Genomic DNA, 57,671 nt, shown 5'->3' on the forward strand with positions numbered 1-57,671 from the left:
GTCAGAACCCGTGTACGGAGAAGGAGGGGTTCACACATCCGTGGCTCTGGCGAGCACCGTGCTTTTGGGGCACCTATGAATGGAAACTGCACGCTGTGGACACTTAGGGTAGCGTGGTTTGAAAGCGTTTTCTTTGCTTCGTTTCTTTGTCGCTAAGGACCAAGAAATGACGCGCCGCCACGCGCAGTGGCTAATAGTGCTAAAGAAATGAGCCAACTCAAGCAGACCACTAAGGCTGAAAGCAGCAACCCGGCAATGACTCCGACCGCTAACGCAGGAACCTAGCACCCCGGCACTAACCCCGACCGCTAACCCAAGAACCTGGCACCCCGGCACCGGCACCAACCACCCGCACTGGCAACCCTCCCGGTTCACCGGCGCGAGCGAAAAACCTGAAAAATTATTGCCGCTCAATTGCCGGTGGTGCCCACGTTCCATTCCAAGCGTCAGGCTTCGGCGCATAAAGCCGGAACATCAACTGAAAATCACCATCCGGCGCCGGCAACCAATTCGAAACCCGCGCCTTCGCAGGCGCCGCAGCCGAAACGGAAATATCGACCGATCCATCGCGATTCTTCTTCAACCGGTCCCGGTCATTCAGCGAAAGCCGCAGCGACTTATCATCGATCAACGCACCGTCTTTTGTATACGCCGTCAACGTCCAGAACCCGCGCACCGGCGGCAACTGGTTCGGCGCAAAGTGCAATACATACTCGTTAGCTCCGTTCAGCGCATGGCCGTCGCTGTCGGAAAACGCCACCGGCTTCACCTCGTCGTCCTTCGTGCCAGTGCCCGGCTGACGCCGCGCCAGGAACGCGCGCAACGTGTAGTCGGTGTCGTAATTGCCGGCGCCATCGGTGAACCACACCCAGCCGTTATGGCTGATCGCATTCGACGGCACCGTGTCCACCCGGGTACGGCCATCGGCAAGACCCGTCGCCAGCAAATCCGCATCCGCAGGACGGAACTGCACCGGCTCGCCGGCCTTCACGCCAAGATCGGCCAACAAACTAACGGCATGCGGATCATTCGGCGCCGGCGGATTGTCCTGCAGCGCTTTTGCAAGACGCGTGAAAAACGCGGTGGCATCCAGCGAATCGGCTTTATCACCGCCCGCACCTGTTACTACCGTCGGCGTGCTGGCCGTCACGTTCGGCCAGGCGCTGCCGGCTGTGGCGGCGCTGGTTTTATCGGCGGAAGGCGCTTCAATGGTCATTGCCGTCTGCAGCTTGCGCGCCTCGCGCACGTCGCGCTGGCCGTTCACGCGCACACGAAGCGAAAGCCAAACATAACGGGTCGGCGTTTCAACCCGTGTCACGCCGTCAGGAAGCGTTCCCGTATAACCCGCCGGGACAAACGCAAGCACATTGCCCTGTTGCGCCGCCAGCCTGGCCGCTCGCGCCGCCTTCCCACTCAGCTTTTTCACCGGCGCGGCTTGATCCGGTCCGCGAGGGACGCTGGAGTAAATCACATTGGTCCAGGCATCGAAGGCGCGGGCGTCGTAATAACGGCCGCGCAGCGTATTAGGTGTAGTGGGAAGCGAGACCAGCACCGGTCCGCTGGACACATCCAGCCATGCGGTCGACTCGAGCGTATCCACGCTCGGGCGCCCCGACGCGCCAACCGGCGGCAGCGCCGTGGCATGCCGCAGCGTATTCACGGGCGCCTGACCGGGCCGCGACGCATCGCCGCCCGTGGCTTTCTCCCGCGCAATATCCGACACCACCAGCGGATATCCAAACACATAAGCGTCCGCAACCTGATCCTTACGCCAGCCATCCCCGCTGGTCAAAACGGGCGCCTGCGTCGCGCACCCGCCAAGTACTGCCAAACTGCTCAAACCAGCGGCCACCCATAGCGCCGTGTACAACGAAATTGCCCAGCGTCGATTATTTTTCATTCGATTTAAGGATCTGTTTAAGGCTTTCACTTCGTTCGTCGAGTGCGCGGGCCGGTCCTCGTTCCCGGTCAACTGCCAATCCGCGTCGCGGCGCTTGATCTATCTTGAAACCGGTTTTTATCTTATCCAATGAGGATAGGCAAGGAGCGCGTAACGCCCCTTGAACGGGCCCGCCGTGGTTTCAGAAACGTTTCGACCGGTGCGGGCATCGCGTAACATGATTTTTTTCGGTTTTTTTAGCTAGTTCTTTCTAATTCGTCCACGAGCCGCCGATGTATCTGCCTCCCTACTTCGAAGAAAAACGCCCCGAGGTTTTACATCGGCTGATGGCTGACAATCCGCTTGCGGCCCTTGTCACGCATGGCGCAAACGGTCTCGACGCGAACCACGTGCCATTCGAATACGACGCAAGCCAAGGCGAACACGGCATTTTGCGCGCACATGTGGCGCGGGCCAATCCTATTTGTCAGGAGATTAAGAGCGGCTCCGACGCCCTAGTTATTTTCCAGGCAGCGTCCGGTTATATTTCGCCCACTTTTTATCCGGGCAAGCAGGAAACGCATCGGCAGGTGCCTACTTATAATTATCTGGTCGTGCACGCGCATGGCCGGATCACGATCCGCGACGACGAAACTTTCGTGCGCGGCGTGGTCGCGCGCCTCACCCGGAAAATGGAAGCCGGCGAAGCAGTGCCGTGGAAAATGGGCGATGCACCGCCGGATTTCATCCAGACCATGCTGCAAGCCATTGTCGGGATCGAAATCGAGGTGACGCGGCTCGTTGGAAAGGCAAAGCTCAGCCAGAACAAGGCAGCGGCCGACCGGACCGGCGCGATCAGCGGCGTGCGCCAGCGCGAAACAGATGCCGCAACAGCGCTCGCCGACGCAATGTTCAACGCGCCTCCTCCCATTGAAAATACACCTTGACCTTCCAATCATTGGAATGTCGATACTGGTTACATCGAGTTGAATTTCATGGCTCGCACTGAACCGGGGAGCTTTGTCATGTCTGCACCATCTGTTACAACCGCCGATCCGGCTGCCGCTGCTGCCACGTCCGCCACCGCTGAGTTCGCCATTGGCGGGATGACGTGCGCGTCGTGCGTGCGGCGGGTCGAAAAGGCGCTGGCGAAGGTGCCGGGCGTGGAACAAGTGTCGGTCAATCTGGCGACCGAAAAGGCGACCGTCCACGCCGACGCGTCCGTGTCGCGTGAGCAACTTGTCGCCGCCGTGACCAAGGCCGGCTACGAAGCGGCGTTCATCGAACCGGAAGCCGCGCCTGTCGCCGCGCCCTCGCACACGGGTGAACTCGTGGCGGTAATCGTGTCTGCGCTGCTGACTCTGCCACTGGTCCTGCCCATGCTCGGCCTGGACCTGCATCTCGGCGTCTGGGTATCGCTGGCGCTCGCGAGCACCGTGCAATTCGTGCTGGGCGCGCGCTTTTATGTCGGCGGCTTCAAGGCTGCGCGCTCGGGCGAAGGCAACATGGATCTGCTCGTGGCGCTCGGAACCTCGGCTGCCTGGGGCCTGAGCGTGTACGAATTGTTCGCGCATCCCGGCGTGTCAGCCCATCTCTATTTCGAGGCGGCGGCAGTAGTCATCACCCTCGTGCGCTTCGGCAAATGGCTCGAAGCGCGTGCCAAGCGGCAAACCACCGACGCCATTCGCGCACTCGACGCGCTTCGCCCAGAGCGTGCGCGGATTCGCGATGCAGCGACCGGGGAAGAACGCGACATCGCGCTGGCGGATGTGCGTAATGGGGATGTGGCAATCGTGCGGCCGGGCGAGCGCCTGCCGGTCGACGGCCTGATCCGCGAAGGCCGCACGCATGTGGATGAATCGCTGATTACCGGCGAGAGCCTGCCTGTGGCGAAGGAAGCCGGGGCACGCGTGACAGCGGGTTCGATCAACGGCGAAGGGGTGATCGCTGTCGAAACAACCGCGACCGGGGCCGAGACCACGCTCGCCCGGATCATCCGGCTGGTGGAATCCGCTCAGGCCGAAAAAGCGCCTATTCAGCGGCTGGTGGACCGGGTGTCGGCGATATTTGTGCCAGTCATTATTGTGATCGCGCTGGTGACGCTGGCCGGCTGGCTGTTGATGGGCGCGGGCGTGGAAATGGCCGTGCTGAACGCGGTCGCGGTGCTCGTGATCGCGTGTCCTTGCGCGCTCGGCCTGGCGACGCCCGCCGCGATCATGGCCGGAACGGGCGTCGCGGCCCGGCACGGGGTGTTGATCAAGGACCCGCAGGCGCTTGAAATGGCGCATCGGATCAGGATTGTCGCCTTCGATAAAACCGGCACGCTGACCGTCGGCAAGCCTTCCATGACGGTGTTCGAGGCGGATGAAGGCGTGGACCGGGCAGAGGCGTTGGGGCTGGCGGCAGCCGTTCAGCGGCTCAGCGATCACCCGCTGGCGCGCGCGGTGGTTACTGCCGCCGATGACGAGCGGATTGAGGCTGTTACCGCAAGCGATGCGAAAGCGGTCGCGGGGCGCGGTGTCGAGGCGCGGGTGGGCGAACGCCATCTGGCGATAGCCAGTGATCGCTGGCTCGACGAGTTGCGACTGGCCGCGCCGCAACGGTTGACTACGCGGGCGGCGGAACTGGAACAACTGGGAAATACGGTGTCGTGGCTGGTGGAACTGGGCGGAGATGGCCGCTTAGGCGCCGCGCTGCAAACACCCGCGCATCCGCGCGTGCTCGCCCTGCTCGCGTTCGGCGACTCGCTGAAACCCGGCGCACGCGCAGCTATCGAACGGCTCAGCACAATGGGCATCAAGAGCGTCCTGCTCACCGGCGATAACGCCGGCAGCGCGGCCAGCGTCGCCAAATCGCTCGGGATTGCGCCCGATGCCGTTCACGCGCACATGCTTCCCGCCGACAAGGCGCGCGTGATCGCGGAACTGAAGGCATCGGCACAAGGAGCGGTAGCGATGGCCGGCGACGGCATCAACGACGCGCCCGCGCTGGCCGCCGCCGATATCGGCATTGCGATGGCAACCGGCACCGACGTCGCCATGCAAGCCGCCGGCATCACGCTGATGCGTGGCGATCCGGCCTTGGTGGCAGATGCCATCGATATCGCGCGGCGCACGTATCGCAAGATCCAGCAAAACCTGTTCTGGGCGTTCGTGTACAACCTGATTGGCATTCCGCTCGCCGCGTTCGGACTGCTCAATCCGATGCTCGCGGGCGCAGCCATGGCGTTCTCAAGCGTGAGCGTAGTGTCGAACGCGTTGCTGTTGCGGACGTGGCGTGCTCAGGCTGGCTTGGTCGCTGCAGACGCTGCCGATGCCGCAGTCGACGCCCGCGGTCCCGACGGCAAGCCGATCACGCGGCCCGCATAACGCGCTTCTTTCGGCGCTTCTTTCGGCGCTTGTTTCGCCACTTCGAGAAACATCGCTTCGATACGGCCGGCGATGTCCGTATCGAAGGCTACGGACTTCGCGCCGTTGGTTGTATCGACGTGAAGCAGCATCTGCTCGCTCGCCGCGATAGGTTCCGCTCGCTCGTCCGCGAACATCTCCATATACAGGTGGACACGCTTGGCATCGAACGCGAGTACCGATGCCTCTACACGAACCGCCGTGCCTTCCTTGATCTCGTGCAGATAGTTGATGTGCGCCTCCAGCGTGAACAGCGAGCGGCCTCGCGAAGTACGGACCGCATCGTCCAGGCCGATGCGGTCCATGAATGCATCGGTCGAGAGGCTGAAGATCAGCATGTAGAACGCGTCACGGAGATGGCCGTTGTAGTCGACCCATTCGGGCCTTACCGTGTCGCGATAAATAGTGCGATTTTGCGTCACTCTTGTGCCTTCGTTAGTCCACCATGCCGTGGCGGGATTTAGCCTGCGCGATGGCCGTCATCACGCTCGTGATGCAGTCGTCGCGATAACGTTCCAGTTGCTTGATGGAGTGCGTGCCTTGCTGATCCGTGGTGCCGTCCACCACGCGGTCGATGAGTTCGTCCGTGAGTTTTGGCGCAACCAGCTTGGTCCACGGTAATTCTAGCGCCGGTCCGAATTGCTGCATGAAATGACGCATGCCGGCCTCACCGCCCGCGAGCGTATAGGTCAGGAACGTGCCCATGAACGACCAGCGAATGCCTGCGCCAAACCGAATTGCATCGTCGATTTCACCGGTGGTTGCCACGCCTTCGTTCACCAGGTGGAGCGCTTCGCGCCACAGCGCTTCCAGCAAACGGTCCGCGATAAAACCGGGAACCTCTTTGCGAACTCTCAGCGGGCGCATGCCTATCGATTCATAAAACGTTGATGCTGCTTGCAACGTTGCTTCTGAAGTCTTCTCGCCACCAACGACTTCAACCAGCGGCAGCAAATAGACCGGATTGAACGGATGGCCCACGATGCAGCGCGAGGCGTCTTCGGCGCTCGCGTAGAAATCCGTCGGGAGCAAGCCCGAAGTCGACGACGCAATGATAGCTTCCGGTTTTGCCGCCCTGGATGCCTTCTCATGGAGCGTCAGTTTCAGGTCTTCACGCTCTGGCGCGCTTTCCTGAATGAAGTCGGCTTCAGCGACGCACTCCTCGATGGTCGCAACGAAGCGCAGTCTTTCCTGCGATGCACCCTTTGCCAGCACCACTCGTTCGAGCGCCGGCCATGCATTCGCGACGTTCGCCCGTAATTGTCGCTCGGCGCCCGGCGCCGGGTCCCACGCTACTACGTCAAGTCCATGCGCCAGCGCTCGCGATACCCAGCCGCTTCCAATTACCCCTACGCCCAACGCAGCAAACGTCTTGACTTGCATATACCGGATTCCTTATTAATTTGGTTTTCAACCTGCTTTGATGCTTTACTTGAATTCCCCGCTTTCGCACGGCCTGCGTCGGCGGGTTTCAGGCTGTATCTTCTGCGCTCTTACGCGAACTGCTCGATCTTGCGGCGGTCAAGCAAGCGTTCGCCGCGAGCCGGCAGGTTCAGCTTCTTTCTGCCTTCTGCTGGCGTCAATGCACGACCGCCCAGACGTTCGATGATCTCTACCGCCCGCTGGACCAGCATCCCATTGCTTGCAAGCACGCCACGGTCCAGATACAGGTTGTCTTCAAGACCCACACGCACGTGGCCGCCCAATAACATCGCCTGGGCGACCATCGGCATCTGCATGCGGCCGATCCCGAACCCTGCCCACTGTGCGCCCGCGGGCATGTTGTCGACCATCGACTTGAGCGTGCCTACGTCTGCCGGTGCACCCCATGGGATACCCATGCATAGCTGGAACAGGGGGGCATCGTCCAGCAAACCCTCCTTTTGCATCTGCTTCGCGAACCACAAATGGCCTGTATCGAAGATCTCGAGTTCCGGCTTCACGCCCAGCTCTTGTATCCGCTTTGCGCCCGCTCGAAGTTGCGCGGGGGTGGATACGTAGATCGTGTCGCCATTGCCGAAATTCAGCGTGCCGCAGTCCAGCGTGCAGATCTCCGGCAGCAACTCTTCCACGTGTGCCAGCCGGGTCAGACCACCGACCAGATCGGTACCGGCGCCGAATTGCATGGGCGCTTCGCCCGCGCCAATTTCCAGATCGCCGCCCATGCCCGCAGTCAGGTTGATGATCACGTCCACATCCGACGAACGGATGCGGTCCACTACCTCGCGGTACAACGCGGGGTCGCGGCTGCCGCGGCCCGTGCGCGGATCGCGGACGTGGCAATGCGCGACGGTGGCGCCTGCTCGTGCGGCCTCGATGGCCGCCTCCGCGATCTGCTTGGGCGTGACCGGGATGGCCGGGTGTTTGCTCGTGGTGTCACCGGCGCCTGTTACCGCGCAAGTCACGATCACTTCATAGTTCATGTTGCATCGTCCTTTCAAAGGCCAAGATATTGCTTAACTGCCGGCAAGCCGTCCTTGCCGTCAACCGTCTTGACGCCTGCAAGCCAGGCATCCAGCACTTGCGGATTTTTCTTCAGATAATCCTTGGCTGCATCGGCCGGACGCACTTTGGCCATGACCGGAATCATCAATTGGTTCTCCAGTTGCGTGGTGAACCGCAGGTTCGACACCAGCTTGCCGGCGTTCGGGCAGCGTGACAGGAAGTCGGGGTTGGTCAGCGTATAGACGCGTGCTTCGCCGTAGTTCGGACCGAATACCGCGTCGCCGCCCGAGAGGTAGTTCATCTTGATCTGGATGTTCATCGGATGCGGTTCCCAGCCGAGGAACACGACCCACTTTTTGTCGCGGACAGCGCGGTCGACTGTGACAAGCATCCCGGCTTCGCTTGATTGCACCAGCTTGAAATCACCCAGGCCATACTGGTTGGTATCGATCATCTTCTGGATCTGGGCGTTTGCGCTGCTGCCCGGTTCGATGCCGTAGATCTTGCCGTCGAGTTCGTCCTTGTGCTTCGCGATGTCCTGGAAGGTCTTCAGGCCTGCGTCGTATTCATAGCTGGGTACGGCGAGCGTTGCCTTGGCGCCCGACAGATTTGGCGGGTCGAGCTTGTCGATTTGCTTAGCGTCGATGAACGGCTGGACCGCTTTCTCCTGCACCGGCCACCAGTAGCCCAGTGACACGTCGATCTGCTTGGTTTTCAGGCCGGCAAGCGAGATTGGCACGGAGGCCTGGGTGATCTTCGGGTCATAGCCGAGGCCCTGGAAGACGACTGATGCGAGCGCCGTGGTCGAGGTGATGTCGGTCCAGCCGATATCGACGAATCGAACGGTATGGCAGCTTGCGTCTTCCTTGCTTTGCGCGGATGCGCCGAAGGAGGTCAAGGCGAGCAACAGACAGGCGAGCAGCTTTTTCGTTGTCGGGAGTGATGTCATGGCTTCCTGTTCCGGTAATTTTCCGTGAGGGACAGACGCGTTCGGATATGTCCGACCGTGCGTAAAAGTAACGCCGCATAATGGTGGGGAGGCGACCGGTTGCGACCGGGAGTTGACTATCAGCGACGGTTTTTTCGTTCGCACTCGATTGGGGGGGCTGGTCGGGGGGTAGTGGTTGGGGTTGGGGTGCCAGGTTCCAGGGTTAGCGGTCGGAGTTAATGCCGGGTTGCTGCTTTCGGCCTTAGCGGTCTGCTTGAGTTGGCTTATTTCTTTAGCATCCGACGCATGCAGACCACTAACCCCGGAACCTAGCAACCCGGCATTGACCCCGCCCCCACCGCCAGCCATCCAAAACCCCGAGTGCCAACGAACACCCCCGCCCTAGGATTTGGCCCCATTGCGCCAGCAATTTCAGCTTGTTAGCTTGCAAGTCCGATTGCGAAAACGCCCCCATCGTGTAATGCCCGCTACCGAAGACTTTCACTTCCTGTTGCTGCCCGAGTTTTCGTCTATCGGCTTCATGTCGGCAATCGAGCCGCTACGCGTCGCCAACCGCTTCCGGGGTGCACTGTACCGCTGGCACATCCTGAGCCTCGACGGCGGTCCCGTCTGCGCCAGCAACGGCATCTCGCTCAACGCCGAAAGCGCCCTCGCCGACGTTGACGAGGCCACCAACGTCATCGTCGTCGCAGGCTTCAACCCGCTCAGCCGCTACACACGCGAAATGGGCGACTGGCTCCGGCGGATGGATCGCGAAGGCGCCACGCTAGGCGGTATCGATACAGGCAGTTTCGTGCTGGCCGAAGCAGGTCTTCTCAAGCACGAGCGCGTAACGCTCCACTGGGAAGCAGCATCGGCATTCCAGGAACGCTATCCGTCACTCACGGTCAGCCAGGAGCTATTCGAAATCGACGCGCGACGCATCACGTGCGCCGGAGGCACAGCCTCCATCGATCTCATGCTCGACCTGATCGGGCGCCGCCACGGCGCCGAACTCGCCGCCCAGGTCTCCGAGCAATTCGTGCTCGGCCGGATCCGGCAGCGCTCGGACCACCAGCGCATGCAGATTGCAGCGCGCTACGGCATCCACAATCGCAAGCTGATCCAGGTGATCGGCGTAATGGAACAACACATGGAGGAACCGCTGTCGCCAGATGCACTGGCAGAGGAAATCGGCGTGACGCGGCGTCAGTTGGAACGCCTGTTCTGCTCGGCAATGAAAGACACACCCACCCACTTCTATCTCGGACTGCGCCTTGCACGCGCCCGCGAATTACTACAACAAACCGACATGTCCATTACCACGGTCTGCGTGGCATGCGGCTTCGAATCACCCTCGCACTTCTCACGCACCTACCGCACGCGCTTCGGCTCAAGCCCGCGCCAGGACCGCAGTTCGCCGCGCGCGACGGCGCCCGTTAAGGAAACCGTCGCGGCAAGCTGAAACAAACAAATAACGCTTAGAACGAGTGCCGAAGACCAATGCGAACATCGCTTTGGGTGCTTGACGTCGACGGCGTAAAGCTATAGCCGATCACCGCGTTCACACCACTCGATGCCTTGAGGTAGTCACCCGACACATAGACGTCAGTACGCTTGGACAACAGGTAATGCAGCCCGAGCGAGCCCATGTTCCACTTGTGGCCTTCGAAAGCCGTGAACTGATAACCACCGTACAGGATCAACGCAGGCGTGAAGTTATACTGCGCACCGCCTTCACCCACGTGCATGTGCGACGATTCCCCAAAGCCCTTGATCGTGGTGTAAGTGTAGTTGCCCAACAGCGTCAGGTTGCCGAGTGCATACGACGATCCAATGCCGTAAGTCATCTGGCTGTCGACGTTGAACGCGGTGCTGCTGAACAAGTCGGTTACAGCGCCAGTGGTCGGGTTCGTGGTTGCGACGGTCTGGCCCAGGAAGGTCTTCGTGCCAATCATCGCGTACGGGTCGAATGCATAGATACCATTCGGATTGTTCAGGCGCGTGACCGCCGTGCCGATCGTAAAGTCGCCGTGCGCGTAGTGCGCGCCCAAGCTGTATGCGCTCTTCTCGTGGAAATCACCCGCAACGTTGCCGAACGAATACAAGCCGCCGAAAGTCAGGCCGCCGATGTCAGGCGACATGTACTTGATCGAGTTCGGCAAGCGGTCGCCGTTCATGCGGTCGAAGTCGCCCTGGTGAATCGCGTAGCCGCTGCCGAACGAGGAGATGTTGTAACCCTCCATGAACTCGTTCGTCAGGTCCAGCTGGTTACCCGCCGAGATCGTGCCCCACTGGTTCTGCAAGCCCACATAAGCCTGCCGGCCGAATTCCGCGCCGCCCTGGGCAAAGGTGCCGTTACCCAGGTGGAAGCCGTTCTCGAGCACGAAGATTGCCTTCAATCCGCCGCCCAGGTCCTCAGTGCCCTTGAGGCCGAACCGGTTACCGTAAGAGATGCCGTCGTCGAATTTGACGACGTGCGAGCCACCCGTGTTGTTGACATAGGTAATACCGGCGTCGAGGATACCGTACAGCGTCACGCTGCTTTGCGCACGAACCACAGCAGGTGCGGACACGACGCCTGCGCTCAACGCTAGGGCCGCCAGCTTTACGGCATTTCGCTTCTTCATCGTTGATTCTCCCTGATACCCGTTTGGCACGTTTCGTTGGACGAAGCGAGATCCGCGCTGCTCCGGCGATGGGTTGACATCGCGCAACGCTTCTCGCTCGAGTTTTTATTGCAGAGACTGGCGTACTACAGTGATCTGACGCATGGGGTGCCGGTGCATGCATTGAGCTTCAGACGCATCGGGCTTTCAGACGCGTGCACCAGCCTTGCAAAAGTAAGAGGCCATATTTACTGGGGCTCGACCTTTTGCGACGTAAATCTGTCCAGTTGCGACCCACTGTTGTTATTTGGAACCAAGCGCTGTTTGCACGGCCTGCCACCCATTTCCACCCGTAGTCGTGGTAACGCCGTCAAGCCACCCCTTCACAAGATCCGGGTTGCGCTTGAGCGCCGCTGCAGCAGCGGTATCCACGTTGGTCTTGTTTTGAAGGACGTCGGTGATGATGCCGTTCTCCAGATCAACGTTAAATGTCATCTGCTTGAACAGACGCCCCACGTTCGGGCATTCGCCCACGTAACCCGCCCGCGCAACCGTATTGACCGTCGCGCCGCCGAAGTTCGGGCCAAAGTATTTATCGCCGCCATCGAGGTAGGTCAGATGGAACTTCGTGTTCATCAGATGTGGCTCCCATGCAAGGAACACGATCCACTTCTTGTCGCGCACGGAGCGTTCGACTTGCGTCAGCATGCCCGTCTCACTCGACTCCACCAGCTTCCAGCCATTCAGGCCGAACGCCTTTTCATCGATCATCTTCTTGATGTTCTGATTCGCGGGCGCGCCCGGCTCGATGCCATAGATCTTGCCGTCGAACTTGTCCGCGTTCTTCTGCAAGTCGGCGAACGTGTGCACGCCGGCCGCCGCCACATAGTCCGGCACGGCTAAGGTGAACTTTGCGTTGGTCAGGTTCGGGTGCACCACGTCGATCGACTTTTCATCAACGAACTGCTTGACCAGCGGTCCTTGCGCGGGCATCCAGTTACCCAGGAACGCGTCGACCTGACCTTTCTTCAAGCCTTGGTATGTAATGGGCACGGAAAGGTTCGAGACGCTCTGCTTGTAGCCGAGCGCTTTCAGCACGACACCGGCCATGGCGTTGGTGGCATCGATATCGGTCCAGCCCGGGTCCGCCATCTTCACCTGCAGGCAGCTTTGGGGCTCGGCGGCGACTACGGTGCCGATGGATGCGCAGAGTGCCGCAATGCAGAATAGCGCGTGCTGTAAGGGCTTTTTCATGTTTGGCTTCCTGTGGGTGATGGGGTTTTGGTTGTCGTTCAGTGGCGTGGGCTTTAGCGCGTGACAGCGGGAAAACGCGCCATGGCTTCGAGCGTGTCGAGGTCAATGTGATTGCGCATATAACGCTGGCTGGCATCCACCGACGGTTGCCAGTCCCATGATTCGATCAGGCCTTGCGTGGTCGCTTCGAAGTGAAATTGCCGCCGCCGCTGGCTTTGCACGACTTCTGCGCGCAGTGCTCCGAGATCCCAGCGCCCGGCGATTTCCTCGCGAAACGCAGCGACCCTCGCCGCGTGTTCGGGCAGGGTCGCAAGGTTGGTGCGTTCGAGTGGATCCGCCGTGACGTTGAAAAGCTGGTCAGGGTCCGAGGGCGTATGGATGAACTTGAAGTCGCCGCGGCGCAGCATCACGATTGGCGCAATCGCACCTTCGGCCAAGTACTCGCCGATGGCTTCATCGTGTGCCTGCGGTTCGCCGCGCAGATGCGGCAAGAGACTCCGGCCGTCGAGCGTATCGGGCCATGCCGGTCGCGGCGTGCCACGGCCGAGTTCCACCAGCGTCGGCAGCAAGTCCAGATGCGATACGGAGGCACTCACACGCACCGCCTCGAATTGCCCCGGCGCGTGCACGATCAGCGGCACGCGGCAGCCGCCTTCGAAGAACGTCATCTTGTACCAGAGGCCACGCTCGCCCAGCATCTCGCCATGATCGGACGTGACGATCACGATGGTGTCGTCGGCCAGGCCCGCCTGATCGAGCGCTTCGAGGATCGCACCGAACTGCGCATCGACGTACGAAATCGCACCGTAGTACGCATGGCGCGCGTTGCGGATCTGCTGGTCGGTCGGCGGCGTCTTGTCCGTCTCGCACACGTAACGCAGGCGCTTCGAATGCGGGTCGGCGGCGTCCAGCGTGTCGCGGTAAGCGGGCATTTGAATGTCTTCGTCGCGGTACATGTCCCAGTATTTCTGCGGAATCGCGTAAGGATCGTGCGGGTGGGTGAGCGACGCCACCACGCAAAACGGCCGCTCGTCCTTCCCGGCTTGCCGCTCGCGCGCTATGTCGAATAACTTCTGGCGCGTAGTGAAGGTCACTTCATCGTCGAAATCGAGTTGATTCGTGCGCACGCACGGCCCCGCGTCGATCACGGAACTCATGTTGTGATACCAGCTCGGGCGCGTCTCGAAGTCGTCCCAGTTCGGCGTCCAGCCGAAATCCGCCGGATAGATGTCTGTTGTGAGGCGCTCCTCGAAACCGTGCAATTGGTCCGGGCCGCAAAAATGCATTTTCCCCGAGAGAATCGTCCGGTACCCCTCCGCGCGCAGGTAATGCGCAAAAGTTAATGTTTGCGAGGGAAATTCGGCGGCGTTATCGTAGGCACCTATAGCCGAGGGCAGCTTGCCCGACAAGAACGAAAAACGCGACGGTGCGCAGAGCGGACTCGCGCAATAAGCCGAATCGAAGACAACGCCCCGGGCCGCGAGCGCGTCCATGTTCGGCGTCTTGGTCACGTGATGGCCGTACGCGGACAACGCGAAAGGCGTCATTTGATCAGCCATCAGAATAAGGATATTTGGTTTGCGTTTAAGCATCGGGGCGAGGCTCGAATAGAATCAGGAAGGTGAGGCGGCAAGGGCAAACGCACGGCGAACGGCCCGTGTCGGACATCACTATTGCCGTTCCATTCGCGGCTGTGAAGAGAGCAAAACGTTATGAGCTCATAAGGGGGACTTATGTCGAGACAGGATCGTTTGCCGCCAATGCAGGCGCTGTCGATGTTCGAGTCCGCCGCGCGTCTCGCCAGCTTTACCGCCGCCGCCCGCGAACTGGGCTCCACGCAGCCGGCGGTCAGCCAGCGCGTGGTGCAGCTCGAGGAGAACCTCGGCGCGGCGCTGTTCGAGCGCGGGCACCGGGGCGTAACGCTCACCGAGGACGGGGTGCGCCTCTTCGAAGCCGTGCGTCAGAGCCTCGACACCATCCGCGTTGCTACCAACGACATCCGGGCGCGCCATGCGTCGCCCGCGCAGCGCTCGCTCAATCTCCTGACCGATTTCGGCTTCGCGACCTATTGGCTGATGCCGCGCCTGTCGCAATTCAAGGCGCTGATGCCAGATGTGGATGTGAAGATCACCACCGCGCAAGACGTGCTCGCCGCCGATCAAGATCATGCGGATATCGTGATCGGTTTTGGTCAGGCGGAGACTGACTGGGCGGGACGCGGTGCCGTCAAACTGTTTCCTGAACAGGTCACGCCGGTGTGCAGTCCCGCGTTCTTCGCGCGACATGGCAAGCCCGGCCATCCTTCAGACCTCGTCAACCTGCCGCTGCTTCATCTTGAACCCACGAACCCTGAGCGCTGGTTGTCGTGGCATGGTTGGTTCGCGGCGCATGGCCTTGCTGCGCCGCCCGCGCATCGCGGCATTACGTTCAACAGCTATGGCTTCGTCGCGCACGCTGCAATCATGGGCCAGGGCGTGGCGCTCGGATGGGCGCCGCTGGTGGACGAACTCGTCGCGAGCGGACAGCTGATCGAGTTGTTCGACACACCGGTCACCACCGACGCGGGATATGTCTTGAATGCACCGCGCGCTCAATCCTTGACCGTCTGCGCGTTTCGCGACTGGCTGCTGTTTGAGTGCGGCGTGATGGCCTGATACCACCTAAAATCCACCTGACGCTCCGATACCAGCGTCACGGCGTTTAGCTTCTAGCCGCGCCCCATGCAATTTGTTCTACTGCATCGTATGCGCGCTGCATTCGCGGCGCTGCCATTCGCATAGTGGAGAACCGCATGGCCGGCAGCAATGTCACTAGTAGCGTCTTTGACACCCTTTCTCATCAACTCGTGCTGACGGTGGCCTGTCCCAGCGCTGCGGGACAAGTCGCCGCCGTGGTCGGTTTCCTCGACCGGCACCAGTGTTACGTCGACGAACTCACGGTCTTCGACGACGACCTCAGCCAGCGCTTCTTCGTACGCTGCGTCTTCCACGGCGTGGATCACGATGAAACGCTGCAGATCGCCGCGTTGCAGCAGGAATTCACGCCTATTGCCGAACGTTTCTCCATGACGTGGGCGATCCACAAGGTAGCCGCGCGGCCGAAGGTGCTCATCATGGTATCGAAGCTCGAGCACTGTCTCGCGGACCTGTTGTTCCGCTGGCGCATGGGCGAGTTGAAGATGGACATTGTGGGGATCGGGTCGAACCACCGTGATCTGGAACCGCTTGCCGTACAGCACGGCTTGCCCTTCCATCATCTCCCTGTCACCGCCGATACCAAACCGCAACAGGAAGCGCGTCTACTCGATCTGTTCGAGTCGTCCGGCGCGGAGTTGATGATTCTCGCGCGCTATATGCAGATCCTGTCAGGCGAGACGAGCCGCAATCTGGCTGCGCGCGCGATCAACATCCATCATTCGTTCCTGCCCGGTTTCAAAGGGGCGAAGCCCTATCACCAGGCACATACGCGTGGCGTGAAGCTGATCGGCGCAACGGCGCATTTCGTGACCGATGACCTCGACGAAGGTCCGATCATCGAGCAAGTGGTTGAACGTGTGGATCACTCGTACAAGCCGGAGCGTCTTCTGGCAACGGGACGCGACGTGGAATGCATCACGCTTGCCCGTGCGGTGAAGGCGTTCATTGAACGGCGTGTGTTTATCAACGGCGACCGGACCGTGGTGCTGTAATCAGCCTTTGAACAAAGGCTCCGGAAACGAAACAACGCCGCTAAAAAGCGGCGTTGTTCGTTGAATCTAAAGCAAGGGATTGTTAATTAGCAGTCCAGCTCGACACACGGTCGCCATGCGCGCTCACCCACGCATCCGCGGCGGCGGCCGGCTTCGCACCGTTCGTGGTGGCAAGCATCACGCTGTCGATCTCACCCGGTTTCCATTGGAACTTCTTCAGGAAAGCAACCACGGTAGGCGCCTTTGTCTCCAGGCCCGGATTGATCACGCTGTCCACGTGCTCGGCTTCACCGAACACCTTCTTCGGATCTTCCAGGAATTTCAGCTTGTACTTCGCGAACATCCAGTGCGGCTTCCAGCCCGTCACAATGATCGGCTTCTTCGCATTTTCCGAACGGGCCAGTTCCGCCGTCATCGCGCTGCCCGAACTCGGCATCAAGGTGTAGTCGAGACCGTATGCCTTGATCGCTTCGCTCGTCTTCGACATCACGCCTGCGCCTGCGTCGATACCAACAATGCGCCCGCCGAACTCGTCCTTCTTCGCTTCGAGATCCGTCAGGCTCGTCACGTCCACATTTTCCGGCACGATCAGGCCAATCTTCGCGTCAGGAAAATTGGTGCCGACATCGACGACTTTCGACTTGAAGTTTTCCCAATACGCGCCGTGCGTAACCGGCAGCCACGCCGACAAGGTAGCGTCGAGGTCACCGCGCGCCACGCCCTGCCACATCACGCCGGCCGCGACCGGCACGAGTTGCACGGGATAACCCAGCTTCTTCTCGATGATCTGAGCCGCCACGTTCGACGTCGCCACGCTGTCGTCCCAGCCTTCCACGTAACCGATCTTGATGGTCGGTTTCGCGTCGGCGGCAATCACACCCGCGCTGGTTGCAGCCAGCGCCGCACTTAAAGTGCTTAAAACAAGCAGTTTTTTGATCAGTCTCATTGTCGTACTCCCCTTTGCGGTCCACACCATTGAGGCTTTAGAATCACCGGCCAGAAATACGCCGACTGGTTATTTTTCGACACCCAGTTGTCCGGATGCGACCTCGTTTTATCCGGCTGCGTCGCCGGGCCTGATGAATACCCTACTTATCGACGACAAGGTCCGTCAGGGGCTTGCTGCAACACAACAGAACCATGCCCTGATCGATCTCGCGTTGACGAATGCCACCGTTATGTTTCATCTCGACTTCGCCGGAGAGCAGCTTGACCTTGCAGGTGCCGCACATGCCTTGCGTACACGATGCCGGCAAGCGCACGCCCGATTTCTTGGCGGCGTCCAGCACATGCTGCGCGCTGCCGCATTCGATCTCGCGGTTGCTCTTGGCAAAACTCACCTTGAACGTGGTCTCTACGGGCGCGGGGGCGAGTTCAGGCGAGAGGTCAAAACCAACCGCACTTTCCCGCATCTGCGCGAATGTCCCGGTGGATTGCAACGCATCGGCCACGTGAGCGGTGGTCAGTTGCGCCGCGACTTCCGCGATCGTCTCGAAGGAAAAGCTTTCTTCGTGATAATGCGTGGTGTCGAAACCGCCTTCCGCGAGCAGGTCGCGCACTGCTTTCATGTAGGGCGCCGGACCGCAGGTAAAGATTTCCCGTTCCAGAAAATCGGGCGCGATCAGCTTGAGCAAGGGCAGCGTGAGGAAACCCGTCACCCCTGGCCAGTTCGTTCGTGCGCCGACTCGTTCGCATACAAACGCGGTGCGGAAATTCGTCTGGTTCGACGCAATCAGGTCGAGTTCGCGCGCGAAGATGATGTCGTCGGGTGTGCGTGCACTGTGCACGAACACAATGTCGCGATCTTCGCCGAGTTCGTGATGCGCTCGGCTCATGGACATCAATGGCGTGACACCGGATCCCGCGGATAAAAACAGGAACTTGCGCGCCGGGTGCCGCGCGCAGGTGAACTCGCCGGCAGGTCCCAGCACGCGGACCTTGCCACCCGTCTGAAGATTGTCGTGCAGCCAGTTCGACACCTTGCCGCCCGGCACGCGCTTCACCGTGATGGAGATGGTGTGCGGACGCGTAGGCGGCGAGGAGATCGTATAGCAGCGATTGATCGATTCGCCGTCTATCTCCAGCTCCAGCGTGATGAACTGGCCCGGCTCGAAAACGAAGGTCCGTTCAACCGGCGCACGGAAGAAAAAGCTCTTTACGTCGTGCGTTTCCTGACGAACGTGGCAGCAGACGAGCGTCTCGTCTGTGTCGCTATCCCAACGGGCGGGAAGCGTGCCCCAGAACTCGGGTTGGGTCACTCGGTTCGGGGCAGGCTCGAACGTCGCCTGATCGCGCATCATCTGTTTCTCCGCTGTAGCTTTGAGTGCGACGTTTTTGTTCGCTTGAGTGTTCGATAAGTTAGCGCTTGAACGACACGACTTTCTCGCCGTGCGTGTTCACGCTCGCTTCATCCGGCGTGTTCGCGTAGTCGTCGAGCCGGCCGATATACCACTCGCAGAATTTCTCAACCAGACCTTCCGTGAACGGTGAATACGGACCCGGTTCATACGCGCTGCTCGTCACACCGAGTTGCGAGAATTCCACCAGCGCACGGTCCTGGTCGTTGGTCGCGCGCCAGACGGCGGTCAGGTTGTCGACGTTGTAGTCAATACCTTCCTTCGCGTCCTTGTGCACAAGCCATTTCGTGCGAACAAGCGTCTCGCCAGCCGACAGCGGAATCACCGAGAAGCTCACAATGTGATCGCTCATGAAGTGATGCCATGAATTCGGCTGCGTCCAGAACGAGAGGCCGCCCAGGTCGGCTTGTTGAAAGCCACCCAGCAATTTCTTTGACGCCACCTTGGCGTCCATCGTCTGGGACTCGCCGCTGCGATCGAGCGGCAAACGTTGCGTGCGAAAACCGCTGACAAGGTCAGCCAGCCGGTCGATTTCCTTCGACGGCAGGTTCATCGCTTCCCATTGTTTCGTGCGTTCTTCAACGGTCTTGTCAAAGGCCGCCATGGCCTCTTCGTTGTCCGCGGAACGCTGATAGCCGAAGCCATATTCGTAGAGCGATATAGTCAACTCAGGATGGTTAGCAACGCAGTGATAACACTCGCGATTGTTCTCCATCGTGAGCTTCCAGTTGCCCTTTTCGATGATGTCGATAGCGGCGGCCACCTTGCAGTCGGCCAGACCGTGCGGCAGCAAATACGGTTCCATCGAAGCGCGCAATACGGCAAAATCGGCCGGCGGCGTTTCAGCGAGGCAGATAAAAATCAGGCCCGCGAGGTTTTCAAGGTGGACCCTCTTGAGGCTGTGCTTGCACTTGTCGAACTGCTCGCCCATGTGCTCGGCGAACATCAGGTCGCCGTTCAGGTTGTAGGTCCAGCTGTGATACGGGCACACGATATTGCCGAGCGAGCCCTTTTCCGAGCTGCACAGGCGCGCACCCCGATGCCGGCAGACGTTATGGAACGCGCGGATCTGCATGTCGTCGTCACGCACGATCAGGATGGAATCGTTGCCGAGTTCCACCGTCATGTAGTCGCCCGCTTCCGGCACGTCCGGTTCGACCGCGACCTGGATCCAGTGCCGCCGGAAGATCGCATCCATGTCGAGCGCGTGGACTTCCTCGCTCGCGTAGAACGGCGCTGCCAGCGTGTGACCCTTCTTGCGGCGTTCGATCATTGCACGAACGTCTGCGGAAACTTTCATCGTGTACTCCGTGTTTTGGTGCCCCGCCCGACCTTGAACGCGCGGGAATTTTCGTGTCGCAAATCAGTAGTCGACGAGTTGATGCTCGCGCAAATACGCCAGGATCACTTGTGCTTTTTCGACGGAAGTCCCTTCAATTACGACGCTGCCGCCCCGGCTTTCCGTGGTGGTCGCCGAGAGCATGCGCGCGTGGCCCGAACGCTTTTCAGCCGCCGCCAGTCGCACGGGTTTTGCCGTCGCGGGCTTGATCGACCAGGGGAGGCTTTCCGTTGAGTTCGCCGCACTGACCAGCACCGGCTCAATGGCGCCGTCGCGCAGTTTCGCGTATGCGTATCGCGGCGTGGCGTTGGCCATGGGATGCACCGCGACCAGCGCGGGCAAGCTTGCCTGCACGCGCCGGCGCAACCCTTTCGGCAGGAATTGCCGAACGGTGATGTGCGCCACGTCAGCGTCTGCTTCAATGTCGATATCCACCGCCGATCCAAGCAGCGCAAATCCCAATGCATCAGCGAGCTGGTACGGCAGCATGCCGCTGTCTTCCGTGCCTTCGGCGCGCGTGCCAGTCAGCACGAGGTCGTAGCCCTTCAAGCGCGCGGTCAGCGCCGGCGCGATTTCGTCTCCCGCGGCGACGGCCAGCACTTCCACCTTTGCCGCGCCCAACGCGAGATATTCGCGCAATGCGGGATTGGTCGGATCGCCTGCGTGCAACACGTCGAGTGTTGCGTGGTGTTGGGCGGCGAGTCGCGTCGCCAGCGTCAGTGCCGCAGCGTCGTTGCGGCTGTAGCGCGCTGTTCCGCTCACTGGATGACGGCCCACCGATACAAGCACAGCAATCTTGCTTACGCGATTCGTGGTCGATGCATTAGTCACGCTAGTCAATTGAATGCTCCCCGAGCGTGCTTGATGAGATTCATGCGAGCGCTCCTTCCAGCTTCGCGCTGCTCGCGGCGCTGCCTCCGGACATTGCCATCGCGCCCGGGTTGGCACGCGCGTTACGCGCGGCCGCAGCTGCATCGGTCAACGCCGCGATCGTTTCCTGCGCGTCGCCGATGATCGTCAGGTTCGCCCGTTTTGCGATTGGCGCGCTCGCGTCCAGGTTTACCGCAATCACGTGCCGGCAATCCTTGATGCCCTGCAAGTGCTGCACCGCGCCGGAGATACCGAACGCGATGTAGATGCTCGCATCGACCGTCTTGCCGGTTGCGCCGATCTGCTTGTCGCGGGGGAACTTGCCATCGTCGACGGCTACGCGGCTTGCGCCTATTGCAGCGCCTACGGTGCTCGCGAGGCGCTCGAATGCGGGAACATCAGTCACGCCATTACCCGCCGACACGATGAAATCCGCCTCTTCCAACGCCACTTGCGCGGCATCTATTTCTTCGATGCCCAGATCTTTGTAGGAACTCTTCTTCTGGTGATCCTCAACGAAGAACTGCTCTGGCGCAACGCGCTCGCCTGCGCCGACAAACGGCAACCTTGCATCGACGGTATTCGGCGCCAACAGGATCACGTCGGGAAGCGAACGAAATGCGAACGCCTTGCGCGCTTGCGTATAAACCGCCACGTGCGCGGTGTCTATTTCGACCACATGTGCCGCCACCGATGCCTTCGCTTGCGCCGCATATCGGCGGCCAAGATCGCCGTCGCCGGTCGCGTTATCGGGGAGAAAGACATGCGCGGGTGAATACGCCGCGACGCATGCGGCGAGCGCGTCCAAGGCTGCGTCGGGTGCGAATGCGCGACGATCGAATGCGGGCATCTCTATCACCTGGTCCGCGCCCAGCGCAGCCGCGTCGTCCTTCAATTCGCCCAGGACAAGCAATACAATCTGCGTGGTCGACTCCGCCAATAACGCCGCTGCCGCAAGCGTCTGGCGCGCGTGGTCGTCAAGCGAACCACGGTCACTGTGCGCAGCCACGAGCAATGAGCGTTGCGCTGCGGCCGTCGTACGACGCGGCTTCACCTGCTCACGATGCCCGCCTGGCGCAGTAGCATGAGCGTCCCCCGCCACGCCGACAAAACCCAGCGTAATGCGTTTTAGCCCTTCTGCCGTGATGGAAAATGGCCGGCGCGGATCAATTCGTTTGATGGTATCCATTGCTTACTCCAGCGCCGCTGCAACGAGTTCAGCCACGTCCAGCACTTCCGGCCGAGCACCTACTACACCTTCCAGCATCGCCGTGCAGTTAGGACATCCGACCGCGACGATCTCCGCGTTGATCGCGCGGGCGTCGTTGATGCGGATGTCGGGAATGCGCTGCTTGCCAGGGATGTCCGTGAGCGGCGCGCCGCCGCCACCGCCGCAGCATCGGCCACGCATGCCGTTGCGTTCCATCTCGACGACCTTGATGCCGATCGATTTGAGCAGCTTGCGCGGCGCTTCTGTCTCGCCGTTGTATCGGCCGAGATAACACGGATCGTGATAGGTGACGGTCTTGCCCGCGGCGAGCGCACTTTCAGCGGCCGGCGTGAGCTTGCCACTAGCGACCAGTTCCGCGATCAGTGACGTGTGATGCTGCACTTCGTACAGGCCGCCCAGCGCGCGATACTCGTTGCGCAGGCTATGCATCACATGCGGATCGGCGGTGACGATCTTCTTGAACGAATACGTCGAAAGGGTCGCGATGAGTTGCGTCGCCAGTTGCTGGAACGTGGCTTCATCGCCGAGACGACGCGCCGTATCGCCAGTATCCGTTTCCACGCCGCCGAGCACAGCGTAGTCCACGCCTGCTTTGTTCAATACTTTTACCAAGGCACGCAGCGAGCGCTGATAGCGCATGTCGAATGCACCTTCGCCTGCGATGAGGAGCACGTCCACCGGACGTCCCGGCTGCGCGACCTGCACTTGCAAGTCCACGGCCCAGTCGTAACGCGCGCCGATATCGAAGCCATTCGCGCTACCCGTCTCACGCAAATTCGCCAGCGTCTCGGGACCCTTGCCTGGCACGATACCTTCAACCAGCGTCTGATTGCGCCGCATATCAACAATGGCGTCCACATGCTCGATCAGCATCGGGCACTCTTGAACGCACGCACGGCATGTGGTGCAGGACCAGATCGTATCCGCTTCGATCATTGTGGAGATCAACGGCTTCGTCGGTGCGCCTGAATGCTTGCCAAGCGGGATACCCGGTGTCGGGCTGCCGGCATACGCGGCGTCCGAACCACCGACCATGCCGGTCACCAGATCCTGGATCAGCTTCTTCGGGTTCAGCGGCTGACCCGCTGCGAACGCCGGACACGCTGCTTCGCACTTGCCGCATTGCACGCAGGCATCGAAGCTCAATAATTGATTCCATCGGAACTCGACCGGCTTACCAACGCCATATTCCTTTGCATCGAGCACAGGCATCTTGAGCGCGGTCGGCGGGACAACGTCATGCTCATGACTGCGCCCTGTGAAACGCTCCTGCCGGGGATGAAACGCGAGATGCAGCAATCCTGCAAGCGCGTGTTTCATCGGACCGCCACGGGCCGCGCCGAAGGTCATCGTGAAAGCACCCACGGCAATCAGCAACGCAACGATGATCGCCAATGCGCCGGACATTGCTGCAGCGGGCAACACGATGAACAGCACAATCCCAAGTGCGAACGAACCCAGCAGCAGCGGCAAGCTGTCCCACGGACCACGGGACAAACGCGCCGGCACCGCTTTGGCACCATGCCGCCGACGCCAGACAAACACTGCGCCCACGAGCATGACCAACGCCGCGAGAAAAATCAGCTTGTCGAGCCACGGCGAATAGATAGCCAGCCCGTAGTTGAGGAACACCAGCGCCATGGCCGCAATCGCTCCACCGGCTGTTGCCACGTGCGTCCTGGCAATATACGGATCGCGTGCGACCACATGATGCAGATCCACGAAATAGCGCTTCGGAATAGACAGCAAATTGCCCCAGCCATACGCACCCGCGGCTGTCGCGCGGCCTTCACGCCAATACGACGCACGCTTGAACAGTGCAAATGCCAGACCCGCCACCGACAACCACAACAACGCGGTAATGACAAACACCGGGCTCATTATCAGAAGTCCTTGACGAGGCGCAGCGCGTCGTAGATCGCGCCGTGAATGTTGTGCATGGAGATGCAGTCGCCTACGCGGAACAGCAGGAAGCGGCCGTTGCCCAGTTCTTCACTCAAGGAAGGTTGCGGCTCGGATGCGAACAGCTTGTGCACATCGATCTGGCCGCGATTCAACGACTCCGGCTTGAGCTTCCAGTAGAGCTCGTCATTCGGCAAAATGCCGTTCTCGATCACGACCTGATCGACCGAGCGCTCCTCCTGCTCTTCCGTGTATTCATTGCGGATTACAGCGATCTTCTTGCCGTCTTCCTCATACACCTTGTCGAGCCAGTAGTTCGGCGTGGAGATCACACCTTGTGCATACAGACGTCGATAGAAAATCGGGAAAGTAGTGCCGCCCACATCGTCGGAAACCTTCACGTCCGGCGTCACGATCTCAACGTTGCCACCGCGGCTCGCGATGAAGTCCGCCACACCCGCGCCCGCCTGCATGCTCACGCCGTCATAGACCAGTACGTTCTTGCCCGGCTCGACCTTGCCTGAGAGGATGTCCCACGAGCTAACAGCCAGGCCTTGCTCTACGCCCCATGCCGGCACTTGTTGCGTGAACGACGATCCGCCCGTAGCCAGCACGACGATGTCCGGCTTTTCCGCCATGATCATCTTTTCATCGGCTGCCACGCCCAGCCGGCGATCGACGCCAAGGCGCTTCGTTTCCATGTCGAACCAGCGCACGATGCCCGCCATCTGCTCACGCTGCGGCGCCTTGGCCGCCAGCATGATCTGGCCGCCGACATAATCGTTCTTCTCGAACAATACGACGTCATGCCCCCGCGATTTCGCCACACGCGCGGCTTCGAGTCCCGCAGGACCCGCGCCAACGACCACGACCTTGCGCTTCGGCCCACGGGACTTTTCGATCACGTGCGGCATGGTCTCTTCACGTGATGTAGCCGCGTTCTGCACGCACAGCACATCGAGACCGTTGTACTGCCGGTCGATACAATAATTCGCGCCCACGCACTGCTTGATCTCGTCTTCGCGGCCATCGCGGATCTTGATGACCATGTGCGGATCGGCGATCTGCGCGCGCGTCATGCCGACCAGATCGATCATGCCGCTTTCGAGCAGGCGCTCCGCTTGCCCTGCGTCACGAATGCTTTGCGCATGCATCACCGGCAGCTTCACCACGGACTTGATGCCTGCCGCGAGATGCACGAACGGCTCGGGCGGCAGCGCCATCGGCGGCATGCAGTTCGCGAGCGTGTTGTGCGTGTCGGCACCGGAACCAATCACGCCGATGTAGTCGATCAGACCCGACTCCGACATCGACTGTGCGATCTCCTTCAACTGTGTGTGATCGAGGCCATCTTCGTGGAATTCATCGCCACACATACGTAGTCCGACGCAAAAGTCCGGACCGACCGCTTCACGCACGGCCTTGAGCACTTCGTTACCAAAACGAAGACGGTTCTCGAGCGAGCCACCCCATTCATCGGTACGAAAATTCGTGCGCGGGCTCCAGAACTGGTCGATCAAATGCTGGTGCGCCGCCGATATTTCCACGCCGTCCATGCCCGCATCTTTCACGCGCTTGGCGGCTGCGGCAAAGTCGGAAATGATGCGCTTGATTTCTTCCACTTCAATGATCTTCGCGTTGCCGCGATGCACCGGCTCCCGCACGCCGGATGGCGACATCAGATGCGGCCAGTGTTCGCCGTGATACGCGGTGCGGCGGCCCATGTGGGTCGCCTGGATCATGATCTTTGCGCCGTGCTTGTGCATGGCTTCGGCGAGGCGCGAGAGCGGATCGATGACCTTGTCGGTCGCAAGATTCACCGACTTCCACCATCCTTGCGGACTGTCGATGGACACCGGGCTCGATCCGCCGCACACGGCCAATCCCACGCCACCCTTGGCCTTTTCCTCGTAATAACGGATATACCGATCGCCGGGCAAACCACCCGGCTCCGCGTACACCTCCGCGTGCGCAGTGCTGACAATGCGGTTGCGCAAGGTCAGCTTGTTCAGCGTAAGAGGCTTGAAAAGGTTGGGGTAACGCATCGCGGTCGACCTCGGATTTATCTATGTACTACGCAGCTTCGTTACTCGTTCACGCTGCCAGCGGCGTCACTTCGAACACGCAATGCGAATGGCCTTCGGCCGCGCATTGCGTCTCGACAGAAAACGACTTCGGGCCTTTCTTCGTGCCCTGCGGTGCGGTGTCGTTGACCCAGTCCATCGCGCCTGAGAACCAGCCGGCGAACATGTAGCAAAGCTTGCCTTCCTTGCCCGGCTGCGCCAGCACGAAAGACGAGTTATGCAAATGCACCGTGGCGGTCGAGGCCGCCGGATCGCTGGCAACGATCGAGAACAACCCCCAGCCGCGTTGCGACAGGCGCTTCAGATAATGTTCAAACACCGCCATGCCGCTAATGCCGTGTTGCTTGGCTTCTTTATCGCACCAGTGATACGCCGACTTGTGACCCGCCGTATAAAGGCTCTTCGCATACACTTCGCGGCCCAGCGCTTCTTCTACCGCCAAATGGTTGTTCGTAAAGAAATGGCGCGGTACGTACAGCATGGGCAGCGAGTCGGTTGTCCAGACGCCGGTTTCCGGATCGACGTCAATAGGCAGTTGCGGTTGCATCGTGTGGGTTCCTTGTTATTAGGTTGAGCCGGGTCAGACGTTCCAGACGCTGTCGAACACGCGCACCCAGTTCTCGCCCATGATCTTCTTGATGCGCGACTCACCCCAGCCGGCGCGTTCCATCGCAGCTGTCAGGTTCGGGAATTCGCCAATCGTTCGGATACCTTCAGGATTCACGACCTTGCCGAAGTTTGTCAGTTGACGATAACGACCCTTGTCGTGCGTGATCCAGTCAAAGAATTCCGTGCTGTAGCCCTGCGTGAAGTCCGTGCCAATACCCACGTTGTCTTCGCCGATCAGGTCGACCACATACTCGATCGCTTCGAGATAGTCTTCCACCGTCGCATCCGGGCCGCGCTTGAGGAACGGCGCGAACATCGTCACGCCGACGAAACCGCCCGCGTCGACAATTTCTTTAAGTTGCTCATCGGACTTATTGCGCGGATGTTCTTTCAGGCCCGACGGGCAGCAATGCGAATAACACACCGGCTTCTTCGAGAAAGCGATAGCTTCGGACGACGTCGTGCCGCCCACATGCGAGAGGTCGACCATGATGCCCACGCGATTCATTTCCTGAATCACTTCGCGGCCGAAACCCGAGAGACCGCCATCGCGCTCGTAGCAACCGGTGCCCACGAGGTTCTGCGTGTTGTAGCAAAGCTGCACGACGTTCACGCCAAGCTGCTTGAATGTTTCGATGTAGCCGAGGTTGTCCTCGAACGCATGCGCGTTCTGGAACCCAAAAATGATGCCCGTCTTGTTCTCTTGCTTCGCGCGACGAATGTCGTCCGTCGTGCGCACGAGCGTGAGAATGTCGCTGTGCTCACGGATCATTTGACGCATTTCGCCAATGTTGTCGACGGTCTTCTGGAAGCTCTCCCAGACCGACACCGTGCAGTTCACCGCGGTCACGCCGCCCTTTCTCATGTCCTCGAATACCGACGGTTCAAACTTCGAAATGTTCAGGCCGTCGATGATGATGCTGCTGTCGTGAAGTGTGCTCATCTCTTGCTCCGGAAAAGGAGGACGTAATCAATAAATGGGGAAGCGTTCGCACAGCGCGAAGATTTCGCGACGCACGCGGTGTTCGGTGTCAGCGTGACCTTCGGGGTGATCGCGCAAAGCGTCGAACACTTCCACGATCAAGCGGCCGATGTCACGGAACTCTGCCACGCCAAAACCACGCGTGGTGCCGGCCGGTGTACCGAGGCGCACGCCTGACGTGACCGTGGGCTTTTCCGGATCGAACGGGATGCCATTCTTGTTGCAAGTGATCCCGGCGCGTTCCAGCGCATGCTCGACCTGGTTGCCCTTCAAGCCCTTCGGACGCAGATCGACGAGCAGCAAATGATTGTCCGTGCCTCCAGTCACCAGATCGACGCCGCCGGCCTTCAGCACTTCGCCCAGCGCTTTCGCGTTGGCCAGCACGTTATCGATGTACGTCTTGAACCCGGGCTGCAGCGCCTCGCCGAAGGCGACAGCCTTACCAGCGATCACATGCATCAGCGGACCACCCTGGAGGCCCGGGAACACCGCCGAATTGATCTTCTTGGCGATGTCTTCGTCATTGGTCAGTACAAAACCGCCGCGCGGGCCGCGCAGTGTCTTGTGCGTAGTGGAGGTCACCACATGTGCATGCTCGACCGGATTCTGATGCCGCCCCGCCGCGATCACGCCGGCAATGTGCGCCATGTCGACCATCAGCTTCGAACCCGCCTTATCCGCGATAGCACGCAAACGCGCAAAGTCCAACTCACGCGGATAGGCCGAGAAACCCGCGATCAGTAACGTCGGCTTGTGCTGCAACGCGAGTTCTTCGATCTGCTCGTAATCGATCAACATGGTCTCGCGGTTGACGCCGTACTGGATCGCATTGAACCACTTGCCGGACATCGCCGGCTTCGCGCCATGCGTCAGGTGACCGCCCGCATCGAGCGACATGCCAAGCACGGTGTCGCCTGGTTTCGTCAGCGCGAGCATCACGGCGCCGTTCGCCTGCGCGCCCGAATGCGGCTGCACATTGGCGAATTGAGCGTTAAAGAGTTGCTTGACGCGATCGATCGCAAGGGTTTCGATTTCATCGACGAATTCGCAGCCGCCGTAATAGCGCTTGCCCGGATAACCTTCCGCGTATTTGTTCGTCAGCACCGAACCCTGCGCTTCAAGAACGGCACGCGAGACAATGTTCTCTGACGCGATCAACTCGATTTGCGACTGCTGGCGTTCCAGCTCTTTCAGGATGGCGCTGCGCACAGGCGCGTCGCGGGTGGCAAGCGGTTCTTCAAAGAACGGGGCGGCGGGGCGAGTCGAGGAATTTGACATTGAAGCATCCGTGGGTTCGGGGACAAGTCGTTTTTTGAAAGACGGTTTGCTTGGTGAGCCCTGATGCAAAGTTACGCAAAGGCACTTGAAACCACGCTTAGAACCGCTTTCCGATGCGTCTATTCTTGACTTTCACCCCACGCGCCAATTTATGAATTTAGACGTGTTCTTGGCCTTTTCCGACATGCGCGTCCGTTTTACACAAGTCGCCAAGCGCCATTCCCGTACGCCCGTTCGATGCTGCACTGCGGCGAAGAATTCGCGCTCCCGTGCGGTGCGAATTGGGGCCTTGATCCCCGTTGCGGTGCGTTGCCAGGGGCTTACGTCCCCGTAAGCTTGAATGCCAATAGGGTTTAGCCTGATGGCATGCATGTTGCAAACATCTACAAAATGTCCATAGTCGTGTCCCCACGACACAGCCACACCCTAGATTCGAAGGATCCCCTTCTCCATGTCCCCCGACCGAACCGCGTCGCTCGCGCATTTCGCGTTCATGCCGCTGCCTAATTTCACGATGATCGCGTTCACCAACGCCATCGAAGTGCTGCGCATGGCGAACTATCTGACCGGGCAGAAGCTGTACACGTGGTCGATCGTGAGCCCGGACGGCGGTCCCGTGGCGGCGAGCAATGGCCTCTCAGTGGACACCGGACCGGTCGAGTGCGTCGGGCTGCCGGACATCGTGTTCGTGGTCGGCGGCATCGACGTCCAGCGTGAAACCACGCCCGCCCATCTGTCAGCGCTGCGCCGTTTTGCGCGATTGGGCAGTGTGCTCGGCAGTCTCTGCACCGGCACCTATGCCCTCGCGCGAGCCGGTCTGCTCGCCGGCTATGCATGCGCGATTCATTGGGAAAACATGTCGGCGCTGAAAGAGGAGTTCCCGGAAACACGCTTTCTCAAAGAGCTGTTCGTGATCGACCGGGACCGCGTGACCTGCACGGGCGGCGTTGCACCGCTCGACATGATGTTGAACCTGATTGCCACGCGCGTGGGATCGGCGAAGGTCACGCAGATTGCGGAACAGTTCATCGTGGAGCACGTTCGCGATACCAGCGCGCAGCAACGCATGCCGCTGGTCGCGCGGTTGGGCTCGGCGAACAAGTCGCTGTTCGAAGTGATTTCGCTGATGGAGAACAACATAGAGGAGCCGTTGTCGCGCGAAGAACTCGCACGGCTGGCAGGGATGTCGCAGCGGCAATTGCAGCGGCTGTTTCGCGAGCACCTTGGCATGACGCCCACGCATTATTACCTGACGCTGCGGCTGCGCCGCGCGCGTGAATTGCTGCTGCAGACCGACATGTCGATCATGCATATAACCATGGCGTGCGGCTTTCAGTCGGCCTGCCACTTCAGCAAGAGCTATCGCGATTCATTCGGCACCGCGCCCACGCGGGAACGGCGGCGCCAGTTGCCGCCGCTCGCCGTCGTTGCCCCGATGGCAATTGCCCAAAACGCCGCTTAAGCTTTCCGCTTCAATTCAAGCTAAAAGCGGCGCCTTGAGCTCGGCGCCTTACGCGGCCTTCAACATCCCGTGCGGGTCGATCACGAACTTGCGCGGCGCGCCACCATCGAATTGCCGATATCCATCCGGCGCCTGATCGAGCGTCACCACGGAGACATTGACGATATCCGCAATCGGCAGGCGATCCCACAAGATGGCTTGCATCAGGTTCTGGTTGTACTTCACGACCGGCGTCTGCCCGGTGAAGAACGAATGCGACTTCGCCCAGCCCAGGCCGAAGCGAATGCTCAGCGCACCCTTCTTCGCGGCTGCGTCCGCGGCGCCTGGATCGTCGGTGACATAAAGGCCCGGAATGCCGATCGCGCCCGCTACCCGCGTGATCTCCATCAGCGAATTCAGCACCGTGGCGGGCGCTTCCTGATGGCTTCCGCTGCTCCCGTGACCATGCGCTTCGAAGCCGACGCAATCCACCGCGCAATCCACTTCGGGCGTGCCGAGAATGGCCGCTATCTGGTCGGCGAGCGATGCATCCTTCGACAGATCCACGGTCTCGAATCCCACCTTGCGCGCGTGCGCGAGGCGCTCTTCGTTCATGTCGCCAACAATCGTGCAAGCCGCGCCCAGCAAACGAGCGGACGCCGCCGCGGCCATGCCGACCGGACCCGCGCCTGCTATATACACCGTCGAGCCCGGCTTCACGCCCGCCATCACTGCGCCGTGATAGCCCGTCGGCAGAATGTCGGACAGGCACGTAAGATCGCGAATCTTCGACATCGCCTGATCACGATCGGGAAACTTCAGAAGATTGAAGTCGGCGTACGGGACCATCACGTATTCAGCCTGACCGCCAATCCAGCCGCCCATGTCCACGTAACCGTAGGCGCCGCCCGGGCGCGACGGATTGACGTTCAGGCATACACCCGTGTTCTGCGCCTTGCAGGTCGGACAGCGGCCGCATGCCACGTTGAACGGCACGGAAACCAGATCGCCAATCTTGAGCGTCTCCACATCGCGCCCAATCTCAATCACCTCGCCGGTAATCTCATGCCCAAGCACAAGCCCGACCTGAGCCGTCGTGCGGCCTCGCACCATATGCTGGTCCGACCCGCAGATATTCGTTGTAACCACTTTGAGAATCACGCCATGACCGATCTGGCGGCCGCGTGGATCGACCATTTTCGGATAGTCGATGGATTGCACTTCAACCTTGCCCTGCCCTAGATATACGACGCCGCGATTACTGCTCATTGCCTGTCTCCTTGTCTCGTGGACGATTTGCACGGCAAAACACAGCCATGCACCGCCTAATGAGCGTAGTCCTGTGCCGCACCGCAGACGCGCATCGAACGCGACATGGGTTTGGCAGAATCCGACATGGCGGTTTTATATTGATTGACCAATCAATATAAAATACCTAGGATTCAATTCTGGTTTCCGTAACTGTTTCCCAACGCTATTCAGACAAAAGCCATGCCCAAGCTAGGAATGCGCGAAATCCGCCGGGCGCAGTTGATCGACGCCACGCTGCTGAGCATCGACCATGCCGGTCTTGCCGGCACGACGCTGGCGTCGGTCGCGCAGCGTGCGAGCATTTCCACGGGTATCGTCAGTCATTATTTCGGCGACAAGGACAGCCTGCTCGAAGCCACCATGCGCCACGTGTTGCGCGACCTGTGGAACGCAACGTCCCGCAGACGCCGGGCCGCGAAAGACGAACCGCGGGCACGCTTGCGTGCGGTGGTGGCGGCGAACTTCGATGTCGCGCAAGTCAGCAATCCGGTGATGAAAACGTGGCTCGCGTTCTGGTCGGAAAGCATGCACAAACCGCAATTGCGGCGGCTGCAAAACGTCAACACGCGTCGCCTGTATTCGAATTTATGCGCCGATTTTTCGAAGGCGCTGCCCCGTGCCGCAGCCCGTCGCGCGGCAAGCGGACTGGCTGCGTTGATCGACGGCTTGTGGTTGCGCGGCGCACTGTCAGGCGTTCCGTTCGACACGAAAGCGGCCATGCGCCTGGCCAACGATTACATCGACCTCGTGCTCGACACACGCGGCCGGACCCTCACTTAAAGGACTACGCAATGCCCGTATTCGAATTGCAGCGCTTGTACATCGGCGGCGCTTACGTCGACGCCACCAGCGGCGAAACTTTCGACACGCTCGATCCCGCCACGGGCGAAACGCTCGCGAGCGTTCAACAAGCAAGCGCAGCGGATATTGATCGCGCTGTGCGCTCGGCGCGCGAAGGCCAGCGCGAATGGGCCGCCATGACCGCAATGCAACGCTCGCGCATCCTGCGTCGTGCGGTGGATATCCTGCGTGAACGCAACGACGAACTCGCCGCGCTCGAAACCCGCGATACGGGCAAGCCGATTGCCGAAACACACGCCGTGGACATTGTCACCGGCGCCGATGTCATCGAGTACTACGCCGGACTTGCAACAGCCATAGAAGGTCGGCAAATCCCGCTGCGCGCAAGCTCGTTCGTCTATACGCGACGCGAACCGCTTGGCGTGTGCGCGGGCATTGGTGCGTGGAATTATCCGATCCAGATTGCCTGCTGGAAGTCGGCCCCTGCCCTCGCCGCCGGCAACGCGATGATCTTCAAGCCTAGCGAAATCACGCCGCTCAGCACGTTGAAACTCGCTGAAATCTACTCAGAAGCCGGTGTCCCCCCAGGCGTGTTCAACGTCGTGCAGGGCGATGGCCGCGTGGGCGCGTTGCTTGCCGCACATCCGGACATCGCGAAGATCTCGTTTACGGGCGGTGTGGAGACGGGCAAGAAAGTGATGTCGATGGCTGGCGGTTCATCGCTGAAAGAAGTGACGATGGAACTGGGCGGCAAATCCCCGCTCGTCATTTTCGACGACGCCAATCTCGAACGCGCCGCCGACATTGCGATGAGCGCCAACTTCTTCAGCTCGGGCCAGGTCTGCACGAACGGGACGCGCGTGTTCGTCCAGCGACCGGTGTACGAGCGCTTCGAAGCGCTCTTGCTGGAGCGTGTAAAGCGCATTCGCGTGGGCTCGCCAACGGATGCCAACACCAACTTCGGTCCACTCGTCAGCGCCGCACAATTGCATAAAGTGCTGGGGTTCATCGAAAGCGGCAAGCAAGAGGGTGCACGGCTGATCGCCGGTGGATCGCGGATCGTGCATGACGCGTTCGCTCAAGGGCAATACGTCGAACCTACTGTCTTCACCGAATGCCGCGACGACATGCGCATCGTGCGCGAAGAGATTTTCGGCCCCGTCATGAGCATCCTCATATTTGACGAGGAATCCGAAGTGATCGAACGTGCCAACGCGACCGAATACGGCCTCGCCGCGGGCGTAGTCACAGAGAATCTGGCGCGGGCGCATCGCGTGATTCATGCGTTGCAAGCCGGCATCTGCTGGATCAATACGTGGGGTGAATCACCCGCTGAAATGCCCGTAGGCGGATACAAGCAATCGGGCGTAGGCCGCGAAAACGGCGTGACCACCCTCGAGCACTACACGAGCATCAAATCCGTGCAGGTAGAGCTGGGTCCCTATCAACCCGTATTCTAAGAACCAAGGAGCCAAGCGATGAGCGCGAACGAGTTCGACTACATCGTCGTGGGCGCGGGTTCAGCGGGCAACGTGCTCGCCTCGCGTCTCACTGAAGACGCTGACGTGACCGTGCTGCTGCTGGAAGCGGGTGGTCCGGACTACCGCTTCGACTTCCGCACGCAAATGCCGGCTGCGCTGGCGTTCCCGCTGCAAGGAAGGCGCTATAACTGGGCCTACGAAACCGACCCCGAGCCGCACATGAACAATCGGCGCATGGAATGCGGCCGCGGCAAGGGACTGGGCGGGTCGTCGTTGATCAATGGCATGTGTTACATCCGCGGCAACGCACTCGACTATGACGGCTGGGCCGAGCGAAAAGGCCTTGAAGACTGGACCTATTCCGATTGCCTGCCCTATTTTCGCAAGGCCGAAACACGCGATGCCGGATCTAACCCGTATCACGGCGGAGATGGCCCGGTGCACGTGACGACCTCCAAGCCCGGCAACAACCCGTTGTTTGCCGCGATGGTCGAAGCCGGTGTGCAGGCCGGTTACCCCCGTACGGATGATCTCAACGGTTTTAGCCAGGAAGGTTTCGGCCCGATGGACCGGACCGTGACGCCGAAGGGCCGCCGCTCCAGCACCGCACGCGGATATCTCGACCGCGCGAAAGGCCGGCCGAATCTCACGATCGTGACGCATGCCGTCACGGATCGCGTCTTGTTCGCCGGGAAAAAAGCGATCGGCGTGGCCTACTTGCACAGTGGCGAACGTGTCACCGCGCATGCGCGCCGCGAGGTGCTGGTGTGCAGCGGCGCGATTGCATCGCCGCAATTGCTGCAGCGTTCGGGCGTCGGCCGGTCGACGTGGCTGCGGGAACTTGACGTGCCTTTGGTGCATGACCTGCCCGGCGTCGGTGAGAATCTCCAGGATCATCTGGAGATGTACATGCAATACGAATGCCTTGAGCCTGTGTCGCTTTATCCGGCGCTGCAGTGGTGGAACCAGCCGAAAATCGGGCTTGAATGGATGTTGAACGGTACGGGCATTGGTGCGAGCAATCAGTTCGAGGCGGGCGGTTTTATACGCACGCGCGACGACGACCTGTGGCCCAACATTCAGTATCACTTCCTGCCCGTCGCCATCAACTACAACGGCTCGAACCCGATCAAGATGCATGGTTTCCAGGCGCATGTGGGTTCCATGCGGTCCCCTAGCCGCGGTCGCATCAAGCTGAAGTCACGCGATCCGAACGCGCACCCGAGCATCCTGTTCAACTACATGTCGTACCCACTTGACTGGCGTGAATTCCGCGACGCGATCCGCATCACGCGCGAGATCATGCATCAGCCGGCGCTCGCGAAATATCGTGGACGGGAGTTGCATCCGGGTGCGGATCTCACCACGGACGATCAACTCGACGCGTTCGTGCGGCAACGTGCGGAGACCGCGTTCCATCCGTCGTGTTCCTGCAAGATGGGGTACGACGACATGGCCGTAGTCGACAATGAAGGCCGCGTGCATGGACTCGAATCGCTTCGGGTGGTGGACGCGTCGATCATGCCGCTGATCGTGACCGGCAACCTGAACGCGCCAACCATCATGCTGGCCGAAAAGATCGCGGACAAGATCCGGGGACGCGAGCCGCTGGCGCGTGTTGATACGCCGTATTTCGTCGCGCACGGTGCGAAGGCGCGCAAGGCGGAGACAGTCGCGGCTGTGTAATTAGTTAGTGACGCATGTTTGGGCATCCCGGCTTAGCGGCCGCGATGCCCTCCGTTTCAATGCCAGGTCACCCCTCGAGCCGGGCACGCGCAGCCATTGCTATGCGCCCGATCGTCTCGGTGCTTAAGCGCTCCGCCACCTTGTGAACATACTCATGATGGTGCGACTCGAGCGGCGCACCGAGATACTGCGCGTGCAGATAGCGGATCAACGCAATTCGCCGATGCCCGAGCGCCAGACTGCGATCGAGCAACGCGAGTGCCGCGTGAGGATCATGCTGCCCGCACGCAAGCTGCGATAGTCCCGCGGTTTGAACGCGCGTCGACGTCATGGCCGTTTCAGCGTTCAACCGCCGTATGCGCCGTCTGCAACCCGGCCGACGCTCGCCATGCATCGAAATCCGCACGATGCCAGTCGAGCTCAACGCCCACGCGTCGCGTGCCTTCGCGAATCTTCGGCTTATACAACAGCAGCGTCAGCGCATCGAGCGCGGGCCATTGCGTGAACGACAGCGCCGCGATCTCCACCGCGAGTGTTTCGAGCAGGCGCGTATGCGGCTTGCTCTCCAGATAGCCTGACACTCCCTCGCACCAGGCCTCGTAATCAATCAGCTCGTGTGCGTTCTGCTCGGCCGGCACGCCTCGATAATGCAGGCTCGCGTCAATGGCAACGGGCTGCGGCGCCAGATGCTCCTGAGCATACAAACCAATGCGCGTAGGCACGACAAGCTCATCCACAACGATGCGCCAGCCGCGTCCGCCCGGGCTCAATGGTTCGAATGGTTCGTACGGTTTCACGACATCAGCGGCTCGGCCGCATCGAGCATCATCTTCACGAAGTAGTCCGCAAAGCTGCGGCGGACCACGAGGTCGAAGCGGTCGTCACCGGTCGGCAGCACTGTCACGGAGGCCTTGAAGTAATGGCTCTGCGCACACTGGCCGACGCCGAACAAACGCGGATGCAGATCGAGCGGACAACCACGCGCGAGAACATCACGCGTACGCGTGCCGCTGATTTCAAGCACGGTGTAACCACTGCCGATATCGACGGCGGCTGCGAACAATCCCTTGAACGCCTCGCGCAACCTGGCTTCCATTGGCGCCGTCTGCGTGGCGGAATGCGCCGCGGCCGAGCGCACGAGCCACTCGTCGGGACCGAGCCACATCAGGTCGTAGCCGTTGCCCGTCGCCGTCGTATTCGGCCTCTCTGGCGGCTTGCAACCGATCACGCTTTCTACCGCCGCAACGAACGCGGCATCGCGCAGGTCACCACGCAGATTGACCAGTTCCAGGAAAGGCCGCTCGACAAGACGAAACGCCTTCGATCCACTCGCCTGATGTTTTTTCAGCAGGCCATCCACACCGACCAGCGGCGACTCCTGCCACACGCCCTGCCCGATTGCGCGATCCACGACCGTCTGGTTGCTTCTGTTTTCATTCCACATGTTGACGTGCTCCTTCGCTGTCGTAGAACACCGAGCTGGTGATTTTTGCCGGCATCTGCTTACCGTTGGCGAGTGGAATCATCACCGACTCGCCGATCTTGTCGAGACCGCCCTTGATGACGGCCATCGCGATCGAGCGCTTTAAAATAGGGCTGAAATAGCTGGATGTGACGTGACCGAGCATGGGCGCAGTGTCGCCGGTGAACGGACCCAGCACGATCTGCGAGCCTTCCGGAATCACGAACGACGCATCTTCAGCAAGCAAGCCGACAAGTTGCTTGCGCCCCGCCTTCGCCGTATCCGAGCGCGTCAGCGAACGCTTGCCGAGGAAGTCCTTCGACTTCGCGACCAGTCCACCCATGCCGAGGTCGTAAGGTGTCATCGAACCATCGGTATCCTGCCCGACGATGATGTAACCCTTCTCCGCCCGCAGCACGTGCATGGTTTCCGTGCCGTACGGCGTGATGTCGAACTCAGCGCCGGCGGCCATCAGCGCCTCCCATACAGCACGTCCTACGTTCGCCGGCACGTTGACTTCGTAAGCAAGTTCGCCCGAGAAACTGATCCGCATCACCCGCGACGCCGCGCCCGCCACCGTCCCTTCGCGATAACTCATGAACGGGAAAGCAGCATTGGCGAAGTCGATATCGCGGCAGACCTTTTGCAGCACTTTGCGGCTGTTCGGGCCGACCACGGCGAAGGTCGCCCAGTGATCCGTTACCGATGCCAACCGTACCCGCATGTCGGGCCACTCCGTTTGCAGCCAGCGCTCGAGCCACGTCAGCACGCGCGCCGCGCCGCCGGTCGTGGTCGTCATCATGTAGTGCTGGTCGGCCAGGCGCACGGTCACGCCGTCATCGAAGATCATGCCGTTTTCGTCGAGCATCAGGCCGTAGCGGCACTTGCCCACTTCCAGCTTGCTCCACGGGTTCGTATAGACCCAGTTGAGCAGCTTCGCGGCATCGGGACCCTGGATGTCGATCTTGCCGAGCGTCGATGCATCGAGAATACCGACGCTGGTGCGCGTTGCCAGCGATTCGCGCGCGACTGCCGCGTGCATGCCTTCACCGTTCTTCGGGTAATACCAAGGCCGTTTCCAGTTGCCGACGTCCTCAAACGCTGCGCCATTTTCCACGTGCCATTCGTGCACGGCGGTCTTGCGGACCGGATCAAGGAACTCGCCCAGCTCACGGCCGGCAAACGTACCGAACGTGACCGGCGTGTAGTTCGGCCGGAACGTCGTGGTGCCCGTCTCGGGGATGGTCTTGTTCAAGGCCTGAGCAAGAATTGCCATGCCGTTGATATTGCCGAGCTTGCCCTGGTCCGTGCCGAAGCCCATCGCCGTGTAACGCTTCACGTGCTCGACCGACTCGAAACCTTCCCGTGCGGCGAGGAAGATATCCGCGGCGGACACGTCGTTCTGGTAATCGATAAATTGCTTGGGACCCCGTGTCGCCAACTCACGGCCTCCGACCAGCCACAACGGCATGAGCGGCGCCTCGCTGACCTCGGCCACCTGCACAGGTGTCGGACGCGCAACGATCAAACCTGCGGCACGCGCAGCGTCCACGCCGGCGTCGACCGCGAAACGGATCGCACGGGCAAGCGTGAATTCACCGGCGCACGCGCCGACGCTGCTCTCGGCCTGCATCGCTTTGCCGGGTACGAAGCAAGTCTTTTCGTCGTGCCAGTGCGCCTTGCCGCCGGATTGCGCGAACAGGTGCAAGATCGGGCTCCAACCTCCGGACACGGCGAGCAGGTCGCACGGCAGGTCGGCTTGCTTCACGCCGACCGTGCCGTTGGAATACGCGCTGACTTCAACCGACGCCACGCGCAACTTGCCATGCGCCACCGTGACGACCGATCCATTCAGGACCTTCACGCCGTAGCGTTTCGCCTGACCTTGCAACGCGCCTTTGTCATCGGCGAGACGCGGATCCACTACCGTCACCTGCGCGCCTGCCGCCTTCAGATCGAGCGCGCATTGGTAGCCGCTGTCGTTGTTCGTGAACACCACCGCATTGCGACCCGGCAAGACCGCATAGCGATGCAAGTACGAAGACACCGCCGACGCCAGCATCACGCCCGGCAGATCGTTGTTGCCGAACACAATCGGGCGTTCCTGCGCGCCCGTGGCGAGAATGACGCGCTTGGCGCGCACTTTCCACAGCAGTTCCCGCGTGCCTTTGCGCATCGATACCGGCAAATGCTCGGTCAAGCGCTGCGTGATAGTGACGAGGTTGTGATCCTGATAACCGAACGCCGTGCTGCGGCACAGGATCTTCACATCCGGCATCTTGCGCAGTTCAGCTTCAATTTTTTGCGCCCACTTCAAGCCCGGCGCGCCATCGATTTCCGAGCGATACGACAGCAGCGAGCCGCCAAGTTCGGGCTGGTCATCGACGAGAATCACACGTGCACCCGACAAACCCGCCGCATGCGCCGCAGCAAGACCCGAAGGGCCGGCCCCGACCACGAGCACGTCGCAATGCGCGAAGCACTTGTCGTAGCGATCCGCGTCCACGTGTTCCGGCGCTCGGCCGAGACCCGCTGCGTCGCGGATCACTTCTTCGTATTTCGGCCAGAACTTGCGCGGCCACATGAACGTCTTGTAGTAGAAGCCCGCCGGTATGAACCGGGCGATCTTCTGGTTCACCGCCATGCGGTCGTTTTCGATGCTCGGCTTGGCATTCACGCTGGTGGCGACCAGCCCCTGATACAACTCAATCTCAGTCGCGCGCGCATTCGGCACGGTATAGGCGCCGGTTTCGAGTTGAACGACGGCATTCGGTTCAGCCACGTCGGCCGTGACAATGCCGCGCGGCCGGTGATATTTCCAGCTACGAGCCACGAAATGCACGCCGTTCGCGAGCAGCGCGGAGGCGAGCGTATCGCCCTGATGGCCCTGGTACGTCTTGCCGTTGAACGTGAAGGTGAGCGCGATGGCGCGGTTGATGCGCCCGCCCGTGGCGAGTCGGTCTTTCTGGCTCATTTCGGTTGTCCTTCTTTCGATTCCATCACGGCCAACGGCCGTGCGAACGTGTCGTAGCCCTGGAATGCGTAGCTCACAGTGTCGCGTTGCGCCATGAACCAGCGCCGGCAACCTTGCGTGTGCATCCATTGTTCACGATGCACGCCACGCGGATTCTTCCGCATGAACAGGTAGTCGCCCCATTCCTTGTCGGTGAGCTTTTCGGTGTCGAGCGGGCGCGCGATATCGGCTTCGCCGCCGCACGAGAATTCGCTTTCAGCGCGTGGCCCGCACCAGGGGCATTCAATCAGCAACATGTCTTCTCTCCTATGTCGACCAGAGTTGGCGCTTTAGCGCCTTACTCTGGTCCCATGCAACCTTGGTTGCTCAGGTTAGTGGGCGACGGCCGCAGCGCCGTGTTCGTCGATCAGGTGACCCGTGTAGAAACGGTCGATGGAAAACGGCGCGTTCAACGCGTGAGGCTCGTCGTGCGCGATGGTGTGGGCAAACGCCCAGCCTGAACCCGGCGTTGCCTTGAAGCCACCCGTACCCCAGCCGCAGTTGAAGTACAAACCCTTCACGTCGGTCTTGCTGATGATCGGGCACGCATCCGGCGACACATCCACAATCCCGCCCCACTGACGATTCATACGCACGCGCGAGAAGACCGGGAACATCTCGACGATCGCCTCCAGCGTCCCTTCAATAATGTGAAAACTGCCGCGCTGGCCGAAGCCCGTGTATTGATCGACGCCGGCGCCGATCACCAGATCGCCCTTATCGGACTGGCTGATATACGCGTGCACCGCGTTCGACATCACCACCGTGTTGACCACGGGCTTGATAGGTTCGGACACAAGCGCTTGCAACGGGTGGCTTTCCAGAGGAAGGCGGATGCCGGCCATGTCGGCAAGTGAGGACGTGTTGCCAGCCGCGACGACCGCGACCTTCTTGGCCTTGATAAAACCCTTCGTGGTATCCACGCCGATCACCTGGCTGCCGTTGCGGCGAATTCCCGTGACCTGGCAGTTCTGCACGATATCCACGCCGGCCTGGTCCGCGCCGCGCGCGAAACCCCACGCAACGGCGTCGTGACGCGCCACGCCGCCGCGCCGCTGGATGGACGCGCCGAGCACCGGATAGCGGCTATTCAGGTTGATGGTCGGCTCGATCTGCTTGATCTGTTCAGGCGTGAGGAATTCAGCGTCTACACCATTCAAGCGGTTCGCGTTCACCCGACGTTCAGTATCCCGAACGTCTTGCAGCGTATGCGCGAGGTTCATCACGCCGCGCTGGCTGAACATCACGTTGTAGTTCAGGCCTTGCGAGAGTCCTTCCCACAACTGCATCGCTTTTTCGTACAGCGCCGCCGATTCGTCCCACAGATAGTTCGAGCGCACGATGGTCGTATTGCGCGCCGTATTACCGCCACCGATCCAGCCCTTCTCGAGCACGGCGATGTTGCGCACGCCATGTTCCTTGGCAAGATAGTAGGCGGTCGCGAGACCATGCCCGCCGCCGCCGACGATCACCACGTCGTATTCCTGCTTGGGCTCCGGGCTTTTCCACTGGCGTTCCCAGTTCTCGTGATACGACATGCCGTTGCGCAAGAGGCTGAATATCGAATAGCGGCTCATGGTGTTTCCTTAAACTTGTTGATGTTGCAAACCCGTTGCAAGCTCTTTTGCAGAACCGTAAAAATCAGCATTCGATGACGTTCACAGCCAACCCGCCGCGCGACGTCTCCTTGTATTTCGTCTTCATGTCCGCGCCGGTTTCGCGCATGGTCTTGATCACGTTGTCGAGCGATACATAGTGCGTGCCGTCGCCCTTCATGGCCATGCGCGCGGCGTTGAGCGCCTTGATCGCGCCCATCGCGTTGCGTTCGATGCAGGGGATCTGCACCAGCCCGCCAACGGGGTCGCAGGTCATGCCGAGGTTGTGCTCCATGCCGATCTCGGCAGCGTTCTCGACTTGCGTCGGCGTCCCGCCCATCACGGCGGCAAGCGCCGCGGCGGCCATCGAGCACGCCACACCGACTTCGCCCTGGCAACCGACTTCCGCGCCGGAAATAGATGCCGTTTCCTTGTAGATGATCCCGATAGCCGCCGCCGTCAGCAAGAACGTGACAATGCCCTCGTCGGTCGAGTTATGCATGAACTTCACGTAGTAATGCAGCACCGCGGGGATCACGCCGGCCGCGCCGTTCGTGGGTGCGGTGACCACCCGGCCACCGGCGGCGTTCTCCTCGTTCACAGCCATCGCGTAGAGGTTGACCCAGTCGAGCATGGAGAGCGGATCGCGCAACGACTCTTCCGAATGCTTGCGCAACTGCGCGGAAAGATCGGCAGCACGGCGTTTCACATGCATCGGGCCGGGCAATTCGCCGCGTACCTTGCAGCCGCGTTCCACGCACGCCGCCATCACGCGCCAGATCGCGAGCAGGCCGTCACGCACTTCACGCTCCGGGCGCGACGCGGATTCGTTGAGCATCGTGATTTCAGCTATCGATAAACCCGTCTCGCGGCACACGCGCATGAGGTCGTCGCCAGTGCGGAATGGGTGCGGCACGCCACCGCCCGCTTGCACGCCGTTCACGCGCGTGCCCTCGCTGTTGATGACGAAACCGCCGCCGACCGAGTAGTACTCTTTTTCGACGACGAGCTGGCCGTTTTCATCGAAGGCCTGGAAGCGCATGCCGTTCGGATGCACCACGCTAGATCCGGGCGCGCCCGGCATCAGCTTGCGAAAGAAGCCTATATGCTCGCGTTCGTCGAATTTAACCGCGTGCTTGTCGAGCAGGTTCAAGCTCTTGCACTCGCGGATCTCCCGCAGACGCGGTTCGATCGCATCCGGATCGATCGAGTCGGGGAGATTGCCTTCGAGTCCAAGTAGCACAGCTTTATCGGTACCGTGACCCTTGCCGGTTGCGCCCAGCGAGCCGAACAAATCCACCCGCACGCGGCGCACGAACGCGAGCAGGTTTGCGTCCTCGATATGCGAAGCAAAGCGGCACGCTGCGATCATCGGGCCAACCGTATGCGAACTTGACGGACCGATGCCGATCTTGAACAGATCGAAAACGCTGACGTTCATGAGGTGCCTTGTGGGTGGACTGCATGGGATTTCACTAGGTAGCCATTGCACCGCACGCCAATTTCCGCTGATAGAACAAAAACGGCATGCACGTGGGATGGCGGCGTCAGTACGGCAACACGGGGGCACGGCGAGGCGCTTTAGCGATGATCGGCGACGAAAACTGACTGGTGGCGGCCCGGGGAACCCGGCGCCCTGGTGGTGGCACGTCACATGCTGAATAGGCTGTAGAGCAAGCTGGTGAGCGTCCGCTTGCCCGCAGTTGACCACCTATGGTCCTCTCCTCGCCCGTCTTACAGAAAGGAAATCAGGCATGAAGCAATTCTCAATGGCATACGCGATCGGCGCCGTACTTTGCATCTCGAGCACGGCTTTCGCCCAAAACAACCCGCCGAGCTCAAGCACAGGCTTGCAGGCTGGCGACAACGCTCAGACGACGAACCAGTCGGCGGGAACGACGGCCAATCCTGGCATGTCGCAAAAGAAGATGAAGCACACCAAGACTTCATCGACGGGAAGCAAGTCCGGCATGGGAACTGCCACGCCCAGCGGTCCGGGAGCCCCGGTGACAGCGAGCGGTTCGGGCGGTTAAGCGCCGCGTGGCGCTGTTTCAATCTTGGTAAGTGGGGTCATGCAACAAATCGGGCAGGAGCAGGGGCGGAAAAACGGCGCAAGATTTACGTGTCGGCGGTTATACAACACTTTCAACGCAGGTCTTATTTACCCTTTCCGGGTTGAAGAAACGCTGCGATAAACTGTGTTGGCATTTTCGAATGCGCTCGAATCGACCAGCCTTCAAACTCTCGCCCATCAGGTTCACCCCATGAACAATATTCTGAAGAAAGTCCTTGCAGTTTTCATCGTTGCGGCTTTTGTTGCGCCAGCAGTGTCGTATGCCAAGCCGCATCATCACCACAAGTACACGAAGGCCAAGCACGTCGACCACGCAGCTCATTAATCCAGCTTCCAAGCCGGTATTAAGGTCGCACTAAACTCGCTTTAATGCTTTCAGAAATAGCCGGGCAGGCAGCCGGCCATCGGACACGGCTCGCCCTGGTCAGGGCGAGCCGTTTTCCGTTCTGGTCTACGTGCAAGGCTTATCAAAAATCCAGAGCACCACGATGACCGCGTGAATCCCGGTATTTCAAACCCGTTAATGGCAGTGATATGCTGATCGACTACCGGGCCGCCATGTCGCCCATCACCTATGGCCCGAATGACGGCTGCACATCACCGCCCAAGCGCATGAATCCCGCTGACCTGCTTCCCGCTCAATCGCCCGACACGGCGTGCAAACAGCGCATCCGTTTTGGCATTGTGTTGCTGCCGAATTTCACGCTGACGGCGTTTTCCGGCTTCGTCGATTTATTGCGCCTGTCTGCTGATGAAGGCGACTTCAGCAAACCGGTACGTTGCTCATGGAGCGTGATCGGGGAAACGCTTGCGCCGGTGCGTGCGAGTTGCGGCATCCAGATCACGCCTTGGGAAACCTTCGAGAAGGCTGAGTCTTTCGACTACGTGGTGGTCGTGGGTGGCTTGCTGCATTCCGGCGCGGGCGCGAGCGATGCCACGCTGCAATTCATCCGCCGCGCTGCGACCACGGACGCCACGCTGGTCGGCATTTGCACGGGTGTGTTTTCCCTGATGCGGGCGGGCGTGCTGGAAGGTTATCGCATCTGCGTGAGCTGGTTCCACTACTGGGATTTCGTCGAGCGTTTTCCGGGCGTGAATGAGGAGATGCTGGTCGCAGACCGTCTGTTCGTGATGGATCACCGGCGCATTACGTGTTCGGGCGGAAGAGCATCGATTGATGTTGCGGCAGCAATCCTGCTGCGCCATTTCGAGGCTGCCACGGTACAAAAGGCGTTGCGCATTTTGCTGGTGGACGACATGCAGAAGGGCAATGCGCCTCAGCCGCATCCGCCGGGGCTTGCACCGGCCACGCATCCGAAAGTGAAGCGGGCAATCCTGCTGATGGAGCAGCATGTGGGGCGTTCGCTGACGCTCGATGAGCTTGCGCACAAGCTGGATTTATCGACGCGGCAGTTGGAGCGTTTGTTCAAGGCGGAGACCGGCAAGGCGCCACAGGCCTATGCGAAGCAGGTCAGGCTGCGCACGGCCGCTTGGTTGCTGACGAGTTCGGACAAGACGGTGGCGGATATTGCATCGAGTTGCGGTTTTTCCGATGCATCGCATTTGGGGCGGGAGTTCAGGAAGCAGTTCGGGCTTCCCCCCATGATGTATCGCGATCAGCGTGGCACGGCAGCGCCGGACGACGCAGCAAGCGTTGCAACGCACGACCTTGCTGCGGACTTTGATGAGACTTTTCCGGGGCGTGCTCAGGCTATTTGATTTTGTCCGTGCGCAGCACTGATCAGGCGCGCCACCCGCGCCGGCAGACCCCTTGATCCACCGGCGCGAATAGACCTTACTGAGAAACTTACTGCGCTGCTACATAAGCCTTCACAGCCGGCAGCCCATCCTTGCCGTCAAACGTCTTCACCCCCGCCAGCCACTTGTCCAGCACAGCCGGATTCGCTTTCAACCATTGCTTCGCAGCGAGATTCGGATCGGTCTTGTTCATGATCGGCGTCATCACGTGATTCTCGATGTCCGTCGAAAACCGCAGGTTATCAACCAGCTTCGCCACATTCGGGCAGCGCGCGGCATAATCCGGCGGCGTTACCGTCAACACCTTGGCCTCACCATAGTTCGGCCCGAACACGTCATCCCCACCACTCAGGTAATCAATCTTCATCGTTACGTTCATCGGATGCGGTTCCCAACCCAGGAACACAATCCACTTCTTCTCGCGAATCGCACGACCCACTTCAACCAGCATGCCCGCTTCGCTCGACTCGACCATCTTGAACTTGCCCAATCCATACTGATTCGAATCGATCATCTTCTTGATCAACGCGTTACCGTCATTACCCGGCTCAATACCGTAGATCTTGCCGTCAAGCTTGTCGTAGTTCTTGGCAATATCGGCGAACGACTTCAGGCCGCCGTTATACGCATAATCCGGCACGGCCAGCGTGTATTTCGCCCCCGTCAGATTAGGCGCCGCCAATACCTTGACTTGGCCCGCTTTCTGGAACGGCTCGACAATGGGGTCCATCGTCGGCGACCAATAACCCAGGAATACGTCGATCTGCTTATTCTTGATACCTGCAAAAGTAATAGGCACCGACGCAATGGTCTTCGTCGGTTTGTATCCGAGGCCCTGCAGCACGGTAGTCGCCAGACCCGTGGTCGCGGCAATATCGGTCCAGCCCACATCGGCGAAACGGACGTTCTGGCACGTGGCCGGATCAGCCGCAAACGCGCCGCCGGACATCGTGACATTCAGCAAGACAGCCAGCGCGCACGACGACGCGATTCCGTGAAGTTTCATGTTTCTCCCTATTTTGGAAACCACCAGACACGACGATGCCGCGCCCCAATGAGCGCACCACGTCTAAAAATGGATCATTACGCCGACTGCCTGCGCTCAATACTCGGCGCGTGGCCAAACTGCGCGCGGTATGCCTTGCTGAAATGACACGGTGAATGAAAACCGCAAACGGCCGTCACACGCGAGATCGATGCATCGGTATTACGCAATAACTCACGCGCTCGCCGCAGCCGCAACGTGAGGTAGTAATGCGTCGGCGAAACACTCAGGAACATCTTGAACATGCGCTGCAGATGACGTTGCGAAAGCTTCACCAGCCGCGCAAGCTCCTCAAGCGACAAAGGCTCCTCAATATTCGCCTCCATCAGCCGCACCACTTCAATCAACTCGGCACGCGAAAATCCGACGCGGGCATCGACGGGAATGTGCTGGTAATCAGTCGTGCCGCGAATCCGCTCGACAATGAACTGTTCGGACACCTGCGCCGCGTGCGCCTGCCCAAGCCGCTGGCCAACCAGGTTCAGCATGAGGTCAAGCGGCGCGGTCCCGCCCGTGCAGGTCACGCGATCACGGTCGATCACAAAGAGTTCATCGGCGAATCGCACGTCGGGAAAACGCTTGTGCAACGGCGACATGTCCTCCCAATGCACCGTGCAGCGATACCCGTCCAGCAAGTTCGCCGCGAGCAACGCGTACGCGCCCGTGCACACGCCGCCCAGCGGCACGCCTTGCGCCGCGACGTGCTGCAGCAACGCGATCACCTTGTCATCCACGTAATCTCGCACATGCCAGCCCGCGCACACGATCAGCACGTCCGGCATGCCCGCTTCGGCCAGCGTTTTCGTCGGCTTCACGGTAATGCCGTTGCTCGCACGCGCCGGTTCACCGTCCGGCGTAATCACCGACCACGTGTAGTGCTCGGCCCGGCCAACATAGTTCGCCATGCGCAACACTTCGATCGCGCTGGTGAACGCGATCATCGAAAAATTAGGCAGCGTCAGGAACCCGAAGTGCGCCAGCTTCGATAACGGTGAATTCTCAGGATGAATCCTGTCCGGCACCATCGCGTCGCGTTTCATCGGGTTTTTATCCTTGGAGCCCTGGCCTGACCAGGCTGCCTGATTTAATCGTTTTTTTCGCGCTCAACCTTGCTGTGCAGCCGGTGCGCGGCGCACGCGCATCACGCTGCGAATCCCCGACAACAACGGTGCCCGCGCCATACCCGGCGACCTGCCAAAGCTTTCCGTGATGCGGTCAAGAATGATCGCGAGCAGCACCACCGACAAGCCGCTCTCAAACCCCAGCCCGATATCCAGCCGCTGAATACTCGCCAGTACGTCGTTGCCCAAGCCACCGGCACCGACCATCGAAGCGATGATCACCATGGACAGCGCCATCATGATGGTCTGGTTGACGCCGGTCATGATGGACGGCAGTGCGTTCGGGAACTGCACCTTGTATAGCAGTTGCCACGGCGTGCAGCCGAATGCCTGACCTGCCTCCACGATCTCGCGGTTGACATGCTTGATACCGAGCGAGGTCAGACGCACAGCAGGCGGCATCGCGAAGATCACCGTCGACAAGATCCCCGGAACGCGACCAAGACCGAACAACATGGCCGCCGGAATCAGGTACACGAAAGCAGGCATGGTCTGCATCAGGTCGAGCACCGGACGCACGATCGTCTCGATGGTCTTGCTCTTCGCCGTCCAGATGCCGAGCGGAATGCCAAGCAGCAAACTGATCAGAGTGGCGGATAGCGTGAGGCCGAGCGTGATGACCATCTCGTCCCAGAAGCCGGTGGCGTAGATCAGCAGCAACGACAGCAACGTGAATAGCGCAAACCGCCAGCCGACGCGCCACAAGCCGATGCCGACGAAGATCGCCATCATCAGCCACATCGGAATGGACTGCAGGCCGTGTTCGATCAGCGCCGCGAAGCTCTCGATGACTTTACCGATTGCGTCGAAGGTGTTTGCATCGTGGTCGAGCAGGTATTTGACACCATGATCGACCCACGTACCGAGCGGGATAATTTCAGACATGGGAACCTCGATGCCGAGTCAGAGCCTTGAGAACATTCGTCTTGTTGACCGAACCACAATACGATCCGTCCGCGTCGACCACCGGCAGCGGTGCACGGCTGGCGACCACCCGGCTGACGACAACGTCGAGCGGCGTGGTGCGCTGGATGCATTCAATCAGATTGATTTCCGGCGATGCCTGGCCAATTGCATCGCGGCACACGAAACCGCGAATCTTGCGCTCGTGGTCCATCACGAACGCGTAGTCGGCGCTGCCGTTGAGCGCCTGCGAGACGCTCGATGCATCGATCTGCGAACCGTGCTTCATCAACGGCACGACATCGGTCTGCATCAGGTCACCAGCGGTCAGGTAACGGCTGGTGTCGATCCCTTCGAAGAACGCGCGCACGTAGTCATCGGCAGGGTTAGAGATGATTTCCTGCGGCGTGCCGATCTGCACGACCTTGCCGCCTTCCATGATCGCGATCCGCGTACCAATGCGCAGCGCTTCCTCCAGGTCGTGCGACACGAACATGATCGTGCGCTGCTGTTCGCGTTGCAGATCGAGCAGCACGTTCTGCATTTCCTTGCGTTTGAGCGGATCGAGCGCGGAGAACGCCTCGTCCATGATCATCAGCGATGGATTCACGGCCAGCGCCCGCGCCAGGCCCACGCGCTGCTGCATGCCGCCCGACAACTGCGCCGGCAGCTTCTGCGCGAACGGCGCAAGACCCACTTGCTCCAGCACGGCCATCGCGCGTTTCTCGCGTTCCTTGCGCCCGATACCCGCCACTTCGAGTCCGAACGCCGCATTCGACAGCACCGTGCGTTGCGGCATCAGCGCGAAGGACTGGAACACCATGCTCATGTCCTTGCGGCGCAGGGCTGTGAGCTCGGAACGCGGCACGGAGGCCACGTCGCGACCATCGATCAGCACCTTGCCGGCAGTCGGTTCGACCAGCCGGTTGATGAGGCGAATCAGTGTCGATTTGCCTGAACCCGACAAGCCCATCAGCACGAAAATCTCGCCTTCCTTCACTTCGAAGGACACGTTATGCACACCGACAATCTGTCCGGTGCGGGCGAAAACTTCTTCCTTCGTTGCGCCGCCGGCAAGCATGTCGATCGCCTGCTTCGGGCTCGTGCCGAACACCTTGCACAGGTTTTCGACCACGACCTTGTGGGAATTCATCGAACGCTCTCCTGGTTGGCGGACGTGCGTCCGCGCTCTGCATACATAGTTGCCAGAAAAAAGTGCGGGTTGCCGACTATTTCCGACAGGCACATGTGGAAATACGACACCTCGATTTGCGCTTTCTGGCAGATGGAAAGCTGAAGCCTTATGGGGCAAGGGTTTGCGAGCGGTACGGCGCCAATTCAGGCGCTTTTTTACATGTCGCTCCAGAGCAAGTGGACAGTCGTTTCTTCAAGTTTTTTGAAGGTCCGCCGGTGTGTCGCCCGGGTTGCAGGGCGCTTTTACCGTGCAGCCCATCATATTCCAGGAATGTGGCCGGCTGGACGATGTCGGGTTTTGGCTGTTTTGCAGCGCTTGGGCACACGCGAACAGCACTCGGCCGAACGGGGCGATCAAGAACGCCGAGCCAACGCCGTTAACCATTCATATTCCCTACATTTCGCTTATCCGGTTCATCTATGTCTCTATTCAACATCCGCCGGGCCAGCGTTGGCGCGAAGTTCGCCATCCTCGCCTGCGCACTCGCGGCTACAGTCGTAGCCGGGTTTACCATTGCGGTCACGCATCTGGCCGGTCAGCAGATCGATGCGCAGGCACTCGAACGCATGGACGACGACGCTCGCTCGATCGGCACGATGATCCGCCTCTACGACAAAGCCGTCAGCGCCGAAGTCGAGCGCTACATGACGCTGTTTTCGAGCTTCCTGCCTACGGACTTCACGCTCGATGAAACGCAGAAAGTGGATATCGGTGGCGTGGCGACACCCACATTCAAGGCCGGCGACAAGCCGATGAACCTCGATTTCTCGATCCCCGATCAATTCCTCGACCGCAGCGGCGCAATCGCCACGGTGTTCGCGCGTAGCGGCGACGATTTCGTGCGCGTAACGACTTCGTTGAAGAAGCAGGACGGCGCACGCGCGATCGGTACGCTGCTTGACCGGAAAAGTCCGGCGTACGCGCCCATGCTGGGCGGGAGACGTTTCATCGGCATGGCAACGCTGTTCGGCAAGCAGTACATCACCGAGTACAAACCCGTCACCGATTCGTCGGGCCGCGTGATCGGCGCATTGTTTGTCGGCGTAGATGTCACGCCCGAAGTAGCCACGCTGCAGCAGAACATTCGCGATCTGACGATCGGCCAAAATGGCTACTTCTTCGTGATCGATGCATCGAACGGGCCAAATCGCGGCAAGCTGCTCGTGCATCCGGGCCTGGGCGGTACCGCTGTCCCGCTCGCCGATGAACGCGTCGCGCCTTTCAAGCAGATGCTTGACGCGAAAGAAGGCCGTCTTTCCTTCGATGCCCCCGAGATCGCCGACGCCGCCGATCCCAAGGTGCACGGCGGAGCGAAGGAAATCGTGTTTCGCACGGTGCCGGAATGGCAATGGCTGATTGGCGGGATTGCATATCGCGACGAGTTGCTCGCGGGCGTGCGCGCCACGCGTAACCGTTTTCTGCTGATCGGGCTAGTCGTGATCGCCGCGTTCGTGGCCGTGTTGCTCTTCGCGGTAGCCCGGTTGGTGAGCCGGCCGCTAGCGGAGCTGACGCAGGCCTCCGAACGGATCGCGGCGGGCGATCTGAGCGTGCGGCTCGCGACCACGCGCGAGGACGATATCGGCCGATTGATGATCGCCATCGACGGGATTGCAACCGGTCTTGCGCGCATCGTGACGCAGGTGCGCAGCGCGTCGGCGGATATGTCGGACGGCACGGGACGGATGGCAGCGGGCAGCAGCGACATCGCGCAGCGCATCGCGACGCAAGCCAGCAGTCTCGAAGAAACGGCGGCAAGCATGGAGCAGATCACCTCGACCGTGCAACAAAACGCCGCCAACACGGCGCAGGCGGATCAGCTCGTGGCCTCGGCATCCGATGCAGCACGCGCCGGTGGCGAAGCGGTCGGCCGCGTCGTCGCGACGATGGGTGAAATCGATGCGTCCGCGCGCAAGATCTCGGACATCACGTCGGTGATCGAAGGCATCGCGTTCCAGACCAACATCCTGGCGTTGAACGCGGCAGTGGAAGCCGCGCGAGCGGGCGAGCACGGCAGGGGCTTTGCCGTGGTGGCGTCGGAGGTGCGCGGACTGGCTCAGCGCAGTGCCGCGGCGGTCAAGGAAATCGAGGCGCTGATCGCGGAATCGGTCGGCCGGGTCGCCGATGGTTACAAGATCGCCGAAGAAGCCCGCGGCACGATGATCGGGATCGTGGAGCGCGTCGCGCGGGTGAACGCGATCATTGCTGAGATCAGTGTGGCGTCGCGCGAACAATCGAGCGGCATCGAGCAGGTGAACCTTGCCGTGGCGCAGATCGGCGAAGCGACTCAGCAGAATGCGGCGCTGGTCGGCGAGGCGGAACAATCGACGGCCGGCTTGCTTGAGCAAGCCGAACAGTTGAGCCGCGCGGTAAGCGTCTTCAGGTTGTAATCGCGAGCGGGGCGCAACGGCTGATTCGAACGCCAGCGCCCGGAATCGGAATAATCGCGTCGCCTCGGACCATCACTAGCCCGGACGGATCATCTCGAACATTTCGCCGATACCCGCGTAGTCCCCACGGTAACCCGCACGCATGATGGGTTGCGCGGCGGCGGTATCGAAGAGCCCGTCCTTCAGGAACTCGCGCCGGATATGCACGCCAACCACTTGCCCGAGGGCGAGCCAGTTGTTCATCGGCGTGCCGTCCAGGGACTTCAGGCGCACGATCTGCAACAACTTGCATTCGAGCGCAGCCGGCGACTCCGCCACGTGGGGCACGGCAACGTTCACACCCGGTGCTTTCGTGAGTCCCGCCAGCTCGAATTCATCGATTTCGTGGGGCACGGTTGCCGAAGTCTGGTTCATCTTCTCGGCAAGCGGCTTGCTCGCCAGATTCCATACAAATTCGCCGGTCTTTTCGATATTCGCGATGCTGTCCTTGAACCCCTCGCTCGAGAATCCGATGATGTGCGGGAACGACGCGAACGCGCCGAAAAAACTGTAGGGCGCGAGGTTCACATGGCCGTCTGGATCACAGCTCGAAATCCAGCCGATCACCCGCGGCGCGACGATCGCCTTGAATGGATCGTGGCGTAGCTGGTGACCCTCGTCGGGATTGTAGAAATGAACTGCATTGGTATCGCTCATGAGTGCTTTCCGGTCTTCGTTGCAGTATGGTGAATCAGGCGCTTGCGTCCTTCTTTCACGCGCGCACGGTGCGCGTCATCCCATTCGTAAAACCCTTGACCGCTGCGCACGCCCACCTGCCCTTTTTGCACGTGGTCGCGCATCAGTTGCAACACGTCTTCGTCCTTTGCCAGCTCCGGCATGAGGTGCGAGCCGATATCCAGCAACGTATCCAGCCCACCGAGATCCGCGCTTTCAAGCGGTCCGACCATGCCATATCGCCGTCCGAGTGACGCCTTCATCACGGTGTCGACCACCTCCGGCGTCGCCGCGCCCGAACGCACAATGGCAAGCGCTTCACGCAGCACGGCAAACTGCAGCCGGTTACCTACAAAACCTGGAATGGCCTTCGTCAGCACAACCGGTTCCATGCCGATAGCCGTCATCAGTTCAGCCGTGCGGCGCGTGACGTCCGGATCGGTTTCGGTGCCCGGCACGACTTCAACCAGCGGAATGGTGTGCGGCGGATTCCAGAAATGCGCGATCACAAAACGCGACTTGTTTTGCAGCACTTGCGCGAGCAAATCGGGCGGAAAGCCGCTCGTGTTGCTGGCGAAAATAGCGTCGTTGCGCAGCAGCGGTTCGAGCGCCCTGTAGGTGCGGTTTTTCAGTTCCAGCACTTCAGGAATCGCTTCCACGATAAAACCCGCCGTGGCCACCCGCTCCAGCTGATCTGTCGTTTCAATACGCGCAAGTACGCGCTGTTTATCGGCCGCATTGAAGACGCCGGCGTCGATCAATTCGTCGAGGATCGCTTCTGCTTTGCCATGCACCGAAGCAAGCCGCGCGGCGTCTATGTCGTGAACGATGGTCGGGTAGCCGTGCAGCGCCGCTTGCGTCGCAATGCCGACGCCCATCAAGCCGCTGCCCACCACACCGATAGTGATTGGATTCAAATTTTCCCCGCAATGCTTAAATTCCGAGCTTCGATTCGACAGCCGGTTCGAGCCCCCGCGAGACACGTCGAAGCCGTCCCATGCGACTCTCAAGGCCGCGCCACCAAAGGATAGCGCAGCGCCTCCAATCGCGCGGGGCAGCAAATTGCTTATGACTTGAATCTAATCGCGCCGGTCTAGCCCTCCAGACGAGAGCGACAAGCGAAAAAAAACCAGCTCCCCTTGCGGGAAGCCGGTTTTACGACGAGGTCCTGCGACCGGCGATTAGCCGTGATCGTGGCCGTGGTCGTCGTGGTGATACCCGGACGGACCGTGATCATGCGGGTGGTGGCGCATCCATTCGTCGCGCTGCCAGTAGCGGTGGCCGTCCCAATAGCGGTCGCCATGCCAGCCGAGGTTTATCACCACGGCGGCCTGCACCATGTGCGGTTGCGCATAAGCTTGCTCGGGCACGGGTCCGTGGACCATTCCGTTATCTACCTGCGCGAACGCGGTCGTAGCGGTGAGCAGAGCGCCGCCGGTCAGCAGCACAGCCAAAATTGAGCGTGAGGTGTTCATGACTATTCTCCCTTTTAAGCTTCATTTCGTTCAAGAGGACGCGCGGTCAGCCGGAACACAAAGCTGTTGGCGGAAATGCCGTCAGGTGCCGCGTCGTTGAAACCACTTTAGCGGGCCGTCAGGTTGCACGACGTGAGCGCTTGTAAGTGTTGGTATCAACGGTTTCAGAGCGTCCAGTGTGCCTCGAAATGGTTTAAACCGCTGATTTCATTCACCTTTACGTCTGTCTGACGAGGCGAGCTGGCACCAATTCATTTAACGCCGTGTAAGCAACCAAAATAACGAACGAAAATGAGCAACGAAAATATGAGTTCGCCGACTGGGACATGCCGAGCGTCAGGAGGGCAAAAATGGGGAATGATCTGAGAAGCATACGCCGAGCGGCGCTGGAGAGGAATGTCGCATATGAGCGACGCGATGGCCGTGGAGACAACCGTGGCAATCGGTGAAACTATAAAGCTAGAAAAACTACATAATCCACAACAGTGAAAGCAGGCGGACCACACTACGAAAAAACCTTGTCAAGCACAAACCGACAACACTTCAGTTTTTCCTTCAGTCCGCACTGCCTTCCTGGCAGCTCACAGACGAATACCCATGATCGTGCCGCGCGACTTGCGAATGCGCTCTGCTTCTTGTTGACGTGCTTGGTACGAGTAGTCTGCATCCAACGGAAGATGCGGCGATTCGAACAACGATGCGAATTTTTGCAGCAATGCGAAGAGGTAGCTCATGTCAAACTCCTGGTAGGTGGTCAAGGGTTATCCCTTAGATGGCATTATAGGGTTTTCACTAGCTGATTCCTAGTGCAACGCAGCATTTCTTTGGTAGTTTTTCTACATAATTGCGTTTCCGCCACATTCGAAGATCGAAGGGGTGTCGGAAACCAGTAGGAATTACTGGATTTCCCGGGCATGACGGGACCGGAAACGCAGGGTGCGAAAACGTGCCTCCAAAAAACACCGGACACCCGATATTTTTGGCTGGATTTGCGTCAACTTTTTGGGATTTGATTTTTGTCTTTCGAACATTGGTGCGCGACCGCCTCGCACTGCGGAACCAGTGTCCAGGAACTCAATCGCATAGCAGCGATCACGTAGGACATTGCGTAGCCACCCGATTAACGGCACCCGCCACTTGATAAGCCAGGCCATGTTCCGCCTTCGCAACTTTCACCGGCAGTCTCGACAAGCGGCCAGCCGCCGTACTAAAGCATTCTCCCGAATGCTCGATTCCATTGCGCGCCACCGGCCCGTCTGGATGGTTTCGTTCGCGTTGAGCCAGGCCGATTTGTCCGAAGGGCTTAGAGCCGCATTCGCGTCGACCGCCATGCTGCTCCTAGGCAACCTGTTGCACATGCCCGAGTTCTCGTGGGCTGCCATCGGCGCGTTCTGGACCTGTCTCGCCGATGCCGCCGGCTCGAACCGCATGCGATTCGCGTCCATGACGGGTTTCGCGGTGCTGTCGACCGTTTGCGGCGGACTGACCGCGTACGCGTCCGGCGTGGGTATCGTGGCCGCGGCCGTCGCCGTTCTGGTCTTTTCGTTTCTCGGCGCGCTGGGGCGCGTGTGGGGCGCTGCGGCCGCGCAGGTTTCCATTCTTGCGGCGACTGCCTGCGTAGTCATGGTGGACCGGCCCATCCATGGATCACGCGGCGAGTTGCGCTTCCTCGCGCTCTACTTCGTAGGCTGCCTGTTTGCAACGGCGCTCAGCTTTACCGTCTGGCGGATACACCCGTTCGGCGCGAGCCGCGCGGCCATGCGATCGGCGTGTGCGAGCCTCGCGGACATCGCAGGTGACGGCGCACGGTTGCTCAAACGAGAGCGTGCGGGCTTCGGGGAATGGGCCTCGCATGCTTCACGTTTTCGGGGCAAGGCGCGCAGTAGCATTGAATTGGCGCGCAAGGCACTCGCACGCGTGCCGTCATCGAAGACAGACCGGCGGGACACGTACAACATGCTGCTGCTCGCGCTCGCCGACAGCGAGCGGATCTTCGCGTACCTCATTGCCGTCACCGATGCCTGCGAGCGCGGCCATCATCGCCTGCCCAATCTGCCGCGCGCGGTGCGTGTGCTCGATGCGTTCGCCGAAGTCCTCGCGCGGCTCGCACGGGCCATTGCCGATAAACCCTGGGAGCCGCCCACCGCATTGCGCGACCGGTTGCAGGCGCTCGCCCGCCAGCTTGAAGTGGCGTTAGGCGAAACCGTGTCGCTGCGCTTTGATGTCGACTTCAGCGAGCTCGAATCCCCGGCTCAGCGACACGCAACCGTATGGTCGGCTGCGCTCAAAACCTTGAAGCGTGGCGTGGAAACCTTGAGGGCGAACGCATCGACGCAATCGATAGGCGCGCGCCATGCCGCTCGCGTCGGCGTGGCCGCAACCGCTGCCTTCCTGACCGTCAGGCTGCTCCATCTGCCCTTCGGGTATTGGGCAACAATGGCAACGCTCCTCATCCTGCAACCGTCCATTGCGACTAGCTGGCCGCGCAGCATCGAGCGTGCGGCGGGGAGCATCGTCGGCGGATTGCTGGCGGCTGCGATCGGCTTGGTCGTTCATTCGCCGATAGCGATCTCGCTGGTGGTGTTCCCGCTGGTGTGCGCGACGATGGCCCTGCGTCCTGTCAGCTACAGCTTGTTCGTGCTGTTCATCACCCCGGCCTTCGTGCTGGTCGCCGACTTTGCAGCGCCGGGCGGCGCCGAGCTTGCGTACGCCGTCACGCGGTTGGAGAACAATGTGTTCGGCTGCGTGATTGCGTTGCTCGCGACATTTCTTCTCTGGCCAAGCCGCGAGCCCAGCAGCTTCAACGACCGGTTGGCGAAGGCCGTGTCCGCGAACCTTGGATACCTTGCTGCATCGCTGGGACGTGGCGAAGACAGCGAGATCGAACTGGAACGGCTACGGCGCGCAGCGGGGTTGGCGAGCAATAACGCGGAAGAGGTGCTGGCTCGATTGAGGCTGGAAAAACTCGATACGAGTCACCGCGACCGAACCGGTTCGACCGCCCTCGCCTTGTTGCGACGTGTGGCGGGCACTGCGACCCGGGCTCGTTTTGGCCGCGCGGGCACCGCGCCGAACCGGGACCTCGCAGCATGGGTTGAGAGTGTCGGCAAGGGCGTCGAGGGGCGGATCGGGAGTGATGCGAGCAGCACTGGCATCGATGCTCAGGAGGTCTTTCCCAAGCACGGTCTTTCGTTGCTTGAAGCCGATGCCGTAAATCAGGTCGTGCTGCTGCGCCGGTTGCTGACGGAACACGCCGAAGGTCTCAGTATGAGCGAGCGCTCGCACTGAGCCGTGCCTCTGCCGTCAGCCCCGGTGCAAACGCAACACACACGTTGTTGGCGGCAAAA

At 60.5% G+C, this 57,671-nt stretch carries 48 protein-coding genes; 14 read left to right on the forward strand and 34 right to left on the reverse strand.

What is annotated here, in order from left to right; genetic code table 11:
• Window positions 1-400: 400 nt before the first annotated feature.
• Window positions 401-1,900, reverse strand: a complete 1,500-nt coding sequence (locus BSU04_RS32030; protein ID WP_089164298.1) for a DUF1254 domain-containing protein — start codon at window positions 1,898-1,900, stop codon at window positions 401-403.
• 272 nt (window positions 1,901-2,172) lie between these two features.
• On the opposite strand from BSU04_RS32030, the gene BSU04_RS32035 reads away from it, so the two are divergent.
• Both BSU04_RS32035 and BSU04_RS32040 read left to right on the forward strand, forming a co-directional pair.
• Window positions 2,173-2,826, forward strand: a complete 654-nt coding sequence (locus tag BSU04_RS32035) for an FMN-binding negative transcriptional regulator (protein ID WP_089164299.1) — start codon at window positions 2,173-2,175, stop codon at window positions 2,824-2,826.
• A gap of 78 nt (window positions 2,827-2,904) precedes the next feature.
• Complete coding sequence (locus tag BSU04_RS32040; RefSeq protein ID WP_256983537.1) at window positions 2,905-5,247, forward strand: heavy metal translocating P-type ATPase; 2,343 nt, start codon at window positions 2,905-2,907, stop codon at window positions 5,245-5,247.
• Here BSU04_RS32040 and BSU04_RS32045 read toward each other — a convergent pair.
• The 4 genes from BSU04_RS32045 to BSU04_RS32060 form a co-directional block, all read right to left on the reverse strand.
• Complete coding sequence (locus tag BSU04_RS32045; RefSeq protein WP_089164300.1) at window positions 5,160-5,708, reverse strand: thioesterase family protein; 549 nt, start codon at window positions 5,706-5,708, stop codon at window positions 5,160-5,162. The genes BSU04_RS32040 and BSU04_RS32045 overlap by 88 nt on opposite strands.
• A 13-nt stretch (window positions 5,709-5,721) precedes the next feature.
• The gene (locus BSU04_RS32050; RefSeq protein ID WP_089164301.1) at window positions 5,722-6,669 is read right to left on the reverse strand and encodes an L-carnitine dehydrogenase; all 948 of its coding nucleotides are present in this window, start codon (window positions 6,667-6,669) and stop codon (window positions 5,722-5,724) included.
• 110 nt (window positions 6,670-6,779) lie between these two features.
• Window positions 6,780-7,709 (reverse strand): 3-keto-5-aminohexanoate cleavage protein, encoded by a 930-nt coding sequence (locus BSU04_RS32055; RefSeq protein WP_089164302.1) that lies wholly within the window; start codon window positions 7,707-7,709, stop codon window positions 6,780-6,782.
• 14 nt (window positions 7,710-7,723) lie between these two features.
• A complete protein-coding gene (locus BSU04_RS32060; protein WP_089164303.1) occupies window positions 7,724-8,680 on the reverse strand; it encodes a choline ABC transporter substrate-binding protein in 957 nt (318 codons plus the stop codon).
• A gap of 460 nt (window positions 8,681-9,140) precedes the next feature.
• Between BSU04_RS32060 and BSU04_RS32065 the strand changes: the two genes are divergently transcribed.
• Entirely contained in the window at window positions 9,141-10,124 is a 984-nt protein-coding gene (locus BSU04_RS32065) for a GlxA family transcriptional regulator (protein ID WP_089164304.1), read from the forward strand.
• A 16-nt stretch (window positions 10,125-10,140) separates the two neighbouring features.
• On the opposite strand, the gene BSU04_RS32070 is transcribed toward BSU04_RS32065, so the two are convergent.
• From BSU04_RS32070 to betC, 3 genes are all read right to left on the reverse strand, one after another.
• A complete protein-coding gene (locus BSU04_RS32070) occupies window positions 10,141-11,289 on the reverse strand; it encodes a porin (protein ID WP_089164305.1) in 1,149 nt (382 codons plus the stop codon).
• A gap of 282 nt (window positions 11,290-11,571) precedes the next feature.
• Entirely contained in the window at window positions 11,572-12,522 is a 951-nt protein-coding gene (gene choX / locus BSU04_RS32075) for a choline ABC transporter substrate-binding protein (protein ID WP_089164306.1), read from the reverse strand.
• A gap of 53 nt (window positions 12,523-12,575) precedes the next feature.
• Window positions 12,576-14,114, reverse strand: coding sequence for a choline-sulfatase (gene betC / locus BSU04_RS32080; RefSeq protein ID WP_089164307.1), 1,539 nt, complete (start codon window positions 14,112-14,114; stop codon window positions 12,576-12,578).
• A gap of 141 nt (window positions 14,115-14,255) precedes the next feature.
• On the opposite strand from betC, the gene BSU04_RS32085 reads away from it, so the two are divergent.
• Both BSU04_RS32085 and purU read left to right on the forward strand, forming a co-directional pair.
• Window positions 14,256-15,176, forward strand: coding sequence for a choline sulfate utilization transcriptional regulator (locus BSU04_RS32085; RefSeq protein WP_089164308.1), 921 nt, complete (start codon window positions 14,256-14,258; stop codon window positions 15,174-15,176).
• A gap of 137 nt (window positions 15,177-15,313) precedes the next feature.
• Entirely contained in the window at window positions 15,314-16,210 is an 897-nt protein-coding gene (purU, locus tag BSU04_RS32090) for a formyltetrahydrofolate deformylase (RefSeq protein ID WP_089164309.1), read from the forward strand.
• 82 nt (window positions 16,211-16,292) lie between these two features.
• On the opposite strand, the gene BSU04_RS32095 is transcribed toward purU, so the two are convergent.
• From BSU04_RS32095 to BSU04_RS32140, 10 genes are all read right to left on the reverse strand, one after another.
• Window positions 16,293-17,156 carry a glycine betaine ABC transporter substrate-binding protein gene (locus BSU04_RS32095; RefSeq protein WP_089164310.1) on the reverse strand — a complete coding sequence of 288 codons (864 nt, stop codon included), beginning with the start codon at window positions 17,154-17,156 and terminating at the stop codon, window positions 16,293-16,295.
• 142 nt (window positions 17,157-17,298) lie between these two features.
• Window positions 17,299-18,510, reverse strand: coding sequence for a hybrid-cluster NAD(P)-dependent oxidoreductase (locus tag BSU04_RS32100; protein WP_089164311.1), 1,212 nt, complete (start codon window positions 18,508-18,510; stop codon window positions 17,299-17,301).
• Window positions 18,511-18,568: 58 nt separating this feature from the next.
• Window positions 18,569-19,867, reverse strand: coding sequence for an aromatic ring-hydroxylating oxygenase subunit alpha (locus BSU04_RS32105; protein ID WP_089164312.1), 1,299 nt, complete (start codon window positions 19,865-19,867; stop codon window positions 18,569-18,571).
• A 63-nt stretch (window positions 19,868-19,930) separates the two neighbouring features.
• A complete protein-coding gene (locus BSU04_RS32110) occupies window positions 19,931-20,737 on the reverse strand; it encodes an electron transfer flavoprotein subunit beta/FixA family protein (protein ID WP_256983559.1) in 807 nt (268 codons plus the stop codon).
• Between the two features lie 40 nt (window positions 20,738-20,777).
• Window positions 20,778-21,965, reverse strand: a complete 1,188-nt coding sequence (locus BSU04_RS32115; RefSeq protein ID WP_089164314.1) for an electron transfer flavoprotein subunit alpha/FixB family protein — start codon at window positions 21,963-21,965, stop codon at window positions 20,778-20,780.
• A gap of 3 nt (window positions 21,966-21,968) precedes the next feature.
• Window positions 21,969-23,888, reverse strand: coding sequence for a (Fe-S)-binding protein (locus BSU04_RS32120; RefSeq protein WP_089164315.1), 1,920 nt, complete (start codon window positions 23,886-23,888; stop codon window positions 21,969-21,971).
• Between the two features lie 2 nt (window positions 23,889-23,890).
• Window positions 23,891-25,954 carry an NADH:flavin oxidoreductase gene (locus BSU04_RS32125; RefSeq protein ID WP_089164316.1) on the reverse strand — a complete coding sequence of 688 codons (2,064 nt, stop codon included), beginning with the start codon at window positions 25,952-25,954 and terminating at the stop codon, window positions 23,891-23,893.
• A 49-nt stretch (window positions 25,955-26,003) separates the two neighbouring features.
• The gene (locus tag BSU04_RS32130) at window positions 26,004-26,540 is read right to left on the reverse strand and encodes a DUF5943 domain-containing protein (protein ID WP_089164317.1); all 537 of its coding nucleotides are present in this window, start codon (window positions 26,538-26,540) and stop codon (window positions 26,004-26,006) included.
• 33 nt (window positions 26,541-26,573) lie between these two features.
• Window positions 26,574-27,545, reverse strand: coding sequence for a dipeptidase (locus BSU04_RS32135; protein WP_089164318.1), 972 nt, complete (start codon window positions 27,543-27,545; stop codon window positions 26,574-26,576).
• A 27-nt stretch (window positions 27,546-27,572) separates the two neighbouring features.
• Window positions 27,573-28,862 carry a serine hydroxymethyltransferase gene (locus tag BSU04_RS32140; protein ID WP_089164319.1) on the reverse strand — a complete coding sequence of 430 codons (1,290 nt, stop codon included), beginning with the start codon at window positions 28,860-28,862 and terminating at the stop codon, window positions 27,573-27,575.
• A gap of 451 nt (window positions 28,863-29,313) precedes the next feature.
• Here BSU04_RS32140 and BSU04_RS32145 point away from each other — a divergent pair, with 451 nt between their 5' ends.
• On the forward strand, window positions 29,314-30,324 hold the full coding sequence (locus BSU04_RS32145) for a GlxA family transcriptional regulator (RefSeq protein ID WP_089164320.1): 1,011 nt from the start codon (window positions 29,314-29,316) through the stop codon (window positions 30,322-30,324).
• Between the two features lie 48 nt (window positions 30,325-30,372).
• Here BSU04_RS32145 and fdhA read toward each other — a convergent pair whose 3' ends face one another.
• Entirely contained in the window at window positions 30,373-31,572 is a 1,200-nt protein-coding gene (fdhA, locus tag BSU04_RS32150) for a formaldehyde dehydrogenase, glutathione-independent (protein WP_089164321.1), read from the reverse strand.
• A gap of 222 nt (window positions 31,573-31,794) precedes the next feature.
• On the opposite strand from fdhA, the gene betI reads away from it, so the two are divergent.
• Genes betI through betA form a run of 3 tightly spaced genes read left to right on the forward strand, consistent with a single transcriptional unit; the run spans window position 31,795 to window position 35,582 of the window.
• Complete coding sequence (betI, locus tag BSU04_RS32155; protein WP_089164322.1) at window positions 31,795-32,394, forward strand: transcriptional regulator BetI; 600 nt, start codon at window positions 31,795-31,797, stop codon at window positions 32,392-32,394.
• Between the two features lie 11 nt (window positions 32,395-32,405).
• A complete protein-coding gene (gene betB / locus BSU04_RS32160) occupies window positions 32,406-33,875 on the forward strand; it encodes a betaine-aldehyde dehydrogenase (protein WP_089164323.1) in 1,470 nt (489 codons plus the stop codon).
• Between the two features lie 18 nt (window positions 33,876-33,893).
• Window positions 33,894-35,582 carry a choline dehydrogenase gene (gene betA, locus BSU04_RS32165; protein ID WP_089164324.1) on the forward strand — a complete coding sequence of 563 codons (1,689 nt, stop codon included), beginning with the start codon at window positions 33,894-33,896 and terminating at the stop codon, window positions 35,580-35,582.
• A 67-nt stretch (window positions 35,583-35,649) separates the two neighbouring features.
• Here betA and BSU04_RS32170 read toward each other — a convergent pair whose 3' ends face one another.
• From BSU04_RS32170 to BSU04_RS32200, 7 genes are all read right to left on the reverse strand, one after another.
• On the reverse strand, window positions 35,650-35,913 hold the full coding sequence (locus BSU04_RS32170) for a hypothetical protein (RefSeq protein WP_089164325.1): 264 nt from the start codon (window positions 35,911-35,913) through the stop codon (window positions 35,650-35,652).
• 7 nt (window positions 35,914-35,920) lie between these two features.
• On the reverse strand, window positions 35,921-36,379 hold the full coding sequence (locus BSU04_RS32175; protein WP_089164326.1) for a dihydroneopterin aldolase: 459 nt from the start codon (window positions 36,377-36,379) through the stop codon (window positions 35,921-35,923).
• Window positions 36,376-37,026 (reverse strand): sarcosine oxidase subunit gamma, encoded by a 651-nt coding sequence (locus BSU04_RS32180; RefSeq protein ID WP_089164327.1) that lies wholly within the window; start codon window positions 37,024-37,026, stop codon window positions 36,376-36,378. The genes BSU04_RS32175 and BSU04_RS32180 overlap by 4 nt, the downstream gene beginning before the upstream one ends.
• Window positions 37,016-40,018, reverse strand: coding sequence for a sarcosine oxidase subunit alpha family protein (locus BSU04_RS32185; protein ID WP_089164328.1), 3,003 nt, complete (start codon window positions 40,016-40,018; stop codon window positions 37,016-37,018). The genes BSU04_RS32180 and BSU04_RS32185 overlap by 11 nt, the downstream gene beginning before the upstream one ends.
• Complete coding sequence (locus BSU04_RS32190; protein WP_089164329.1) at window positions 40,015-40,314, reverse strand: sarcosine oxidase subunit delta; 300 nt, start codon at window positions 40,312-40,314, stop codon at window positions 40,015-40,017. Before BSU04_RS32190 ends, BSU04_RS32185 begins: the two co-directional genes overlap by 4 nt.
• A 75-nt stretch (window positions 40,315-40,389) precedes the next feature.
• Window positions 40,390-41,634, reverse strand: coding sequence for a sarcosine oxidase subunit beta family protein (locus tag BSU04_RS32195; protein ID WP_089164330.1), 1,245 nt, complete (start codon window positions 41,632-41,634; stop codon window positions 40,390-40,392).
• A gap of 64 nt (window positions 41,635-41,698) precedes the next feature.
• A complete protein-coding gene (locus tag BSU04_RS32200; protein ID WP_089164331.1) occupies window positions 41,699-43,093 on the reverse strand; it encodes an L-serine ammonia-lyase in 1,395 nt (464 codons plus the stop codon).
• A gap of 313 nt (window positions 43,094-43,406) precedes the next feature.
• On the opposite strand from BSU04_RS32200, the gene BSU04_RS32205 reads away from it, so the two are divergent.
• The 3 genes from BSU04_RS32205 (at window position 43,407) to BSU04_RS32215 (ending at window position 45,445) form a co-directional block, all read left to right on the forward strand.
• The gene (locus BSU04_RS32205; protein ID WP_089164332.1) at window positions 43,407-43,685 is read left to right on the forward strand and encodes a hypothetical protein; all 279 of its coding nucleotides are present in this window, start codon (window positions 43,407-43,409) and stop codon (window positions 43,683-43,685) included.
• Between the two features lie 231 nt (window positions 43,686-43,916).
• The gene (locus BSU04_RS48125) at window positions 43,917-44,051 is read left to right on the forward strand and encodes a hypothetical protein (protein ID WP_256983552.1); all 135 of its coding nucleotides are present in this window, start codon (window positions 43,917-43,919) and stop codon (window positions 44,049-44,051) included.
• A 287-nt stretch (window positions 44,052-44,338) separates the two neighbouring features.
• Window positions 44,339-45,445 carry a GlxA family transcriptional regulator gene (locus tag BSU04_RS32215; RefSeq protein ID WP_089164360.1) on the forward strand — a complete coding sequence of 369 codons (1,107 nt, stop codon included), beginning with the start codon at window positions 44,339-44,341 and terminating at the stop codon, window positions 45,443-45,445.
• A gap of 88 nt (window positions 45,446-45,533) precedes the next feature.
• Here the strand turns inward: BSU04_RS32215 and BSU04_RS32220 are convergent, their stop codons facing one another.
• The 4 genes from BSU04_RS32220 to BSU04_RS32235 form a co-directional block, all read right to left on the reverse strand.
• Window positions 45,534-46,433 carry a choline ABC transporter substrate-binding protein gene (locus BSU04_RS32220; RefSeq protein ID WP_373452897.1) on the reverse strand — a complete coding sequence of 300 codons (900 nt, stop codon included), beginning with the start codon at window positions 46,431-46,433 and terminating at the stop codon, window positions 45,534-45,536.
• Between the two features lie 134 nt (window positions 46,434-46,567).
• Window positions 46,568-47,569 carry a GlxA family transcriptional regulator gene (locus BSU04_RS32225; RefSeq protein WP_089164335.1) on the reverse strand — a complete coding sequence of 334 codons (1,002 nt, stop codon included), beginning with the start codon at window positions 47,567-47,569 and terminating at the stop codon, window positions 46,568-46,570.
• Window positions 47,570-47,632: 63 nt separating this feature from the next.
• A complete protein-coding gene (choW, locus tag BSU04_RS32230; protein ID WP_089164336.1) occupies window positions 47,633-48,535 on the reverse strand; it encodes a choline ABC transporter permease subunit in 903 nt (300 codons plus the stop codon).
• Window positions 48,528-49,706: a quaternary amine ABC transporter ATP-binding protein gene (locus BSU04_RS32235; protein ID WP_089164337.1), complete on the reverse strand. Its 1,179-nt coding sequence runs from the start codon at window positions 49,704-49,706 to the stop codon at window positions 48,528-48,530. The genes choW and BSU04_RS32235 overlap by 8 nt, the downstream gene beginning before the upstream one ends.
• Before the next feature lie 461 nt (window positions 49,707-50,167).
• On the opposite strand from BSU04_RS32235, the gene BSU04_RS32240 reads away from it, so the two are divergent.
• Window positions 50,168-52,135: a methyl-accepting chemotaxis protein gene (locus BSU04_RS32240; RefSeq protein WP_089164338.1), complete on the forward strand. Its 1,968-nt coding sequence runs from the start codon at window positions 50,168-50,170 to the stop codon at window positions 52,133-52,135.
• A 75-nt stretch (window positions 52,136-52,210) separates the two neighbouring features.
• On the opposite strand, the gene BSU04_RS32245 is transcribed toward BSU04_RS32240, so the two are convergent.
• From BSU04_RS32245 to BSU04_RS46765, 4 genes are all read right to left on the reverse strand, one after another.
• Window positions 52,211-52,831: a flavin reductase family protein gene (locus BSU04_RS32245; protein ID WP_089164339.1), complete on the reverse strand. Its 621-nt coding sequence runs from the start codon at window positions 52,829-52,831 to the stop codon at window positions 52,211-52,213.
• On the reverse strand, window positions 52,828-53,766 hold the full coding sequence (locus BSU04_RS32250) for a 3-hydroxyacyl-CoA dehydrogenase family protein (protein WP_089164340.1): 939 nt from the start codon (window positions 53,764-53,766) through the stop codon (window positions 52,828-52,830). Before BSU04_RS32250 ends, BSU04_RS32245 begins: the two co-directional genes overlap by 4 nt.
• Before the next feature lie 264 nt (window positions 53,767-54,030).
• Window positions 54,031-54,324, reverse strand: coding sequence for a hypothetical protein (locus BSU04_RS32255; RefSeq protein ID WP_089164341.1), 294 nt, complete (start codon window positions 54,322-54,324; stop codon window positions 54,031-54,033).
• A gap of 581 nt (window positions 54,325-54,905) precedes the next feature.
• Complete coding sequence (locus BSU04_RS46765) at window positions 54,906-55,058, reverse strand: hypothetical protein (protein WP_179258512.1); 153 nt, start codon at window positions 55,056-55,058, stop codon at window positions 54,906-54,908.
• A 490-nt stretch (window positions 55,059-55,548) separates the two neighbouring features.
• On the opposite strand from BSU04_RS46765, the gene BSU04_RS32260 reads away from it, so the two are divergent.
• Window positions 55,549-57,612, forward strand: coding sequence for an FUSC family protein (locus BSU04_RS32260; RefSeq protein ID WP_089164342.1), 2,064 nt, complete (start codon window positions 55,549-55,551; stop codon window positions 57,610-57,612).
• Window positions 57,613-57,671: the final 59 nt, after the last annotated feature.

The organism is Caballeronia sordidicola (assembly GCF_002220365.1).
Taxonomy (GTDB): Bacteria; Pseudomonadota; Gammaproteobacteria; order Burkholderiales; family Burkholderiaceae; genus Caballeronia; species Caballeronia sordidicola_C.

Coding starts and splice junctions, on each gene's coding strand:
- BSU04_RS32215 (WP_089164360.1), top strand. CDS start 44,339: ATGAATCCCGCTGACCTGCTTCCCGCTCAATCGCCCGACACGGCGTGC.
- BSU04_RS32225 (WP_089164335.1), bottom strand. CDS start 47,569: ATGAAACGCGACGCGATGGTGCCGGACAGGATTCATCCTGAGAATTCA.
- betI (WP_089164322.1), top strand. CDS start 31,795: ATGCCCAAGCTAGGAATGCGCGAAATCCGCCGGGCGCAGTTGATCGAC.
- BSU04_RS32180 (WP_089164327.1), bottom strand. CDS start 37,026: ATGTGGAATGAAAACAGAAGCAACCAGACGGTCGTGGATCGCGCAATC.
- BSU04_RS32240 (WP_089164338.1), top strand. CDS start 50,168: ATGTCTCTATTCAACATCCGCCGGGCCAGCGTTGGCGCGAAGTTCGCC.
- BSU04_RS32105 (WP_089164312.1), bottom strand. CDS start 19,867: ATGAAAGTTTCCGCAGACGTTCGTGCAATGATCGAACGCCGCAAGAAG.
- BSU04_RS32185 (WP_089164328.1), bottom strand. CDS start 40,018: ATGAGCCAGAAAGACCGACTCGCCACGGGCGGGCGCATCAACCGCGCC.
- BSU04_RS46765 (WP_179258512.1), bottom strand. CDS start 55,058: ATGAGCTACCTCTTCGCATTGCTGCAAAAATTCGCATCGTTGTTCGAA.
- BSU04_RS32095 (WP_089164310.1), bottom strand. CDS start 17,156: ATGAGACTGATCAAAAAACTGCTTGTTTTAAGCACTTTAAGTGCGGCG.
- BSU04_RS32170 (WP_089164325.1), bottom strand. CDS start 35,913: ATGACGTCGACGCGCGTTCAAACCGCGGGACTATCGCAGCTTGCGTGC.
- BSU04_RS32115 (WP_089164314.1), bottom strand. CDS start 21,965: ATGGATACCATCAAACGAATTGATCCGCGCCGGCCATTTTCCATCACG.
- BSU04_RS32050 (WP_089164301.1), bottom strand. CDS start 6,669: ATGCAAGTCAAGACGTTTGCTGCGTTGGGCGTAGGGGTAATTGGAAGC.
- BSU04_RS32065 (WP_089164304.1), top strand. CDS start 9,141: ATGCCCGCTACCGAAGACTTTCACTTCCTGTTGCTGCCCGAGTTTTCG.
- BSU04_RS32145 (WP_089164320.1), top strand. CDS start 29,314: ATGTCCCCCGACCGAACCGCGTCGCTCGCGCATTTCGCGTTCATGCCG.
- choX (WP_089164306.1), bottom strand. CDS start 12,522: ATGAAAAAGCCCTTACAGCACGCGCTATTCTGCATTGCGGCACTCTGC.
- betA (WP_089164324.1), top strand. CDS start 33,894: ATGAGCGCGAACGAGTTCGACTACATCGTCGTGGGCGCGGGTTCAGCG.
- fdhA (WP_089164321.1), bottom strand. CDS start 31,572: ATGAGCAGTAATCGCGGCGTCGTATATCTAGGGCAGGGCAAGGTTGAA.
- BSU04_RS32140 (WP_089164319.1), bottom strand. CDS start 28,862: ATGTCAAATTCCTCGACTCGCCCCGCCGCCCCGTTCTTTGAAGAACCG.
- BSU04_RS32055 (WP_089164302.1), bottom strand. CDS start 7,709: ATGAACTATGAAGTGATCGTGACTTGCGCGGTAACAGGCGCCGGTGAC.
- BSU04_RS32220 (WP_373452897.1), bottom strand. CDS start 46,433: ATGTCCGGCGGCGCGTTTGCGGCTGATCCGGCCACGTGCCAGAACGTC.
- BSU04_RS32120 (WP_089164315.1), bottom strand. CDS start 23,888: ATGAGCCCGGTGTTTGTCATTACCGCGTTGTTGTGGTTGTCGGTGGCG.
- purU (WP_089164309.1), top strand. CDS start 15,314: ATGGCCGGCAGCAATGTCACTAGTAGCGTCTTTGACACCCTTTCTCAT.
- BSU04_RS48125 (WP_256983552.1), top strand. CDS start 43,917: ATGAACAATATTCTGAAGAAAGTCCTTGCAGTTTTCATCGTTGCGGCT.
- BSU04_RS32205 (WP_089164332.1), top strand. CDS start 43,407: ATGAAGCAATTCTCAATGGCATACGCGATCGGCGCCGTACTTTGCATC.
- betC (WP_089164307.1), bottom strand. CDS start 14,114: ATGCTTAAACGCAAACCAAATATCCTTATTCTGATGGCTGATCAAATG.
- BSU04_RS32100 (WP_089164311.1), bottom strand. CDS start 18,510: ATGATGCGCGATCAGGCGACGTTCGAGCCTGCCCCGAACCGAGTGACC.
- BSU04_RS32255 (WP_089164341.1), bottom strand. CDS start 54,324: ATGAACACCTCACGCTCAATTTTGGCTGTGCTGCTGACCGGCGGCGCT.
- BSU04_RS32070 (WP_089164305.1), bottom strand. CDS start 11,289: ATGAAGAAGCGAAATGCCGTAAAGCTGGCGGCCCTAGCGTTGAGCGCA.
- BSU04_RS32245 (WP_089164339.1), bottom strand. CDS start 52,831: ATGAGCGATACCAATGCAGTTCATTTCTACAATCCCGACGAGGGTCAC.
- BSU04_RS32035 (WP_089164299.1), top strand. CDS start 2,173: ATGTATCTGCCTCCCTACTTCGAAGAAAAACGCCCCGAGGTTTTACAT.
- BSU04_RS32135 (WP_089164318.1), bottom strand. CDS start 27,545: ATGAGCACACTTCACGACAGCAGCATCATCATCGACGGCCTGAACATT.
- BSU04_RS32130 (WP_089164317.1), bottom strand. CDS start 26,540: ATGCAACCGCAACTGCCTATTGACGTCGATCCGGAAACCGGCGTCTGG.
- BSU04_RS32125 (WP_089164316.1), bottom strand. CDS start 25,954: ATGCGTTACCCCAACCTTTTCAAGCCTCTTACGCTGAACAAGCTGACC.
- BSU04_RS32200 (WP_089164331.1), bottom strand. CDS start 43,093: ATGAACGTCAGCGTTTTCGATCTGTTCAAGATCGGCATCGGTCCGTCA.
- BSU04_RS32060 (WP_089164303.1), bottom strand. CDS start 8,680: ATGACATCACTCCCGACAACGAAAAAGCTGCTCGCCTGTCTGTTGCTC.
- BSU04_RS32235 (WP_089164337.1), bottom strand. CDS start 49,706: ATGAATTCCCACAAGGTCGTGGTCGAAAACCTGTGCAAGGTGTTCGGC.
- BSU04_RS32030 (WP_089164298.1), bottom strand. CDS start 1,900: ATGAAAAATAATCGACGCTGGGCAATTTCGTTGTACACGGCGCTATGG.
- BSU04_RS32085 (WP_089164308.1), top strand. CDS start 14,256: ATGTCGAGACAGGATCGTTTGCCGCCAATGCAGGCGCTGTCGATGTTC.
- choW (WP_089164336.1), bottom strand. CDS start 48,535: ATGTCTGAAATTATCCCGCTCGGTACGTGGGTCGATCATGGTGTCAAA.
- BSU04_RS32040 (WP_256983537.1), top strand. CDS start 2,905: ATGTCTGCACCATCTGTTACAACCGCCGATCCGGCTGCCGCTGCTGCC.
- BSU04_RS32260 (WP_089164342.1), top strand. CDS start 55,549: ATGCTCGATTCCATTGCGCGCCACCGGCCCGTCTGGATGGTTTCGTTC.
- betB (WP_089164323.1), top strand. CDS start 32,406: ATGCCCGTATTCGAATTGCAGCGCTTGTACATCGGCGGCGCTTACGTC.
- BSU04_RS32195 (WP_089164330.1), bottom strand. CDS start 41,634: ATGAGCCGCTATTCGATATTCAGCCTCTTGCGCAACGGCATGTCGTAT.
- BSU04_RS32190 (WP_089164329.1), bottom strand. CDS start 40,314: ATGTTGCTGATTGAATGCCCCTGGTGCGGGCCACGCGCTGAAAGCGAA.